The organism is Brucella rhizosphaerae (assembly GCF_002252475.1).
GTDB lineage: Bacteria > Pseudomonadota > Alphaproteobacteria > Rhizobiales > Rhizobiaceae > Brucella > Brucella rhizosphaerae.
The window spans coordinates 399,716-446,874 of record NZ_NNRK01000029.1 but is presented as its reverse complement, the minus strand read 5'-3'; the positions used below and the strand labels follow the sequence as shown (position 1 = coordinate 446,874).

Sequence of the window (47,159 nt, the reverse complement as noted above, 5' to 3'; positions counted from 1 at the left end):
CGTAACCAAAGGACAGCCGCTTTCTGCTGGCTTCAGATAAGCCTGATCGCCTGGAATGGTGGCCAGCACTTTATAGTAATCCCAAGGAGCTTTGCTTTCGTCAGGCTTCTTCACTTCCATGAGGTACATGTCATAGATCATGCGTCCATTGGCGCCGACTTTCCCATTACGGGCGAAGACGTCGTTGACGGGCATTTCATGAAGTTTCTTGGCCACGGCTTCAGTCTCATCTGTGCCAGCTTCCTTGATGGCTTTCAGATATTGCAGAACTGCGGAGTAAGTACCTGCCTGAATCATGTTCGGCATACGGCCCGTGCGATCAAAGAAGCGCTTGCTGAACTCGCGCGATTCATCGTCGCGATCCCAGTAGAAGCCTTCAGTGAGCGTCAGGCCCTGTGCCGCTTCGAGGCCGAGGCCGTGCACTTCTGCAAGCGTAAAGAGCAGTGCCGCCAGACGCTGACCGCCTGCCACAATGCCGAATTCAGCAGCCTGTTTGATGGCGTTGGATGTATCGAGGCCCGCATTAGCAAGGCCGACTACCTTGGCACCCGAAGATTGTGCTTGCAGCAGGAAGGAGGAATAATCTGTGGTGCTCAAAGGATGGCGAACCGAGCCTAAAACTTTGCCGCCCTTCGATTCAACGAATTTAGATGTCTGCTCTTCCAGTGAATAGCCGAAAGCATAGTCGGCTGTCAGGAAGTACCATGTGTCGCCACCCTGCTCGACGAGAGAGCCGCCGGTGCCGACCGCGAGCGCATGGGTGTCATACGCCCAATGAAAACCGTAAGGAGTGCACTGTTTACCCGTCAATTCCGATGTTGCTGCACCCGTATTGATGGTGATTTTCTTTTTGTCCTTTGAGAGAGCCTGCACGGCCAGACCGACAGAAGAACTGGTCAGTTCCATGATGGCATCGACCTGTTCAGTGTCGTACCACTGGCGCGCAATGTTTGAGGCCACGTCAGGTTTGTTCTGATGGTCAGCGGTGATGATTTCAATTGGCGCATCCAGCACCGTACCGCCGAAATCCTCGGCGGCCATTTTTGCAGCTTCGAACGACCATTTGCCACCGAAGTCGGCATAAACGCCGGATTGGTCGTTCAGGATGCCAATCTTGACCTTGCCGTCTGATATTTCTGCTGCTGATGAAATTGCGGTTGCAGCAAAAAGCGCAGCCGTTGCAAGTGCGAAAAGGTTCATTCAGTGCTCCTCCCAATAAGTCCTTAAACCGCCACGAGAAATCGGGCAGTAACCTCCGGTAAAATTGCCTGTCAGATAGGGGCGATGGCTTTCCTCTTGGCCATTTTCCCCTCCGCATGCGCCCGATTTATTCCTCCACTCGAGCGGTTCATTAGAACGGTAGCATTGACAAATGCGTACACGAACAACAATTTTTGAACACGGTCTGTACGAAAATGTACAGAGAGATATGAGGAGGAACCGTTGCGCCAATTTACGTGGGATGACCTGCAATATTTTCTGGCTGTCGCGCGGACAGGGCAGCTTTCGACGGCTGCCAGGCAATTGCGAACAAGCCATGTCACGGTTCTGCGCCGGATTGATCGACTGGAGCAGTCGCTTGCAACTAAATTGTTTGAGAGAAACCCGCGCGGTTATCTTTTGACACCTGTCGGTGAGCGGCTTGTCGAACCGGCAGAGGTGATGGAGCGCGAGGCCATGAAGTTTCGAACGGAGGCAACCGGTAATCTTTCCGCGCTCTCGGGCGTGGTGCGTCTTTCCACACTGGAAGGATTCGGCAACTTCTTTCTGGCCGATCGCCTGCCGGTGCTGGCGCAATCCTATCCCAGCCTGTCAGTCGAAGTGGTCACAATTCAGCAGATCATGTCACTATCGCGCCGTGAAGCGGAACTGTCCATTACACTGCATATGCCTCGCACGGGTCCCTATCATAGCGAACGGCTTACGCCATATCGCCTGTTCATCTATGGGCACCGTGATTATCTGAACTGTCATCAGCCGATCAAATCGCGTGAAGATCTGACAAGGCATCCCTTCATCGGCTATATCGACGACATGGTGTTCACACCCGGTCTCGATTATATGCGCGAGATATTGCCCGGGCAGCGCTGTAGTTATCAGAGTTCAAGCATTCACGCACAACTGACAGCAACGCTGACCGGCTATGGGCTTTGTGTTCTGCCATATTATATTGCCAGCCTACACACTGAGCTGGTGTCGGTATTGCCCAAAGAAATGCATCTTGAACGCGAATATTGGATGAATTGCCATGTTGATGTCATGGCCGCGCCGCGTATCAGAGTGATCAGCGATTTTATGCTTGGTGCGGTGCGCGAGGCCTCAGCAAGCTTCTTGGGGGATGACCTTCTTCGATCCTGATTATCAGTTCAGATTAATCCGCCGCCAATGGCATAGATGCAGGTCATCACAAGTGCGCTGAAGCCAAAGCCAATTATGAATAGATTAAGTGTTCGCAATTTACCCTCCCGTTTGCAACCCGGGCGGGTTATCTGCGACTTGGGCGCGAATGTCTACCCTAAATTGTATTCATCCCAACTAAAGTTGTATCAGCGGTAGTTGGGCCGATTTCACACTCGACATTGCGGTGACACCACACAATTTTAGGGAGAATCCCTGCATTTAAATGGATTGAATTGTCCTTAACGGAACTTCACCGGGTTTCCTTGTTGGAGAAAACCCGGCACGAAGTTCAATGCGAGGAGGGTTGTTACCTCTGTTTGGCTAATCCTTGTTCCCGCATTTGGCTCAGGGTCATTTTGGGTGACAGCGCTTCCGGGTCGATGCGGATTTCGATAAGAGCTGGCTTGCCAGATTGTTGGCAACGCTCGAAAGCCGAAGCGAAATCAGCTGTTTTCTCAACCGTTTCACCATGAAGACCATAGGCACGGGCAAGTGCTGCGAAATCAGGATTTGCAAGGCCGGTGCCGGAAACGCGGCCCGGATAAGTGCGCTCCTGATGCATACGGATGGTGCCATACATGCCGTTATTCACGACAATGAAAATCGCGTTGGCACCATATTGTGCGGCGGTGGCGAGCTCCTGACCATTCATCAGGAAACAACCGTCACCTGCGAACGCAATGACGGTTCTTTCAGGGGCTGTCAGCTTGGCTGCGACAGCTGCTGGTACACCATAACCCATTGAACCATTGGTCGGGGCCAGCTGGCTGCGATAGGTGCGGTATTGAAAGAAGCGGTGCGGCCAGGCCGAGTAATTGCCTGCACCATTGGTGATGATGGTGTCTGCGGGCACGTGCGCGCGCAGCCACTCCATGACCTCACCCATCTGAACATTACCGGGAATGGTCGGCGTTTTCAGATTGTCGCGATAATCGATATTGGCGCTTTCCGCCCAAGCTTTCGAGTTTGGATTGCTGACAGGTGCAAGCTTCGCTACTGCCTTTGCGAATGCGGGCATGCTGGCGTTGATCGGAATATCTGCATGGTAGACACGCCCAAGCTCTTCGGCTCCCGAATGGACATGAATAAGCTTTTGCTTCGGGACCGGAATATTGATCAGCTCATAGCCTTGTGTGGTCATTTCACCAAGGCGTGCGCCGACGACCAGCAGCAGATCTGAATCTTTCACACGCGCTGCGAGTTTCGGACTGATCGATGTTCCCATTTCGCCTGCATAAAGCGGGTGGGTGTTGTCGAACATATCCTGACAACGGAACGATGCAGCGACCGGCAGAGACATGTTTTCAGCAAAGGTTTGCAGGTCCCGGACTGCATCTGCGTTCCAGCCACCGCCGCCAACGATCATCAGAGGACGTTCGGCTTTTTCGACGAGAGCCCTCATATCCTGTAACTGATCGCTACCCGGATGCATCTCGACTTGTTTATAAGCCGGTGCATCGCTGACGGTTGCGTGTGATGTCAGCATGTCTTCAGGCAGCGCAATCACCACAGGGCCGGGGCGTCCGTTGACTGCGCGGTGGAAAGCCTGGCTTACGAGCTCCGGGATACGGGCAGCATCATCAATCTGAACCACCCATTTGGCCATCTGACCAAACATGCGACGGTAATCGACTTCCTGAAATGCCTCGCGCTCCACCTGATCGCTGGCAACCTGTCCTATGAACAGAAGCATCGGCGTGGAATCCTGAAAGGCTGTATGAACACCAACGGATGCATTCGTCGCACCGGGGCCACGTGTGACAAAGCAAATGCCGGGTTTGCCTGTCAGTTTGCCGTAGGCGTCAGCCATATAGGCCGCTCCGCCTTCCTGACGGCAGACAATTAAGTCAATCTCGTCACTGACATCATGAAAGGCATCAAGTGCTGCAAGATAGCTTTCGCCGGGCACGCAGAAAACGCGGTCGACGCCATGAATGCCCAAGGCATCCACCAATATCTGGCCGCCGGTTCGCATGTTGCTGTTATTTGTGGATTTGTGCATTTCCCTACTCTCAAAATATCTGAATGACAGGTTCGTCATTGTGAGCGGAATTCTTGTCCGCCTTTATTTCGGAGGCATACGCAGCGCACCATCGAGCCTTATGGTTTCGCCGTTGAGCATGCTGTTTTCGATAATATGCAGCGCGAGGGCTGCATATTCGTCCGGCCGACCCAGACGTGGGGGGAAAGGAACCATCTGGCCAAGCGCATCCTGTGCAGGTTGCGGCAGGCCTTTAAGCATAGGTGTTTCAAAAATGCCGGGTGCGATGGCGCACACCCGAATACCAAGTGGCGCGAGTTCACGCGCAGCAGGCAGTGTCAGGCCCACAACGCCTCCTTTGGACGCGGCATAGGCCGTCTGGCCTATTTGCCCGTCAAAAGCTGCAACAGAAGCGGTATTGATCACAATGCCACGTTCGCCGGTGGGCAAGGCTTCATTCTTGGATGCGACATCTGCGAAAAGTCGCAACAGATTGAATGAGCCGATGAGGTTGATTTCAACAGCACGGCGGAAATCATCCAGCGGCATAACGCTGCCGTCGCGAGCAAGCATTTTCTTTGCCGGTGCCACGCCTGCGCAATTCACGAGGATATAAGGTGTTCCGAGTTTCTGACCGATAGTTTGGAAAGCCGCTTCTGCGCTGGCTGCATCGGATACATCGCATTGAACAGCGATGCCACCTATCTCAGCTGCAACTGCGTTCGCGCCATCAATATTGAAGTCGAGAATGGCGACTTTTGCGCCCTTGGCCGCAAGCGCCCGGGCCGTTGCCGCACCCAGTCCGGAAGCGCCACCGCTAACGATGGCGATTTGTCCCTGAATATTCATCTGTCCCCCTTCAGAGTGCTTCAAGTGCAATGGCAGTTGCTTCACCGCCGCCGATACAAACCGAGGCCATGCCACGCTTGAGATTGTTCTGCTTCATGGCATGAAGCAAAGTCACAATGATGCGTGCGCCGGAGCAGCCGATAGGGTGCCCCATAGCGCAGGCGCCACCATGAATATTCACCTTGTCGGCAGGGAGATCGAGCTCCTGCATCGCAGCCATGACGACAACTGCAAAGGCTTCGTTGATTTCAAACAGATCAACGTCACGTGCGTTCCAGCCGGTTTTTTCGAAGAGTTTCTTCATGGCAAAAATGGGTGTCGTGGTGAACCAGGCAGGCTGATGCGCATGGCTCGCATGATCACGAATAATGGCCAGCGGCTCAGCGCCCAGCTTTTCAGCCGTTGAAAGCCGCATCACGGTGAGGGCCGCTGCGCCATCTGAAATCGACGAAGAGTTGGCAGCAGTAATCGTGCCACCTTCACGGAAGGCAGGCTTGAGATTTGGTATCTTTTCAGGCTTGGCACGAGTTGGTTGCTCGTCGCGGTCAAGCTCGGCAACTTTCACCAGTTCGTTCTGGAAATATCCCGCTTCAGTGGCCTTGAGTGCGCGGGATAGTGAGCGCAGAGCAAACTCATCCTGTTGCTGGCGGGTGAATTGATAAAGGTCCGCAGTTTCTTCCGCAAAAGTTCCCATGGCGCGACCTTTATCATAGGCGTCTTCAAGGCCATCAAGGAACATATGGTCGTAGATTTTGCCATGACCCATGCGATATCCGCCGCGCGCTTTTTCAAGCAGGTAAGGCGAGTTGGTCATGCTTTCCATGCCGCCCGCGACTACAATGTCAGCGCTTCCGGCGGAAATCAGATCGGCGCTCAGCATGACTGTCTTCATGCCTGAACCGCAAACTTTGTTGATTGTCGAGCAAGGCACTTCCTGAGGAAGACCAGCATGGATCGACGCTTGACGCCCCGGCGCCTGTCCAAGGCCGGCGGATAGCACACAGCCCATCATCACTTCATCGATTTGATCAGGGTTGAGCTTGGCGCAGCTAACAGCTTCCTTGATTGTGATCGCGCCAAGTTCAGTTGCAGCCTCTCCCTTGAGCGCCCCTTGAAAACTCCCGATCGGTGTTCGTACCGCACTGGCGATGACGATCGGATCTTTTGTTTCCGACATTTGTTTACTCCTCCAGTAAAGCCTATTGATAACAGCATAGCGGACGATATGAATACAGCTTAAACATGATGACCAAAGCTGATGAACTCATGTCGCGGAGGTATGGAGAAAATGAGCCAGACAAATTCAGGCAAGATCCGCGTCGGTATAGGCGGCTGGGCTTTTGAGGAGTGGGACCAGAGTTTTTATCCCGAAAAGCTCTCAAAGAAGCGCCAGCTCGAATATGCGTCAAGCAAACTGACTTCTATCGAGATCAACAGCACCTATTACGGCCCCCAGAAGCCCACGACTTTCGCCAAATGGCATGACGAGACGCCAGATGGCTTTGTTTTTTCATTGAAAGCGCCGCGGTTTTCTACAAATCGCAGGGTTCTGGCCGAAGCGGGTGAGGGCATCGAGAAATTCATAAACGGTGGTCTTCTCGAACTCAAAGACAAGCTTGGTGTGATCAACTGGCAGTTCATGGGAACGAAGAAATTCGACCCGGAAGATTTTGAGGCCTTCCTCAAGCTTCTGCCGAAGCGGGCTGATGGTCGCGATTTGCGTCATGCGGTTGAAGTACGCCACGAGAGTTTTAACTCGCCGGATTTCATTGCACTGCTGCGTGATTACGGGGTGGCGGTTGTAATCGCGGGTGACAGTAAATTTGTTGAAATCGCTGATATGACAGCACCCTTTGCCTATCTTCGTATCATGGGAACGGAGGAAAATAAGCCGCTCGGTTACAGTGAAGCCGAACTTGATCATTGGGCGGAGCGGGCCAAGGCAATTGCAGTGGGGCATGTGCCTGACAGCCTTAAAACAATTACGCCGCCAATGTCCGATAACGTGGCACGTGATGTCTATCTCTACGTCATCAGCGGCCATAAGGCGCATAATCCGCACGCGGCTATGGCCTTGATAGATCGGGTAAAATGATGCGTGTTGAGCCATCATTTTAACTGAGTCGCCCTGTTAAACCTGAGTAAGTCATGTCCAAGTTTGATACGTCCGCCCTTGAAGCCTTCGTTCGCCAAATTCCGCAAAACTATAAAGGCCCGGGAGGCGTCGTTGCCGTCATCAAGGATGGCGAGGTTGTTTTGCGGCATGCCTGGGGCTTTGCCGATCTGGCTACGCGGCAAGTAATGACGGCAGAAACGCGGATGCCGATTTGCTCGATCAGCAAGCAGTTCACCTGTGGTGTGTTGCTTGACGCTGTCGGTGAACCGGAATTGCTGGACGATGCCTTGGCAGTCTATCTCGACAAGTTCGAAGAAGAGCGCCCGAGCACTCGTGATCTTTGCAACAACCAGTCGGGTTTGCGCGATTATTGGGCGCTGACGGTTTTGTGTGGTGCAGATCCTGAAGCCGTGTTTTTGCCTGAACAAGCACAAAGCCTGCTGCGACGATTGAAAACCACGCATTTTGAACCCGGCTCGCATTATTCCTACTGTAACGGCAATTTCCGTATTCTGGCCGACCTGATTGAGGGCCATACCGGACGCTCGCTGGTTGAACTTCTGTCTGAACACATTTTCAGGCCTGCTGGCATGAAGACAGCCGAATTGATCCCGGATACAGCGCTGTTCAATGAATGCACCGGATATGAGGGTGATACGGTTCGAGGCTTTCTGCCTGCGATCAACCGCCTTCACTGGATGGGGGACGCGGGCATTTGCGCGTCTCTTGATGACATGATCGCATGGGAGCAGTTTATTGATGCAACGCGGGACGATGAGGACGGTATTTATCGCCGCCTCAGCGGACCGCAAACATTCAACGATGGAGCGAATGCGCCTTATGGTTTCGGCCTCAAATTTGAGGAAGCGGGCGGTAAAAGGCTAACCGGCCATGGCGGTGCACTTCGCGGTTGGCGGTGCCAACGCTGGCATTGTGTCGATGAGCGGTTATCCACGATTGCCATGTTCAATTTCGAGGGTGGTGCCTCGGACGTTGCCTTCAAATTGATGAATATAGCGTTGAGCGTATCGACTTCTGAACCTCAGCGTGTGGAAGCGGATGCAGCCTGGTTCGGTTCATGGTTGTGTCAGGACACTGGCCTTGTTCTGAGCCTTGAGGATGCCGGGCGCGGGCGTATCAAAGCACGCTTTGGCACCGGGCCGGAAATGATGGATGTGGTGGGTGTTAACGAGGCTCGCTCGTCCGTGACTACGATAACGCGCGATGGCGATGTGATCGAGCTTTCGCGCGACGATGAGAATCTGCGTCTGACGATGAAACGTATCAAGGGCGCGACCAGGCAGGACATTATTGGCCGCTATCACAGCGATGAGCTGGATGCCGATCTTTTGCTCGTTTCTGAAGGTTGCGCGATCTATGGTGCTTTCGAAGGGTTTCTAGGCAAGAGTGATATGTATCCGCTTTATAGCGTCGGGGCGGATGTCTGGCTGTTGCCGGTTCAGCGCTCGCTGGATGCGCCGTCGCCCGGTGAGTGGAAACTCGTTTTCCGCCGCGACGATAAGGGCGCGATAACAGACTTAAGCGTCAGCTGCTGGCTTGCACGCGGTGTCGAATACAGGAGGATTCCGGTATGAGTGAACTGAAGGTAAGAACGCGTGAAACCGGGGCGGTGGCGGAGATGCCTCAAGGCAAACTTCCGACGATCACAACACCTACGGGCGGCACGGCAGAGATCGTAACGAGCGTCAGTCAGGCCGGGTTTAACCCGCTTGATCTGCTCTATGCGTCCGTTGCTGCCTGCATGGCACTGAGTGCGCGCATTGCTGCCACCAGGCTCGAATTGCGTGAGAAGCTCACCGATGTTCGTGTGGAAGTGAAGGGCGACAAGGCACATGAAGGCCCATCACGCATCGAACGATTCGATATAACATTTCATTTTGATGGTGACCTGACCGAAGACGAGAAACATCGCCTTGCGGAGATGGCCGAAGAAATCTGCACCGTCAGCAATACGTTGCGCGGCGATCCTAAGTTTGATCTGAAGATATCCTGACCAGCTGTTTATATCGCAACCCGAATGCGCTCGACGCCGAGTGTGATGACACTTTCCATGGCTGCCCGCGCTTTCTGGCGATCGCGTGAAGCAATAGCATGGGCAATGCGCAGGTGATTAGCGGCGCATTCCGCGATGCCTTCAGGGGAAGTTGCTGGCGAGGACAGCTGAAACGAGATGGCGAGAGCTGCCTCAATCAAGCTGCTGACCGAGCGCATGAATGGGTTTCCAGACATGCGCGCAATGGCCAGATGAAATTCGAGATCGACCTTGGCAATCGATTCAGGTGTGTGCGCAGGGTCATCGAATTTTGCAGCCAAGGCATAGAGCTCAATGAGCTCGTCGCTGGTTGCGTGTACTGCCGCCGCTGCCGCCGCTGCCGGTTCGAGGGCCATACGCATTTCTGCAAGGTGATCGACAAAAACTTCATCAAAGCCTGCTTCAAAGCGCCATGTCAGCACATCGGGGTCGAAGAAGTTCCAGCTTGCACGGCCTAAAACGCGGGTGCCTACCTTGGCTTTGGCTTCAATCAGCCGCTTTGCAGCAAGGGTCTTCATCGCTTCACGCAGCACAGTGCGGGAAACTCCGAAGCGCAATGAGAGATCATTGTCACCGGGCAGGATCGAGCCTTCGGGGATCGTGCCTGCGACGATGCCGCGACCGAGCTCACCCACGACAACCGAGTGGCTGTTATGGCGTTTACGCCCCGTTATAGCCGTTTCCAGCAATCCCAATTCAAGCCTCCTTTATACGTTGGCGTGCTAATCGCATATCAGCAAACCAGACAAGTCCACGCTGTAGTGCAATGAACAGGAACAGCAATATACCGATTGCGATTTTCGTCCACCAAGAAGACAGTGTGCCGTCGAAAACAATATAGGTCTGTATCAGACCTTGTATCAGAATGCCGACGAAAGTGCCCGCTACAAGACCTGCGCCACCGGTCAGAAGTGTTCCGCCGATTACCACCGAAGCGATGGCATCAAGTTCTACACCGACGGTTGCCAGCGAATAGCCAGAAGAGGTGTAAAGCGTATAGACAATACCAGCGAGACCCGACAGAACGCCTGACATCGTATAGATGCCGATTGTTGTTCGGCCCACGGGAACACCCATCAGTTCGGCTGATTGCTGATTGCCGCCGAGCGCATAAATATTAGCACCAAAGCGGGTTCGGTGCGCGATAATACCGCCGATTATGAAGACGGCCAGCATCACCATAGCGATAAACGTCAGTCTGCCACCACCCGGAAGCCGGAAGTAAAGCCCCTGAAGTGTATCAAGGAAAGGGTGCGAAATCGGCACGGATTGTGTCGAGATGAGGAAGGCCGCACCGCGTGCCAGAAACATACCTGCCAGCGTAGCCACAAAAGGCGGGATACCTAAGAAATGGATCATCATGCCCATCCATGCGCCGAAGAGGGCGGCAAGCACCAGCACCAGCCCGAAAGCAACAAGAGGATGCACGCCCAACTGACCGACAAGGACAGCCACAAAAACGCTGGTAAAAGCGATAACCGATCCGACTGAAAGGTCGATGCCGCCGGAGATGATGACGAAAGTCATGCCAACCGCGGCAATGCCGAGAAATGCATTATCCGTCAGAAGATTTCCGATCACTCTCGTTGAAAGCATGTTCGGAAACTGGATGACGCAGATTGCATAGGCGAGCAGAAAAATGGCGACGGTTGTCAGAAATGGAAGATTGCGAAGCACTCTCATTATTGTGCTCCCTGCTGGTTCTGATGTGTTGGTTTGGCGACATTGCCTTTGCGTTCAGCACGCAGGAAGGCGATCAGATTTACGATTGCCGGTGATTGGAATGTCAGCACGATAATGATGATACCCGCTTTGATGATGAGGTTGAATTCCGGTGGGAAACCCGCCATCAGAATACCGGTATTGATCGACTGGATGATGAGTGCGCCAAGCAGCGAGGCCATGATCGAGAAGCGCCCCCCATTCAACGATGTGCCGCCAATGACGACTGCGAGAATGGCGTCGAGTTCCAGCCAGAGACCTGCATTATTGGCATCGGCCCCGCGAATATCTGCCGTTGCGATCAGACCTGCGAGTGCCGCACCTACACCTGAAACAGCATAGACGCTGAATAGAAGAAAGCGTGCTTTAACGCCCGCCAGCATGGCTGCACGGCGATTGATGCCGGTTGCCTCGATGAGAAATCCCAGCGCAGTTGATCGCACTGCGAAGCCGACCACGATACCAGCAAGCAGCCAGATCAGCACAGGCACGGGTACACCAAACAGCGATCCTGAGCCAAGGGTTGCGAAGGAATCGTCGTTAAAGGTAAGAATTGCTCCTTCAGTGATGAGCTGTGCAATGCCGCGCCCTGCGACCATCAGAATGAGTGTCGCGATGATGGGCTGAATATCGAAAACAGCAACCAGAAACCCATTCCACAACCCGCATAGAAGGCCAACACCCAATGCGACGGGAATAACAACTGCGAGCGGATAGCCTGAGACGACGAGCGAAGCGGCACAGGCACCGCTTATCGCCATCACTGCGCCTACCGACAGATCAATGCCACGTGTGGCGATCACCAGCGTCATGCCGATCGCAAGAATGGCCACGGGTGCCGCACGCACCAGAATGTCAATCAGGCTTCCATAGAGCCGCCCGTTTTGAAATGAAATATCCAGAAATCCCGGCGATATGATCGTGTTTGCAGCAAGAATGGCCACAAGTGCGGCGAGCTGTGGTGCCAGTCTTCTGAGTTTTTTGAGCAGGCGAGCGATCATGCTGCAGCTTCCTTTTCGCTGACATGACCAGTCTCGGCAATCGCGCGAACGATGTTGTCGGCGGTGATTTCTTCGCCTTTAAGTTCTGCCACATGGTGACGGTCGGAAAGCACGATGACACGATTGGCAACGGCAGCCAGTTCTTCAAATTCGGAAGAAATGATCACGAGCGACATACCTTCGTTACAGAGTTCTCCGATCAGTTTCAGAATTTCTGCATGTGCGCCGATATCAATGCCGCGTGTCGGCTCATCGAGGATCAAAAGGCGCGGATCAGTGGCCAGCCAGCGCGCGAGAATGGCTTTCTGCTGGTTGCCACCGGATAAAAATTTGATCGGCTTGTTTGGGTCAGGCGGGCGAATATCGAGCGCCTTGATATAGCGCTGGGCGAGAGCTGCTTTTTCACGGGACGAAATTGGCTTTGACCAGCCACGCTTTGCTTGCACTGCGAGGGCAATGTTTTCGGCAACGGAGAAGTCGCCGATAATGCCGTCTGTTTTGCGCTCTTCTGGACAAAAGGCGAAGCGTTCAGCAATGGCTGCCACGGGTGTCGGCAGTTTTGTCTCTTTGCCGTCCACTGTCAGTGTGCCGCTGTCGGCCTGATCGACGCCGAACATCAGCAGTGCTGTTTCGGTGCGTCCCGATCCGAGCAACCCTGCAATGCCGACTGCTTCGCCCGGCTTGATCGCAAGATCGAAGGGAGCGACGCTGCCTTTTTTGCCAAAACCTGAAAAGTGAATGGGTGCGAGCGTGTCGTCGCTCACTTCTTCGGTCAGTTGGCGGCGCACAGTCTCCTGCAACTGATGGCCCAGCATCATGGAAATGAGGTCGGTGCGCGGCAATTCGGAAAGGTCGCGGCTGCCAACCAATCTTCCGTTACGCAATACGGTGGCGCAATCGGCGATAGCATAGACCTGATCTAAAAAGTGGGTGATGACGATGATGCCGAGGCCTTCGGCTTTCAATTGCCGCAACACCCCGAACAGCATCTCGACTTCGCGCGCGTCAAGGCTGGCCGTTGGCTCATCCAGTACAAGAACTTTGCCGGAAAGATCGACTGCACGGGCGATGGCGATAATCTGGCGTATGGCGACAGAATAAGCCGAAAGAGGTGCGCTGACATCAATTGTCAGCCCATAGCGCGCGAGAAGTGCGCTTGCATCGCGTTCCATCTGGCGGCGATCAACAAAGCCAAACCGACTTGGCTGGCGACCAAGGAAAAGGTTTTCGGCGACTGTCAGGTTTTCGAGAAGATTGACTTCCTGATAGACAGTGCCAATGCCAAGTTTTTGCGCTTCGGTGACGGATGCAGGGGCAATCGACTGCCCTTCAAGCAGGATCGCACCGTCAAAATTATGATAAGCGCCGGTCAATATCTTGATGAGCGTCGATTTTCCTGCGCCGTTTTCGCCGAGCAAGGCGTGGATTTCACCTTTCGCAAGAGCAAAATCGACATGATCAAGCGCTGTGACGCCGAAAAATGATTTTGTTATTCCACGGGCTTCAAGCAACGGCGTGGCCGGTGCTGACGCCGCGCTGGTATCAGAGCGAGCCATATTGTTTTTCCGCCTGCTGATTTGCGAGTTCCATCCGGGCTACGCAAACTTGCGCAGCCCGGATAAGATGATGCGATCAGTAGCCGAGACCCTTCTTGGCCTCATAGACAGCCTTCGGATCGTCAGCCTGCGTGTAAAGCTTGGATTCGGTCTGGATCCACTTTGGCGGAACCGTGCGCTTCTCCTTGAAAGCTTCGATGGCATCGAATGCCGGGCCAGCCATGTTTGGTGTCAGCTCGACGGTGGCATTGGCTTCGCCATTCGCCATGGCCTGGAAAATATCCGGTACTGAATCGATGGACACGATTTTGATATCCGTGCCCGGCTTCAGACCAGCTTCTTTGATGGCCTGAATTGCGCCAACAGCCATGTCGTCGTTGTGGGCGTAGACAGCGCAAATATCCTTGCCGCCGCCTTCAGCCTTGATAAAGCTTTCCATGACTTCCTTGCCCTTGGTACGGGTGAAGTCGCCGGTCTGTGAGCGGGAAATCTTAATATTGTCGTGTCCGGCAAGCGCTTCCTCGAAGCCCTTTTTACGGTTGATCGCAGGTGATGAACCGGTCGTGCCCTGAAGTTCAACAACGGAACAAGGCTTGTCGCCCACATCCTTCACCAGCCATTCGCCAGCGACCTTGCCTTCATGGACCTGATCGGATGTGACGGCGGTAAGATAGAGGTCGTCCGGCGCGTCGATCTGTCGGTCGAGAAGCACGACCGGAATTTCAGCTTCCTTGGCTTCTTTCAGAACTGCATCCCAGCCCGTCGCTACCACTGGCGCGATCAGGATGGCATCTACGCCCTGCGCGATGAAGCCGCGAACGGCCTTGATCTGGTTTTCCTGCTTCTGCTGTGCGTCGGCGAATTTTAATGTATGGCCGCGCTTTTCGGCTTCCTGCTTCGTGACGCTGGTTTCGGCCGCACGCCAACCCGATTCCGAACCGATCTGCGAAAAGCCGACAGTTAATGATGCTGCAGATACGCTTGAAATCAGGGCAAAAGAAAATGCGGCCGTTAGGGCCGTCAAACTGCGTTTCATATTAGTTCCTCCCAATAAAAGGCCCTCCCGGCCTTAACGTTTATGAAGCATATAATATTACTTTATAGCAAGCATATTTCTGGAGTTTGTCGAACGCCTGAGGTGCGACAAACGTGCATAATCTGTAATAATTATTTAAAATCAATTGTTTGTAACTGTTTTCCCGTAGAGGTAGCTATAGGGGGTGCCATAGGGCAGTCGAGCTTGCTTGACAAAGCGGTGTTAGGCAAAATAGTCATATTAATAAGAAGGAGCCGTTGAGCAGCACGAATGTGTTTTCTGGGCGGACGGGATAATGTTCCGTGAAGGTTTCGCGGAAATTGGGAGGTTAAATGTTACGTCTGATACAGTTCCGCGATGTGCGCGGAGAAGCACGTGTGGCTGCTTGCGAGGATGAGGGAGCGGCACACATCGTCAATGGCGTGACAACGACTTATGAACTGGCCTGGGCAGCAATCTCCGCAGGCATCAGCCTCGCAGAGCAGGTGGAGCGGAGTGGGAAGGGCGAAGCTGTCGATATTGATGCGGCGCTGGCAAGTGACCGTGTTGGTTTGCCCATTACGCATTCCGATCCCGCGCATCTGATTGTCGCGGGTACTGGCCTCACGCATCTTGGTTCCGCCGATGGTCGCGACAAGATGCACAAGGCAGCACAGGCTGCTGAAAAGCCGACCGACTCCATGCGCATGTTCCTGATGGGTGTTGCAGGCGGCAAGCCAAAGCAGGGCGAAACCGGTGTGCAGCCTGAGTGGTTCTATAAGGGTGACGGTTCGGCGCTGGTCGAAACAGGCGGTGAACTTATTTCGCCAGCTTTTGCTGAAGACGGTGGTGAAGAGCCGGAGCTGGCAGGCATTTATTTAATTGGGCCAGATGGCACGCCGTTCCGCCTTGGCTTTTGCCTTGCCAATGAATTTTCGGATCATGTGACGGAAAAGCAGAACTATCTTTGGCTGGCGCACTCCAAACTACGTCAGGCATCGCTGGGCCCAGAGCTTTATGTGGGAGCACTGCCAGATCATGTAGAAGGTGTTTCGCGCATCCGTCGCGGTGATCACGTTATCTTTGAAAAGCCGTTCCTGTCAGGCGAAGCGAACATGTCGCACACCATCGCCAATCTGGAACATCACCATTTCAAATATGAGCTTTTCCGCCGTCCGGGTGATATTCACGTCCACTTCTTCGGCACGGCGACTCTGTCTTTCTCGGAAGGTGTGAAGACGGAAACCGGTGATCAGTTTGAGATTTCCGCGAAGCCATTCCGCTATCCTCTCATTAATAAGCTTGGCCAGGCGGCGAGCGAAGATATTGCTGTGAAGGCGTTGTGAGGTGGTGATGTCCAAGCAGCCGAACATCGCTCTCGCTATCGTTGGTCTTGGCAAGATTGCACGTGACCAGCATCTCCCGTCTATTGAAGTTGTAGACGGTATTTATCTCGCTGCCATTGCCAGCCGCAGTGCTGGCCTTGATGGCACGCCATCGTTTCACGATATTGATGAACTGCTGGCGACCGACATTGCAATCGATGCGGTATCGCTTTGCACACCGCCGCAGGGGCGCTTTCAACAGGCCTATGCGGCACTGAAAGCGCGCAAACATGTGATGCTGGAAAAGCCTCCCGGAGCGACAATTTCGGAAGTGCAGGCACTGGAGCGTTTGGCTGAGAAGCAAGGCGTAACGCTTTATGCGACGTGGCATTCGCGCGAAGCGGCAGCGGTTGAGCCAGCTCGTGAATTTCTGAAAGATGCTGCAATCAAGTCAGTTGCTGTGTCATGGAAAGAAGATGCGCGCCATTGGCATCCGGGCCAGCAGTGGATCTGGGAGCCGGGCGGGCTTGGCGTTTTCGATCCGGGTATCAATGCGCTGTCGATTGTAACGCATATTCTTCCTGAGCGGTTTTTGCTGACGAAATCCGACCTCTTTTTCCCCGAAAACCGTGCGGCACCGATTGCAGCCGATCTTCAGTTTGAAACGGAAAGCGGTACACCTGTTTCGTTTGAACTCGACTGGAGACAGACCGGACCGCAGACCTGGGACATTCGCGTGGAAACCGACAAGGGAACCGTGCTGCTCAGTCACGGTGGCAGTCGTCTGACCATTGATGGTGCTGAGAAAATGGCTGAGCCTGATCGGGAGTATCAGCGTCTTTACCGAAACTTCGTGAAACTTGTCGGCGAAGGGCGCAGCGATGTCGATCTCGCGCCGTTGACCCATGTCGCCGATGCTTTCCTTCTCGGGCAGCGGCACGTGATTGAAGCCTTTGAAGATTGATAGCAGGCAGACTTTAGGAATCGAGGCCGCGGAGTGGTCTCTCACCCATGCAGGACAATGAAATGAATAAGCCCGTAACGCCGAAAGCCCCAAGATTCCGCTCGCGCGCATGGTTTGATAACCCGGACAATGTTGACATGACAGCGCTCTATCTGGAGCGCTACATGAATTACGGGTTGAGCCAGGAAGAGCTGCAATCGGGCCGCCCCATCATCGGGATTGCACAGACGGGTTCCGATCTTTCGCCGTGTAACCGCCACCATCTGGAACTCGCCAATCGCGTCCGGGAAGGTGTGCGCGAGGCAGGCGGCATCGTGATTGAGTTTCCCGTTCATCCTATTCAGGAAACCGGCAAACGCCCAACCGCTGGCCTTGACCGCAATCTTGCCTATCTGGGCCTTGTAGAAGTGCTGTACGGATATCCGCTCGACGGTGTCGTGCTGACGATTGGCTGTGACAAGACCACGCCTGCCTGTCTTATGGCAGCGGCGACTGTCAATATTCCGGCGATTGCTCTTTCCGTCGGCCCGATGCTCAACGGCTGGTTCCGAGGTGAGCGCACGGGTTCCGGTACCATTGTCTGGAAGGCGCGTGAACTGCTGGCCAAGGGCGAAATCGACTATCAGGGCTTTGTGAAACTGGTTGCTTCCTCGGCTCCGTCCACAGGCTATTGCAACACAATGGGCACGGCGACCACGATGAATTCGCTTGCCGAAGCGCTTGGCATGCAGCTGCCGGGCTCGGCGGCAATTCCTGCACCTTATCGTGATCGACAGGAAGTGGCCTACCTCACCGGCCGCCGCATTGTGGAAATGGTCTACGAAGATCTGAAGCCTTCCGATGTCATGACCAAGGAAGCATTTGTCAATGCGATCCGTGTGAACTCTGCGATTGGTGGTTCAACCAATGCGCCGATCCATTTGAACGCTTTGGCGCGTCACGTCGGCGTGGACCTGACGGTCGATGACTGGCAGAAATATGGCGAGGAGATCCCGCTGCTCGTCAATCTTCAGCCAGCTGGCGAATATCTTGGCGAAGATTATTATCATGCGGGCGGCGTGCCCGCTGTCGTTAATCAGCTGATGGGGCAGGGCCTCATTCACGAGGATGCTATTACCGTCAATGGCAAGACCATTGGTGAAAACTGCAAGAACGCCACCATTGAAGACAGCAATGTCATCAAGACCTATGATCAGCCGTTGAAGAAACATGCCGGTTTCCGTGTGTTGCGTGGCAATCTGTTCTCGTCAGCGATCATGAAGCTGAGCGTTATTTCGGAGGAATTCCGCAATCGCTACCTCTCCGATGACAAGGACCCTAATGCCTTTGAAGGCAAGGCTGTGGTGTTTGATGGGCCGGAAGATTATCACCGCCGCATTGATGATCCGTCGTTGGAAATCGATGAGAACACGGTTTTGTTCATGCGTGGTGCAGGTCCAATCGGTTATCCTGGTGCGGCTGAAGTCGTTAATATGCGTGCGCCTGATTATCTTTTGAAAAAGGGCATCAGCTCGCTACCGTGCATTGGCGATGGTCGTCAGTCGGGTACGTCCGGTTCGCCGTCGATCCTTAATGCATCGCCTGAAGCTGCCGCTGGCGGTGGCCTCGCGATCCTAAAAATGGGTGATCGGGTGCGTATCGATATTGGTCGTGGCACGGCGGACATTCTGATTTCGGACGACGAACTGGCAGAGCGTCGCAAGGCTTTGGAAGCAGCCGGTGGCTATAAATATCCAGACAGCCAGACGCCGTGGCAGGAAATTCAGCGGGCCATTGTCGGCCAGATGGAAACGGGTGCGGTTCTAGAAAATGCTGTCAAATATCAGGACATTGCGCATACGCGTGGCCTGCCGCGGGATAACCATTGATGTCTGATGCTAAAACACCATTTGCGGCAGTGGCGGACTGGGGCACGACCCGGTTCCGCCTCTGGACGCTGGATGCTGATGGAAACGTGCTTCGTGAAAGCCGTGGCGATGACGGCTTGCTTCACGCGAAGGAAGCCGGTTTCGAGACCATACTGGAACGGCATCTCGCCTCCGTTGATGCACCTGTGGATCTCCCCGTGGTGATCTGTGGCATGGCCGGCTCACGTACAGGCTGGATCGAAGCGCCTTATATGAGCTTGCCTGCTGGCCTTGAAGGCATTGTTGCGGCTGCCGTTCGCGTGCCTGCACGGCGGCGTGTCATCATGCTGCCGGGTGTTGCGCGTCGCAGCGAGGATGCGCCTGATGTGATGCGCGGCGAAGAAACCAAGCTGCTGGGTCTTGTGCATCGCGGCACGCGCGATGCGGTGGTGGTGATGCCCGGCACCCATGCCAAATGGGTTCAGATTGCCGATGGCAGGCTCAATGATTACCGCTCATTCATGACGGGCGAATTGTTTGCGCTTCTTAAAGAAAAGTCGGTGCTGGCTGGTGCGTTGGAAGGCTCTGCATCGGTAGATCCGAATAGTGCTGCCTTTGCTGCGGGTGTTAAGTCCTCACTTGAAACACCTGAGCTGATTTCAAATGCACTGTTTACTGTTCGCGCCGGTTGGCTGGTGCATGACTACAAACCTTCGGATCAGCTTGCGCGTCTTTCGGGTCTGTTGATTGGGCTGGAAGTTGCGGGCGGGCGCAAGATTTTTGGTGAGTGTCATGACGTGCTGCTGCTTTCTGACGGCATGATGGGTGCGCTTTACGCAAGCGCGCTTGAGATCGCTGGACTAAAGGTCAAACGCATCGAAGCTGATGAGCTTGTCCGCGATGGTCTGTTCATGGCAGCAAAACATGCCTTTGCCGGAGGCAAACAATGAGTGACCGTATCGCTTGGCCCAAGCTTCGCTATCCGCTGGTTGCGATCCTGCGTGGTATTCGGCCTGATGAAACTGAAGCAGTTGTTAGTGCTTTGATCGAGACAGGCTTCGAGGCAATCGAAATTCCGCTGAATTCGCCAGAGCCTTTTATCTCTATTGAAAAGGCCGTCAGGCTTGCGCCGGAGAATGTGTTGATTGGTGCGGGCACCGTGCTCTCTGTCGAGAATGTGGATCGGCTGAATGATGTTGGCGGCAGGCTGCTGGTCAGCCCCAATGTCGAGCCCGATGTCATTCGCCGCGCAGGCAAATACGGCATGGCGACGATGCCTGGTGTGTTTACCCCGACCGAAGCTTTCAGCGCCATTCATGCGGGCGCTTCGGCACTCAAGTTTTTCCCCGCAAGCGCGCTGGGTGCCGAAGGCATCAAGGCTGTTTGTGCAGTGCTGCCAAAGGATATTTCGGTGGGGGCTGTCGGGGGCGTATCCGAGGCCGATTTTGCGACGTATGTGGGTGCGGGAGTGAGCTGTTTTGGGCTGGGTTCCAGTCTTTACAAAGCAGGATTTACAGCCTCTGACGTCCGTGAGCGCGCGCAGCGTGCGATTGCAGCATGGGATGATATTACGGGCTGAGGCCCAGAGTTTTTTGCATTTTGTGACGGGAAGCAGGTTTTCAATTTCCGTGGAAATGCTTTTGGAGGAATTCCGCAAGGCCGGAAGGCGGGGGCGGAAATTTGGGAGAACGACAGGCTCAGAACCTGTCCCAACATGGGAGTGAGACAATGGCAGGCATGAAATCTCTAACTTTGGCGGTCGCGATGGCAGCATTTGCCTTCACCGGCTTCGCACAAGCTCAGGACAAAGGTCTCGTTGGCGTGGCAATGCCAACCAAATCGTCTGCGCGCTGGATTGCAGACGGCGACAACATGGTAAAGGTGCTTCAGGAGCGCGGTTATCAGACCGATCTTCAATATGCTGAAGATGATGTGCCAAACCAGTTGGCGCAGATTGAGAACATGGTCACCAAAGGTGCCAAGGTTCTCGTCGTTGCATCCATCGACGGCACAACGCTTTCAGACGTGTTGGCAAAAGCCAATGAAGAAGGCATCAAGGTTATCGCTTATGACCGCCTGATCCGTAACACGCCGAATGTGTCCTATTATGCGACCTTCGACAATTTTCAGGTGGGTGTGCTTCAGGCACAGTCGATTGAAAAGGCACTTGATCTGAAGAACAAGGAAGGCCCGTTTAACGTCGAGCTTTTCGGCGGTTCACCGGATGATAACAACGCCTACTTCTTCTACAACGGCGCAATGTCGGTTCTGCAACCCTATATCGATAGTGGTAAGGTTGTGGTTGCCAGCGGCCAGACTGGCATGGATAAGGTCGCAACCCTTCGCTGGGATGGTGCGACGGCTCAGGCACGTATGGATTCTATCCTTTCGGCCTTCTATTCGGACAAGAAACTCGATGCTGTGCTTTCACCTTATGACGGCATTTCCATCGGTATCCTGTCGTCTCTGAAGGGCGTTGGTTATGGCAGTGGCGACATGCCTATGCCGGCCGTTTCCGGTCAGGACGCAGAAGTGCCATCGGTGAAGTCTATCCTTGCTGGCGAACAGAACTCAACCATCTTCAAGGATACGCGCCAACTCGCCAAGGTTACGGTCGATATGGTTGACGCGCTGATGAGCGGCAAGGAACCGGAAGTGAACGACACCAAGACCTATGACAATGGCGTCAAGGTTGTGCCGTCCTATCTGTTGAAGCCGGTCATCGTCGATAAGTCGAACTGGAAAGAAGTTCTGGTCGATAGCGGCTATTACAAAGAAGATCAGATCCAGTAATTTTCGAGCTCCGGGCGTGTGAGAGCATTTCCAGCAAAAGCGCATAGCGGTTTTGCACAGGATAATGTGAAAAACAATTACTTACGATACGCCCGGAACATCTGCTGCAATGCCATTGCGTAACGTGTCGTGCTTCGTGTGTCCGTTTCGGTGCACGACACTCTAACACCCCCCGATTTCTGATCGGGGCCGGCTAAAGGATTGACAGCGTTGTCTTTTCTTTAGCGGTGGCATCACAGGATTATCATGGGAGCGAGCGATGAATGTAGCCAATCCTGTTCCGCTTCAGGAGCCTGGTGATCAGCCGGGCATCGGTGGTCGACCAATTCTCGAAATGCGCGGTATCAGCAAGTCCTTCGGAGTTGTGAAGGCTTTGAGCGATGTAAATTTTACCGTTATGCCGGGAGAAATCCACGCTTTTGTCGGTGAAAACGGGGCTGGTAAATCCACGCTGATGAAGGTGCTTTCGGGCGTTTATCCGCACGGAAGCTATGAAGGTTCGATCATCTTTGACGGTGAAGAGCGACAGTTTCGGGATATCAACAGTTCAGAAGCGCTTGGTATTGTTATCATCCACCAAGAGCTGGCGCTTGTTCCGCTTATGTCGATTGCCGAGAACATCTTCCTCGTCAATCCACCCGCAAGCCTTGGGGTGATTGATCGCAGTGAAGTGCATCAACGCACCAAAGCGCTTTTGAAGAAGGTCGGCCTGACGGAATCTCCTGATACGCTGGTGACGGATATCGGGATCGGCAAGCAGCAGCTTGTGGAAATTGCCAAAGCGCTGTCGAAGCGTGTGCGGCTTCTGATCCTTGATGAACCGACGGCGAGCTTGAATGAGACGGACAGTGCGGCCCTTCTGGCGCTGCTGCGCGAGTTTCGGGCACAAGGCATTACGTCGATCCTCATTTCGCACAAGCTGAATGAAATTCGCGAGGTGGCTGACAAGATCACCGTTTTGCGTGACGGCAGAACCGTGGCTACGCTTGATTGCAATGCAGGCGAGGTTGAGGAAGACGAGATCATTCGCAAAATGGTCGATCGCGATCTGGAGAGCCGGTATCCAAAACGCAAGCCCCGGATCGGCGACGTTATTCTGGAGGTTGATAACTGGTCGGTCTATCACCCGCTGCATCCAGAACGTCACTCGGTCAAGAATGTATCCTTTAAGGTGCGCGCAGGCGAGATTGTCGGCATTGCCGGTTTGATGGGCGCAGGTCGCACAGAATTTGCCATGAGCCTGTTTGGGCGTTCATGGGGCACGAATATTTCCGGAAAGGCACGCATTCGTGGGAAGGATGTCGATATTTCGACAGTCACCCGGGCGATCAAATCCGGCCTTGCTTATGTCACTGAAGACCGCAAGCAGCTGGGCCTTGTGCTGGGCGAGAATATCTCGCGCAACATTTCGCTCGCGCATTTGCGTGGTGTCAGCCCCAAAGGGGTGATTGATGACATGCAAGAAATGAAAGTCGCTAACGGCTATCGCGACCAGATGAGCATCCGTTGCCACAATGTCTATCAGGAAACTGGTACGCTTTCAGGCGGCAACCAACAGAAGGTGGTGCTGTCGAAATGGCTGTTCACCGGGCCGGACGTGCTCATTCTTGACGAGCCAACGCGCGGCATCGATGTCGGCGCGAAATACGACATTTACACAATCATCAATTCATTGGCGGACAGCGGCAAGGGCGTCGTCGTCATTTCTTCGGAAATGCCCGAGCTCATCGGGATCTGTGACCGCATCGTCGTCATGCATGAAGGCGCTTTCGTTGGCGAAGTAGCGGGCGAGGGAGCAACGCAGGAAAACATCATGCGCGCCATCATGCAGAACAAGGGAAAAAGACAATGAGCGAGAACGCAATCGAGAGCGGCCAGAAAGCGCCGAGCAGCGTGGGTCGTTATCTGAAAAATAATCTGCGTCAATCGGGAATGCTGCTCTCGCTCATCGCAATCATGATCTTTTTCCAGATTGTCACGGGCGGCGTGCTGATGAAGCCGCTGAACCTGACCAATCTGGTTTTGCAGAACAGCTATATCGTCATTATGGCGCTTGGTATGTTGCTGGTCATTGTCACGGGCCATATTGATCTGTCCGTGGGCTCGGTCTGCGGCTTCATTGGTGCGCTTGCCGCTGTGATGATGGTCAAACTTGGTATTCCCTTCCCGATAGCTGCCATTCTCTGCCTGCTTGCTGGTGGTCTGATTGGCGCGATGCAGGGCTTCTGGGTTGCCTATTTCCATATCCCGTCATTCATCGTCACACTTGCAGGAATGTTGGTCTTCAAAGGCCTGATGCTGGCAGTGCTTGGTGGTCAATCGGTCGGTCCTTTTCCGCCGGTGTTCCAGAAGCTGTCTTCCGGCTTCATTCCTGAGTTCATCGGGACCACAGGGGGAAATGTCTATCTCACGTCACTGATACTGGGTTTGGTTCTTGCCGCATTTCTGGTCTGGCAAAGCACCAGGTCACGCGCCCGTCACCTGGCACATGGCGTGGAGACAGAGCCGTTCGGCCTGTTTGTCATGAAGAATATTCTGTTCTTTGCTGGTATCGCATATTTAGCGCTGCTGATTTCCTCACACCGCGGCATGCCGAATGTGCTGATCATCATGGCGGTGTTGATTGCGGCCTATGCATTCCTGACAAACCGCACAGTGATCGGCCGCCAGATTTATGCCGTTGGCGGCAATCGTCACGCCGCCAAACTTTCTGGTGTAAAGACCGAACGGCTGACATTTCTGGTATTCGTGAATATGGGTGTATTGGCAGCCCTTGCCGGTCTGGTCTTCGCGGCACGTCTTAATACGGCAACGCCTAAGGCCGGTCTTGGCTTTGAGCTTGACGTGATTGCTGCCTGTTTCATCGGTGGCGCATCGGCTTACGGTGGTGTGGGACGCGTAACGGGTGCGGTGATCGGTGCGCTCATCATGGGCGTGATGAACAACGGCATGTCGATCCTGGGTATTGGCATCGACTACCAGCAGGTCATCAAGGGTATTGTGTTGCTGGGTGCCGTTTGTATCGACGTCTATAATCAGCGTCGATAAAGTTTGATCCTTGCCTTGTGGGAGAGGCAGACGAAAGCAATCGGGCCGGAACTTTGTTCCGGCCCGATTTGTATTTTCAGATTGCGGTGCGGCGGGCGTGGTCGAGATAAATCTCGCGTAAACGCGCAGCCACCGGACCGGGCTTTCCGTCAGCAATGAGCTTATCGTCGATCACGGTAATCGGCGTCACAAAGGTGCCAGCACTCGTAAGAAAAGCTTCTTTCGCTGCATAGGCTTCATCAATGGTGAAAGGGCGCTCTTCAAGCTTTATACCTGTCTCGGCAATCAGTTGCAGCAATGAAAGCCGGGTGCATCCGGGCAGGACGGCATTGCTGTTAGGACGCGTGACGATCACGTCATCCTGTGTAACGATATAGGCAGTCGAAGAGGCGCCTTCGGTCACGTAGCCATCTTCAATCATCCAGGCTTCATCGCAGCCCGCGTTCTTGGCTATTTCCTTGGCAAGAGCCTGCGGCAAGAGGCAGACGGTCTTGATGTCGCGACGCTTCCAACGCAGATCGTCAAGCGACAACACGCGCGCACCGGTTTTCAATGCTGGCTTGTCGAGAAGCGATACCCACTGTGTGAAAAGAACCACTGAAGGCTTCATGTCTTTTGAAGGAACGAAGTCACGGTCGCGACCATCGCCGCGTGTCACCTGAAGATAGACCAGACCTTCGCTCAGATTGTTGCGGCGGATCAACTCGCGCTCAATCGCGACGATTTCCTCTTCGCTCATTGGCATCGGAATACCAATCTCGCCAGTCGAGCGGCGCAGGCGTCGCATATGCGGTTCGCTATCAACAAGCTTGCCGTCGAGCACTGCCGTCACTTCGTAGATACCATCACCGAAGAGAAAACCGCGATCGAAGATGGAAATACGGGCATCGCGGGCGCTGACATATTCGCCATTCACATAGACAATGCGGTCTTCAATTGCGTGAGCTGAAACGGCCATGATGAGGTCAATCCTGAAATGAAAAAGACTGCGAAGAACATCGCAGCCTTTTTCATATTCCTTCACACGGTGAAGCGAAACACATATTTTCAGAGCATTTCCAGCAAAAGTGCGAAGCGGTTTTGCTTAGGACCATGCGGTAGAGAAAATAGTGAGACGCAGTTCCAGCGCTTCAGTCTTAACTGGAACCCCTCTAAGCAGCCTGCGTTGCGGCAGTAATTGCTTCACCGCGAATTTCTTCGGTTAGCTTTAATCGAAGTTCGGAGAATGCCGGGCTGGCTTTGACCTGATAAGAGCGAGGATGTTCGATATCGACCGGTGTGATCGATTTGATCTTGCCAGGACGTGCAGTCATCGTGACCACGCGGGTTGCCATGAAGATGGCTTCTTCAATATCATGCGTGACGAAGATCACGGTCTTCTGCTCTCGCTCCCAGATACCAAGCAAAAGCTCCTGCATAAGGCCACGTGTCTGGTTATCGAGCGCGCCGAAAGGCTCGTCGAGAAGCAAGATTTTCGGATCGTTGGCAAGCGCGCGAGCAATCGCTGTGCGCTGTTGCATGCCGCCCGAAAGCTGCTTGGGCCAATGGTTTTCAAAGCCGCGCAAGCCGACCTTGTCGATGTAATTATCAACGATTTCGCGGGCCTGTTTTTCCGGAACGCCCTTTTCACGCAATCCAAAGCCAACATTCTGACGGATCGTGAGCCATGGGAAAAGCGTGTAGGACTGAAATACCATGCCCCGATCGGCGCTCGGACCCTTAACGGGCTGGCCTTCAAGTGTCACGGTACCAGTGCTTGGTTTGTCTAAGCCCGCAACGATACGCAGAAGCGTTGACTTTCCGCAGCCCGAAGGACCCAGTATGGTCACGAAATCATTCTTCGGAATGATGAGATCGGTTTCTTGCAGCGCCAGTGTAGGCTTGCCACCGTGCACACCAGGGAAGGTGCGGCTCACGCCCTTGATAACGAGTTCCTGCTCGGTTTTCGTAACCATTACGCAAACCTCCATGCAAAGAGCCAGCGGTTGAAATATTTGAAGGCGAGATCGGAAATCAGGCCGATGACACCAATCACGATGATGCCGAAGATGATCTGGCCGGTCGCCATCAGCGCTTGCGAATTGATGATCATGTAGCCGATGCCGGATGACGCGCCGATAAGCTCGGCAACGATCACATAAGTCCATGCCCAGCCGAGAACGAGGCGTAAGGTCTCCGCGATATCGGGAGCACTTGCAGGCATCAGCACGCGGCGGATGATGCCGCTGTCTTTCGCACCGAGCGTATAAGCAGCTTCAACCAGATCACGACGCGTGTTGGAAACAGTGACTGCGATCATGAGAATGATCTGGAACACCGCACCGATGAAAATAACCAGCAGCTTCTGAGTTTCACCAATGCCTGACCAGAGGATCAAAAGTGGCACGAAAGCTGATGCTGGCAAGTAGCGGGCGAAGGAAACGAACGGCTCCAGAAGCGCTTCGATCGGCTTATATGCACCCATCGCAATACCAAGCGGAATGGCGACAATGCTTGCCAGCACAAAACCACCCAGCACACGCCAGACTGTCATGCCGATATCGGACATGAAGCCCTGATTGACAATGAGATCCCAGCCGTCTTTGACCATGGTGATTGGGTCGGCAAGGAAGGTGGGAGAGACGAAGCCGCCAAGTGTGGCGATGCCCCAGAAGACGAAGAAGAGCACGAAAAACAGGATGCCCAGAAAAATTCTGGCTCCGTTTCCTATCGGTTGCATAGGCTGCATAGACATATCCGTTCAGTCAGACGGTCGCCGCCGTTTGGTAAGGGGCGCAAATTTAACAGACCCGGACATGACGTTCGGGTCTGCTTCACGGGTGCTGTTACTTGATAAAGCTGGTGTCGACAATGTCGTCGAGGTTTGGCTTCGTCTTGATGACGCCAGCTTCAAGCAGAAGGTCAGCGGCTTCTTTCGAGAATTCCTTGAATTCGCCTTCAAAGAATTTCTGATTAGCGGCCTTGTCCTGCCAGCGCAGATAGGCAGCAGACTTGCCAAAGTCTTCGCCCGACTGCTTTACGTCCTTGCCCATGATTTCGTAAGACTTGGCCTGATCCGAAGTGATCATTTCGAGTGCTTCAAAGTAGCTGTCGGCAAGTGCCTTGGCGGCCTGCGGGTTCTTTTCAAGGAAGTCAGGTGTACAGCCAACCGTGTCCATTACAGCTGGATATTCCAGCGTGGTCGCAAGAATCTTGCCTTTGTCGGGCGCGGCTCGGACCGTCGACAGATAAGGCTCATAGGTCATGGCAGCATCGTTCTGCCCGGCCACGAATGCCTGTGCTGCCGGTCCCGGCTCCATGTTGACAACTTTGACGTCCTTGGTCGTCATGCCATTCTTTGCAAGCATGAAGGCGAGGAAGAAATATGGCGATGTGCCCGGTGCAGAAGCGGCAATCGTCTTGCCCTTCAGATCGGCGAAGGAATTGACGTCCGCGCGAACGGCAATGCCGTCAGCACCATAGGACTTGTCCATCTGGAAAATCTGCTTGGATTTAACACCTGCCGAGTTCCAGATGATCCATGTTTCAACGGTTGTTGCGGCACATTGAATGTCACCAGAAGCCAGCGCCAGATGGCGGCTTGCCTGCGGGATCTTGTTAAGCGTGACGTTGAGGCCGTTTTTCTTGAAGATACCGGCTTCCTTGGCCAGCGTCAGCGGACCAAAGCCAGTCCAGCCTGAAAAGCCAATAGCGACATCTGTTTCTGCCTGCGCTGCAGAAGCGAAGGTAAGAGCTGCAACCGCAGCACCAGCCAACCAGGACGTTTTCATGTGCGAGTACCCCTTTTTATAGTGTTTTAAGCATATACATATTGCTTGCACCAAATTAGCAGGACCGTGGGCTCTGTCCAGAGAGACTGTCAAAGAATCCTGTTGCCGGGATTTCGATCAGAAAGCATGTAAGTGTTTGACTATGCTTCCATAATTGTGATCAGATAGGCTATTCCCTTACCAATAAGTTCCAGAGAAATCTGAGCCTCCCCCGACATGATTGAGCAATCATGCAGGCCCAGATGCGTGATTCCGTTGTCTGTTTTTAGATCTAAACTGCCTTCTGCACAGAAAATAAGCATAAGCTCATTTTTTGGCTCGACGATAACTGAGTCGTCAATTGTGAGGCGCTTGACCTGATGGGTGAAGCGCCCACGTCGTGTCATGACGTTGAGATCGGTGATGGTGCCTTCGATCAGGCGTGCACCCGATTTTGCATCTGCGGCAAAGGAAAAGGGAGCGGTCGTTGCCGTCAGGACAGTTTCGGTGCCCTCGACGTCAAGAACAATGCCGTCTCCCTCCAGCACCGACAATGTTCGGTCGATGCTGGGGAAAACAGAAAACGGACCGTCACTGGCTACCGTTGCAGTGGAGATACGCCAGTCGAAATTATCGACTGACGCTTCTTTTGGATGAATGGCAATTTCGACAGTCACGCCACCACCGTTTTTCCACGGCATGCGGCGATGGTCTTGTGCTTTCAGAACCGCAATCATCAGCCGAGCCATCCATTGGATGCTGCCCAGAATGCAACTGGTGCTGTCAGCAGGATGCTGAGAGCTGTGCGAATGTACCAGATGATAATCAGATCACGGAATTTTAGTGGGATCGATGTTGCCAGTACGCATGGGATGGAGGCCGAAAGGAAAAGAACCTGACTGACCGACACCACAGCGGCGACAAACTTGAGAGCCACGTCCGCATCCTTCAAAAGAATAGCAGGCAAGAACATCTCAGCAAGACCTGCCGCCATCGATTTGGCAGCGAGCATTGGGTCGGAAAACTGTGCGATCCACGTAAATGGATAGAGTGTGAGACCAAGCACATCGAAAATCGGCGTATACTTTGCAGCGAGTAGTCCGAGAAGACCGACCGCCATAATGCTCGGCAGAATCATCGCGGCCATACGCAGACCGTCGAGGAATGTTGCACCAAGCAGAGGCAGAAGCTTTGGCGCACCCTGCGCCTGCGTGATACCTGCATCGATAGCTGTCTCGATACGGCCCTTGCCTTCAGGCAGTGGAATATCCTTATCGGCAGGGTGGTTCATGCGGCTCAACGGCCAGATGCGGGCAGTGATTGCCGACACGATGAAGGTGACGAAAAAAGTCGTCCAGAAGTAGAGGTTCCACGCATCCATCAGGCCCAGTGTCTTTGCGACAATAATCATGAAGGTGGCGGAAACGGTCGAAAAGCCAGTGGCGACGATTGCCGCTTCACGGGCAGTATACTTGCCTTCCTTATAGACGCGGTCCGTGATGAGGAGTGCGAGCGAATAACTACCAACGAAAGAAGCGACAGCATCGATTGCTGACCAGCCGGGTGTGCGCCAGATGGGACGCATGACGGGCTGTACGATGATGCCTGTAAATTCGAGCAGGCCATAACCAATCAGGAAGGCCAGCGCCAGCGCGCCAATTGGAACAATCAGGCCGACCGACAGAACGAGCTTGTCGAAAAGGAAGGGCAGCATATCTGGCGTGAAAAGTGCTGCCGGGCCGATGTTGGCGAGATACATGGCAGTTGCAATGAGGCCGAGCAGACGCAGAACCGAGAAAATTCTTTCGGTCACACTCTTTTTCCACGTGCCCGTTACGAAAGGTGCGAAGGCACCATAAGCGATCAGCAGGCAGACGAAGACGAGAGCGGCAGGACGAAGCTGCGTCGCTATCGCAGTCGCGGCGTGGTCGAGCAGGATGGTCGATTTGCCACCAATAGTGACGGGTACAAAAAAGAAAAAGATGCCTATGAAGCTATATACGACCAGCTTCAAAGCCGCCGATCCACGAGAGGGCTCATTGCGGCCTAGCGTTACGTCTGTCATCGTTATTCCCCAGTATTTGCGTGTCTTAACCAGAGCGCGTTTCGATCTGATCCAATCAGATCAGCGCCCCAACTATTCGTTTAGAGACACGTCTCCCAAAACCGGTTCCCACTTTTGGAAGACGTACTTTAGCTATGAAAAAGGCGACCCATGAAGAGCCGCCTTTTATGAGAATGTTAATTGCCGAGGATGGCCGGGAGGCGCAGGCCCTGCTGCTTTGCCCAGTCGAGCGCAATCTCATAGCCGGCATCTGCATGACGCATGACGCCGGTTGCAGGATCATTCCACAAAACGCGACCGATGCGCTCATCCGCATCTTCCGTGCCATCACAGCAGATAACCATGCCGGAATGCTGGCTGAAGCCCATGCCGACGCCGCCACCGTGATGAAGTGATACCCATGTCGCACCCGATGCCGTGTTGAGCAGGGCATTGAGCAATGGCCAGTCGGAAACAGCGTCTGAGCCGTCCTTCATGGATTCGGTTTCGCGGTTTGGCGAAGCGACTGAACCAGAGTCCAGATGATCGCGACCAATGACGATTGGAGCTTTCAATTCGCCATTGCGAACCATTTCGTTGAAAGCGAGGCCGAGACGGTGACGATCACCGAGGCCAACCCAGCAGATGCGAGCAGGCAGGCCCTGGAACTCAATGCGTTCCTTCGCCATGTCGAGCCAGTTGTGCAGGTGCTTGTTGTCTGGCAGCAGCTCCTTCACCTTGGCATCGGTCTTGGCGATATCTTCCGGATCGCCGGAGAGAGCAGCCCAACGGAATGGTCCTACGCCGCGGCAGAACAGAGGGCGGATATAGGCTGGTACAAAGCCCGGGAAGGCAAATGCGTCTTCAAGACCTTCTTCCAGTGCCATCTGGCGGATGTTGTTGCCGTAATCGACGGTTGGAATGCCAGCATTCCAGAAGTCGAGCATGGCCTGAACCTGCACCTTCATCGAGGCGCGCGCAGCCTTCGCAACGCCCTTTGGATCGCTTTCCTGCCTGGCGCGCCATTCGGCAACAGCCCAGCCGATTGGCAGATAGCCATGCACAGGATCATGCGCCGAAGTCTGGTCGGTGACGATATCAGGACGGACGCCACGCTTAACGAGTTCAGGGAAAACGTCGGCAGCATTTCCGATCAGTGCGATAGACTTGGCTTCGCCAGCTTTGGTCCATTCGTCGATTTTAGCCAGTGCTTCATCGATGCTGTGGGTCTTTTCATCGACATAACGGGTGCGCAGACGGAAATCGGCGCGGGTTTCGTCGCACTCGACCGCAAGGCAGCAAGCGCCTGCCATGACGGCTGCCAGAGGCTGTGCGCCACCCATGCCGCCGAGGCCGCCGGTCAGGATCCATTTGCCTTTGAGGCTGCCGTCATAATGCTGGCGACCGGCTTCCACGAAGGTTTCGTAGGTGCCCTGAACGATGCCCTGCGCGCCGATGTAAATCCACGAACCGGCGGTCATCTGGCCGTACATGGCCAGACCTTTTTTATCCAGTTCATTGAAGTGATCCCAAGTCGCCCAATGCGGAACGAGATTGGAGTTGGCAATCAGCACGCGCGGCGCATCCTTGTGAGTGCGGAACACGCCAACCGGCTTGCCCGACTGTACCAGCAGGGTTTCGTCGTCGTTGAGTGTCTTCAAGGTTGCGACAATACGGTCGAAATCGTCCCAGGTGCGGGCAGCGCGACCGATGCCGCCATAGACAACCAGCTCATGCGGGCGTTCTGCAACATCAGGATCAAGATTGTTCATGAGCATACGCAGTGGTGCTTCGGTGAGCCAGCTCTTGGCGTTCAGCTCGGTTCCGCGCGGCGCGCGTACATCGCGTTCATTGTGACGTGGGTTGGACATGACTTCCCCTTTTCAAGACTTTAAAGTGGCGGCAACCTGTTCCAGTTGCTGCAAAATGGCTTTGAGATGGATGCGCAACAATTCCGCTTTGGCTTCGTCATAGGCGAAGGGCAGGGTTTCCGTTGCAAGATGGGTGGATTGAGCCAGTTCCATCTGAATGGCATGGACGCCGGTTTCAGGTTGTCCGTAATGGCGCGTCGTCCAGCCGCCTTTGAAGCGGCCATTGAGAATAGACGTGTAGTCGGCGGCGTTTTCGGTGACTTTTACAACAGCGGCTTCGATCCGCGGATCACAGGTTTTGCCCAAATCCGTGCCGACATTGAAGTCCGGTAGCTTACCGTCAAACAGGAACGGAATATGCGAGCGGATCGAGTGGCAATCATAGAGAATAGCCACGCCATGGATCGCTTTCACGCGCTCGATCTCTGCGGCAAGTGCATCATGATAGGGCTTGTGAAAACGAGCAACGCGGTCAGCAATATCGGCTTCTTTCGGTACTTCGCCATCTTTCCAGATGGCTGCGCCGTCAAAATCGGTCTCGGGGATCAGCGTTGTTGTGTTCTGCCCCGGATAAAGGCTTACACCTGCCGGATCGCGATTGGCGTCGATGCAATAGCGATGGAATGTGGCACGTACCGTTGTGATGTTATCCAGAAGTCCGTCATAGAGCCGATGAATATGCCAGTCGGTATCCGCGAGGATTTGGCCGTTGTCATTAAGGCGTGCCCAGATGTCATCCGGTACGTCGGTGCCGGTATGCGGCAAGCCGAGGATGACAGGCGAAGAGCCTTGGCGGACTTCATAAGCGCTCATCTTAAGCCTCCAGTGCAGGCAGGATGATTGCGCTGATGCTACCGGTGAAAGAACCGTCGGCAACGATTGCATTTGCAGCGGCGAGATCGTTGGCCATGTAGCGGTCAACCTCCAGCGTCGGAACTTTTGCGCGCAGGACTGCAATAGCTTTTTTCAGCTCAGGGCTGGTTTCCAGCGGGCCACGCAGTTCAATACCCAGAGCACCTGTCAGCGCCTCGATACCGATAATGGCATTGAGGTTTTCGGTCATCTGCAACAGACGGCGTGCGCCATGGCAAGCCATGGAAACGTGGTCTTCCTGATTGGCAGATGTGGGCGTGGAATCAACAGAGGCTGGATGCGCCATCTGCTTGTTTTCGCTCATGAGGGCCGCCGAGGTCACTTCTGCGATCATCAGGCCGGAATTGAGTCCTGGCTTTTTTGCAAGGAACGCAGGCAGGCCAAACGAGAGGGCAGGGTCAACCAGCAGCGCGATGCGACGCTGGGCGATGGCTCCAATTTCGCATACGGCAAGTGCGATTTGGTCTGCTGCAAAGGCAACGGGTTCTGCGTGGAAATTGCCACCGGAAACGACACTGTCATCGGAGAGAACGAGCGGGTTGTCCGTGACGGCATTGGCTTCAATTTCGAGCGTGCGTGCCGCCTGACGCAGAATGTCAAGACAAGCACCATCAACCTGCGGCTGGCATCGAATGCAATATGGATCCTGTACGCGCTGGTCGCCTTCGAGATGGCTTTCCCGAATGACGGAACCAGACAGAAGGTTGCGCAAGGCCGTTGCGGTGTCGATCTGACCCTGATGGCCGCGCAGCGTATGGATGTCAGGATGGAACGGTGCAGTCGACCCCATCGCGGCATCGGTTGAAAGCGCGCCGGTGACGAGTGCAGCCTGCAAGGCACGATGCGCACGGAACAGACCAGCCAGCGCCAATGCGGTTGAAGTTTGGGTGCCGTTGATGAGTGCGAGGCCTTCTTTGGCCGCAAGAACAACGGGCTTGAGACCAACTTTGCTAAGCGCGTCGGCGGCAGAAAGGCGAGCGCCCTGATAGAAGGCCTCGCCTTCACCAATCATCGCGGCTGCCATATGCGCAAGCGGTGCAAGATCGCCTGATGCGCCGACCGATCCCTTTTCCGGGATCACGGGAATAACGCCCTTTTCAAGCATGGATTCAATGAGGGTAATGAGTTCCGGGCGCACGCCTGATGCGCCGCGACCGAGCGAAATCAGCTTCAGTGCCATGATGAGACGCACGATGTTTTCGTCAAGCGGAGCGCCAACACCACAGCAATGCGACAAGATCAGATTGCGTTGAAGTGTTGCCACATCTTCTGGTGCGATACGGATGGAAGCAAGCTTTCCGAAGCCGGTATTGATGCCATAGACCGGTGCATCGCCAGCGGCGATTTCGGCGATACGTGCAGCAGCCTTTGCCACGCCTGCATGAAAGGAAGGATCAATGCGAACAGCGCTGTTTTCGCGATAGATTTGTTCAAGTGTCGCGAGCGAAACGTTGCCGGGCTTGAGAACAAGAGACATGGAAGGCTCCATTAGAGCGCATCCCGAAAAGTGTGAAACGGCTTTCGGAAAAGATGCGCGTTGAAACAATCAATCAGATTGTTGATCTGACGAAATCAGATCAGCGATCTATGGGTATGAATCAAATCTGGCCTTTGAAGACCCGCTTCCACAGCGGGTTGAAGCCGATGCGATAAACAAGCTCTGCTGGTCGCTCGACATCCCAGATGGCGAGGTCTGCGCTTTTGCCGACTTCAAGCGTGCCGGTTTGATCGAGGATACCAAGCGCACGCGCGGCCTCACGAGTGACGCCTGCAATGCATTCATCAACCGTCATGCGGAACAATGTTGCGCCCATATTCATGGTAAGCAGCAGCGAGGTCAGAGGCGATGTGCCGGGATTGTTATCGGTGGCGAGTGCCATCTTCGTGCCAGCCGCGCGGAAAAGCTCGACTGGCGGCTTTTGCGTTTCGCGGATGAAGTAATAAGCGCCGGGTAAGAGGACGGCTACAGTTCCGGATGCTGCCATGGCCGCAGCGCCGTCTGCATCGGTATATTCAAGATGATCCGCAGAAAGCGCATCATAGGATGCAGCAAGGGCACCTCCATGCAGATTGGAAAGCTGATCCGCGTGCAGTTTTACCGGCAGACCATAGCTCTTGGCGGCATCGAAAACGCGGGCGATTTCATCCGGTAGAAAGGCGATGCCTTCGCAGAAACCATCCACGGCATCAGCCAGATTTTCGGCTGCAATGACGGGAAGCATTTCATTGATGATCTTGTCGATGAAAGCTGCTTTGTCGCCATTCATTTCCGGCGGCAAGGCATGAGCGCCGAGGAAGGTCGTGCGGATAGCCACATTGCGCTCATCTGCCAGACGACGGGCAGCGCGCAGGGACTTTGTCTCGCTCTCTGTATCCAGACCGTAGCCGGACTTGACCTCGACAGTCGTTACGCCTTCGGCAATCAGTGCATCCAGACGCGGGAGAGTTTCGCGCACCAGGTCGTCTTCCGTTGCTGCGCGCAGGTTTTTAACTGACGAAACAATACCGCCGCCTGCACGGGCAACTTCTTCGTAAGTGGCACCATTCAGGCGCAGTTCAAATTCGTGCGCACGGTTGCCCGCATGAACCAGATGGGTATGGCAATCGACGAGGCCCGGTGTGACCAGTCGATTTTCGCAGTCAATTCTCTCGAAAGATGCATATTCGGTGGGAAGCACATTCTCGGGTCCGACATAAGCGATTTGTCCGTCTTTGACGACAAGCGCTGCCTTCTCAATAAGGCCCAGTCCCTCAGAGTTTTCATCCAGCGTGGCGATACGTGCGTTGCTGAGAATGTAGCTTGTTTTATCTGACATGAGCGTTTTCTCGCTTCCCCTGTTTTCAATAATGTATATACATATTAACGGAGCCGCCAAGAGAAAAAATGCATCCATTTGCGATCTGTTGAAAGATCCGCGTGTAAATTTGGCGAAATGAGGAGCTTGTTCAGATGTCATCTGCTGCCACAAAAACCCAATTTATCCATGCCGGTCAGGCGCTTCTGCAAGCAGGTTGGGTCAACGATGTGCGACTTGGCATTGCGGATGGAAAAATTGCCTCTGTGGAAACAGGTGTAGGCGCACAGTCGGGCGATGAAAGCCATGCTGTGATCATTGCCGGCATGCCAAATCTACACAGTCATGCATTTCAGTATGGCATGGCAGGATTGGCTGAGAAGCGTGGTCCCTCTGCTGACAGCTTCTGGAGCTGGCGCGAGATCATGTACAAGTTTGCGCTGACCATGACGCCAGAGCAGGCAGAAGCTGTCGCATTGCGGCTTTATGTGGATATGCTGGAAGCTGGCTTCACGCGTATCGGCGAATTTCATTATCTGCATCATGATCGCGACGGAACGCCTTACGGCAATATTTCTGAAATGGCTGACCGTATCGTTTCTGCGGCCAGCACGGCGGGTATCGGCCTGACATTGTTGCCCGTTCTCTACGCACATTCGACATTTGGTGGCGCAGAGCCGAATGAGGGTCAGCGTCGCTTCATCAATGACGAAGCCAGTTTCACTCGTCTGATCGAGGGCTGCCAGAAGGCACTGTCCGGATTTGATGGTGCTGTGCTTGGCGTAGCGCCACATAGTCTGCGTGCTGTGACGCCTGATGAGCTGACTTTCGCTGCAAATATTCTACCCGATGCGCCTGTCCACATTCATATTGCCGAACAGGTCAAAGAAGTTGACGACTGCATTGTCTGGTCGGGCCAGCGGCCTGTTGAATGGCTGCTTGATCACCAGGAATTGTCCTCGCGCTGGTGCCTTATTCACGCAACCCATATGACCGACGCGGAAACGGTGCGCATGGCTGAGGCTGGTGCGATTGCTGGTCTGTGTCCTGTGACAGAGGCAAATCTGGGTGACGGGACTTTCAATGCGACAGTGTTTGGTGCGGCAGGTGGCAAGTTTGGTATTGGCTCGGATTCCAACGTGCTGATTGGTATCGCCGATGAGTTACGCCAGTATGAATATTCGCAGCGTCTCCTGCATCGCAGTCGTAATGTTCTGGCTGAGAACGAAGGCTCGACGGGGCGCGCCCTGTTTGATGGTGCTGTAACCGGCGGCAATATCGCCATGGGGCGTGCAGGCGATTGCCTGAAGCTCGGAGCATCTGCCGATTTCATTTCGCTTGATATTGAACGCCAGCCTCATGCGAAGGGCGACACGCTGCTCGATGGCTGGATCTTTGCGGGTCGTGCGCGACCGGCTGATGTTTGGGTGCGTGGCGTGAAACAGGTGGAGGGCGGACATCATCGCTTGCGTGATGAAGCCGAGCGTGCTTTCCAGAAAGTAATCGGCGAATTGCTGGAATAAAAGGGGCGCATGATGCAGGACAATTCATCCAGAAGTGGCGAGCTGACCACATCCCTGCATCCTACGTCACTCCACCAGCGTATTCTGGATGATATTGAAACGCGCATCATCTCTGGCGAATGGCAGCCGGGCCATCGCATTCCGTTCGAGCATGAACTGACCGAATATTATAATTGTTCACGCATGACTGTGAATAAGGCGCTGACGCAACTGGCAAAAGCCGGGTTGATAGAGCGCAAGCGCCGATCCGGCAGTTTCGTGTCCTTTCCACAATCGCAAGCCGCCATTCTGGAAATTCATGATATTCGCGATGAGGTGGCAGCACTTGGTGTGCCCTATCGATATGAGCTGCTGACAAGACGCGATCGCTTGAGCGGCCCTGCGGACGCGAGACATATTGATATGCCGCGCCACACGCCGTTAATTGAACTTGTCTGTCTCCACTATGCCGGAAAGCGTGTCTTCGCGCTGGAAGAACGCTTCATCAGTCTCGATGCTGTGCCAAGTGCGGCAGATACCAATTTTGCTGAGCAATCGCCCGGGCCATGGCTGGTTGCCTGCGTGCCGTGGAGCAGTGCACAGCATTCCATTCGAGCTGTCGTCTCCACGCAGGACAATGCTGCAACACTTGGTGTTGCTGCCGGATCGCCTTGTCTTGTGGTCGAACGTCAGACGTGGAATGCAGATCAGCCGGTAACGCATGTGCGGTTCACCTATCCCGGTGACAGTCATGCACTCGTAGCGAAGTTTACGCCGTCGCAAGGCTAGAGCATTTCATGATTAAGTTAAATCATTAGAAATGCTCTATCTTTTTGTTTTTACGAACATCTTTCTCCGAAAACCGGTTCCTACTTTTCGGGATGTGCTCTGGGATTACAGATGTAACGTAATGTTATTACGCTTTCGGCATATTTCCACACAGCGCCTGCTAAAATGATAGTGCTCTGAATCTCTTAAGTGCATTTGTAAAGAATGTGATTCATTGGGCACCTTCAGCCAGATAAACTATCACGGTTCTTCTATCCTATTGATTTCATGCGTTATCGGATGAATAGCCAGTACGCAATTTGCCCGAATATCTTTCAAGAAAAAAGCCGCCGCAGAAGAAAGCGGCGGCCAAGTTGCGGCGAAATCTGGGTGGTGATCAGGCCGCGCGTTTAAGAGCATCTCTGATGACGGACACGATGGTGTCGATCTGTTCTTTTTCCACGATGAGTGGTGGGGAAAGAGCAATAACATCGCCGGTGACGCGGATCAGCAGGCCTTTTTCGAAGCAATCGGTGAAGACGTCATAAGCGCGTGCGCCTACAGCGCCTTCGCGCGACGAAAGCTCAATAGCGCCCACCAGACCAAGATTGCGGATGTCGATGACATTCGGCGCATCCTTGAGTGAATGCAGAGCGTTTTGCCAATGCTCGGCCAGTTCGGCACCGCGGGTCAACAGACCTTCTTCAGCATAGATTTCGAGCGTTGCAAGACCAGCAGCGCAAGCGACCGGATGGCCGGAATAGGTGTAGCCATGGAACAGTTCGATGGCGTTTTCCGGGCCAGTCATCAGAGCATCATGCACTGCGCGACTGGAAAAGACTGCGCCCATTGGAATGGCGCCGTTGGTCAGGCCCTTCGCAGTGGTTACCAGATCGGGAACGACACCGAAATAATCGACTGCGAACGGTGTGCCAAGGCGACCGAAGCCGGTGATGACTTCGTCATAGATCACGAGGATGCCATGCTTGTCAGCGGTTGCGCGGATGCGTTCCAGATAACCCTTTGGTGGGAGAACAACACCAGCAGAACCCGACATTGGTTCAACGATAACGGCTGCAATCTTTTCCGCACCATGCAGCTGGACCAGACGTTCAAGATCGTCGGCGAGCTCGATACCGTGTTGCGGCAGTCCCTTGGAGAAGGCATTGCGTCCGACATCGAGTGTATGGCGCATATGGTCGGCAGGGATTTGTGGGAAGACGCGACGGTTGTTGACAAGGCCACCCACGGAAATGCCGCCGAAGCCGACGCCGTGATATCCCTTTTCACGACCGATCACGAGGGTACGTGTGCCCTGACCGATTGCACGCTGATAGGCGATTGCAATCTTCAGCGCAGTATCGACAGATTCCGAACCGGAATTGGTGAAGAAGACGCGATCAAGCCTGGCATCCGGTCCGCCAGGCGCGATGGCTGCGAGTTTCTCTGCGAAATCGAACGCAACATTGTGGCCCATCTGGAAGGTGGGGGCGAAGTCCATGGTCGAAATCTGACGTTCGACTGCTTCGGTGATCCGCTTGCGGCCATGACCAGCGTTGCAGCACCAAAGACCAGCCGTGCCATCCAGAACCTGTTTGCCGTCGACATCGGTATAATACATGCCCGAAGCGCTTGCGAGCAGGCGGGGAGCGGCCTTGAACTGACGGTTGGCCGTGAACGGCATCCAGAAATTATCAAGACTTGGCGCGTTGGTATTGGTGAGCATAAGTACCTCCTGTTTTGAGAGCAGGAGGACACGCTTTGTCGAAGGCAACAAGTCCTTTTCTCTGGTAATTTAACTCATTGAAATTACGTACTTTGAAATCAAAGTTTGTGATATATCGAACATCATAAACAGTAAGAGGAACTGTCGATGAGCATCGATATTGGCGGCCGGCTTCGCTATGTGCGAATGCGACAGAATCTGTCCCAGCGAGAGCTGGCAAAACGGGCTGGCGTAACCAATTCTACCATATCGTTGATAGAGGCCAACCAGTCCAATCCATCCGTTGGCGCATTGAAGCGCATTCTTGACGGTATTCCGATTGGAATGGCCGAGTTTTTCGCGCTCGAACCGGATGCGCCACACAAGGTATTTTATCAGGCGGATGAGCTGATTGAAATTGGCAAAGGGCCAATTTCCTATCGTCAGGTTGGGGATCATCTCTTTTCGCGCTCTTTGCAAATCCTCAAAGAGCGCTACGAACCGGGTTCGGATACAGGTAAGGTTCTGCTCATGCATGAAGGTGAAGAGGGCGGGATTGTTATTGCTGGTCGCATCGAGGTCACGGTTGGCAGTGAACGACGCATTCTGGGACCGGGAGACGCCTATTACTTCTCAAGTAAGCTGCCCCATCGTTTCCGATGTGTGGGCCCGGTCGCCTGCGAAATTGTCAGCGCCTGTACACCCCCAAGCTTCTGATACTTAAATAGGCACGACCCACGAGCGTTTGATCTGCTGCATCGGAATTTCAGATTTTATGTTCCGGACGCCTTTGATCTTGCCGATATATTCCATCTGGAATTTTCTAAATCCTTCCAGATCGGGAGTGATGACTCGCAGCAGGAAATCGCAATCGCCAGCCATCAGGTGGCATTCCACAATCTGCGGCAACTTCTCAATGGCTTTAACGAAAGTTGCGACGGTTTCCTCATCCTGACCGGTCAGCCATATGCGGACATAGACTGTGAACCCCATGCCGAGCTTGGCAGCATCGACCAGTGCAACATAACGTTCAATGAAACCCGCATCTTCGAGTTGCTTAACCCGGCGCAGACACGGCGACGGCGACAGGCCAACACGCTCGGCAAGTTCGGTGTTGTTAATCTTGCCCTCCTGCTGGAGAACTCTGAGAATCGCACGGTCGATTGCGTCAATTGATGTTGGCATTTTAATGCGCCTGAATGAATATTGTTGGCATTATCAATCAATATACTGAGCATAGTGAGCGTAAAAGCAACAAAAATCTATGCGAGCTGGTGTATTTTTCCGACTCAAAATAAGCGACCTTGCTGATCTTCCGGAAGGAAATAATCAATGCGTAGTATGGATTTTGTCGAGGGGCAGAGTGGTATCTCTCGACAGTCTGAAACTTTGCGCGGCCTGCGGGAAGCAATTCCTGTCTTTTTAAGCTTCGTTCCGTTTGCTTTGCTGCTGGGTGCGCAAGCCACTCAAAAAGGCTTAAGCGCCATTGAAGTGCCGATGATGACGGGCCTGAATTTCGGTGGTGGTTCCGAGTTCGCGGCCATTGGTTTGTGGACATCGCCACCGCATATTCTGCTGATTGTTGCGATAACTTTTCTGGTCAATAGCCGCCATTTTCTGATGGGCGCAGCACTTGCTCCATTCATCAGGCATCTGCCGAAACGCAAGGCCTTTCTGACGCTGTTTTTCATGTGTGACGAGAGCTGGGCCATGGGACTTGCGGATGCGCGCAAGTCGGGCGGTCACTTCAGTATCCGTTATTATTTTGGCGCAGCACTGGGCCTGTATGTGACATGGATATTATTCACCACCGTTGGTGCGCTGGTTGGCCCTGTGCTTGGTGACGTTAAGCGCTTCGGCTTTGATATGGCATTTCCAGCCGTCTTTATCGTCATCCTCGCCGGTATGTGGAAAGGGCCTGTCGCGGCATTGCCCTGGCTGGTCAGTCTGGTAGTGGCAGGTATAACCTATCTCACCATTCCGGGCGCCTGGTATGTGCCAGCGGGTGTTGTCGCGGGGCTTATGGTTGCATGGCAGCAGGCGAAACCAGAATGATGATCGAACCCTCACACGCCATCACGATTCTGCTCATGGCTTCCGTGACCTATATGACGCGCATCGGTGGCTATATTTTTCTTCGCAATCGTACACTGAGCCCGCGCGCCCAATTGTTGTTGGAAAGCGCGCCGGGCTGCGTTCTGATCAGCGTTATTGCGCCGGATTTCGTTACCGGAAATCCTGCAGACATAATTGCATTATTACTGACGATTGCCGCTGCAACACGGTTCCCGATGCTGGTGACGGTAATCGTGGCCATCACTTCCGCAGGGCTGCTGCGCCATATGCTTGGCTGAACGAATAACCCAGAGCATTTCCTGTTTCAGATGAATCATTGGAAATGCTCTGTCTTTTTATGTTCGCAAACGTCGGAATCAGACCACTAGTTATATCGCGCAATGCTGAGATCGTCGGCGCGGATATCCGGTGTGTTGCCAGATATGAGGTCCGCCAGAAGTTTGCCGGAACCGCAGCCCATGGTCCAACCAAGCGTGCCGTGGCCTGCATTGATGAATACGTTGTCGTAACGAGTGGCACCGATGATCGGAGTTGAATCCGGGGTCATCGGGCGCAGGCCAGACCAGAAGGTTGCAGCCTTGAGATCACCGCCGGGGAACAGATCGCTGACGGAGAGATCAAGCGTTGCCCGACGCGCTGCTGGCAGGTCCTTGGTGAAGCCCGAGACTTCGGCCATGCCGCCCACGCGGATGCGGTCGCCAAGACGAGTGATGGCGATCTTGTAGCTCTCATCAAGTACGGTCGAGACCGGTGCCAGATCTTCATTGATGATAGGAGCTGTGATTGAATAGCCCTTAACCGGATAGATAGGCGCATTGAGGCCGAGTGACTTGACCAGAGCAGGCGTATAGCTGCCGAGTGCCACGACATAGCGATCGGCAGTGAGGACGCCTTCCGAGGTTTCGACACCCGACACTTTGCCGCCAGATATCAGCAGCGATTTGATATCGATGCCAAAGCGGAATTTTACGCCCAGACCTTCTGCAAGCTTGGCAAGTGCATTGGTGAATTTGAAACAGTCGCCCGTTTCGTCGTGGGGGAGGCGCAAACCGCCAACAAACTTGTCTCTGGCGCGGGCAAGAGCCGGTTCAACACGAACGCAATCGTCCTGGTCGAGGACTTCAAACGGTACGCCGTCCTGTCGCAGCACTTCAATATCCTTGCCGATACCGTCGAGCTGATACTGCTCACGGAACAGCTGCAAGGTTCCCTGTGTGCGTTGGTCGTATTGGATGCCGGTTTCATCACGCAGCGCGATCATGCAGTCGCGGCTATATTCGGCCACGCGCACCATGCGGGTTTTATTGACCTTGTATCGGCTCTCTGTGCAGTTCGCGAGCATCTGCAAAAGCCAGCTATACTGCTTGGGATCGGTTGTCAGACGAAGAACCAGCGGTGCATGTTTCTGAAACAACCACTTGGCAGCTTTCATCGGCACGCCTGGCGCTGCCCATGGCGAAGCATAACCCGGTGAAATCTGACCGGCATTGGCGAAGCTGGTTTCGAGTGCAGGGCCTTCCTCGCGGTCGATGACGGTGACTTCATGGCCGAGCCTGGCCAAATAATAAGCCGTGGTGACGCCGATGACGCCGCTGCCGAGAATGGTGATCTGCATGTTCGCCTCTTATTATTATGCTTGTTTTTTTGCTGCCAGACTATCCACGTAAACACGGGCATAGCGGTGGCCTAATGAAGTCAGGATTTCATAAGGGATGGTATCGCAATCATGCGCCACATCTTCGAGCCGCTGGTGCGGACCGACGAGTTCGACCAGACTGCCGAGCTTGAGTGTACCTTCTGGCAGTGCTGTTACATCAAGCGTGATTGAATCCATTGAAACACGACCGACGATTGGCAGGCGCGTATCGCCATAAAAGGCGGAGCCATTATTGCTCAAAGCGCGGAACCAGCCATCGGCATAACCGACTGCAATGGTTGCAATCTGCATAGGCTTGTCTGCGATGAATGTGCCGCCATAGCCGACCGCTGCGCCCTTATCGATGTCACGAACCTGAATGACGCGAGCCGAGAGCTCCAGCACGGGCTTGATCGGATTCTCACCCGTTGCCGGGCCGACACCGTAGAGTGCAACGCCGGGGCGCGCGAGATCGAAATAATAAGTGTTTTCGAGGAAACAGCCGCCGGAGTTGGAAAAGGCAACGGGCAGTTTTGGCAGGCGCGCAAGCGCTGCCGTCATTGCTGCCAGCTGGCGGGCATTGGCTGGACTTTCCGGCTCATCACCGCTTGCAAGATGACTGATGACAAACTTCACATCGATATGATCAAGCAAATGCTGATCATCGACAAGTTGATTGAGTTCACTCGCGGAAAGGCCAAGGCGCGACATGCCTGTGTCGATTTGCAGAAGAGCTGGCAGTTTTTCGCTCAAACTTGAGGCAAGTACCGACCAGTTTTCAATCTGTTCCAGGGAGTTGAGAACAGGCAAAATCTTTTCGCGGGCGCAGGCGGCTTCAGTGCCTGGCTGAAGGCCATTGAGCACGTAAATGGTCGCATCCGGATTGAGAAATGGCCTCAAAGCGATGGCTTCACCAAGGTGGGCCACGAAGAAATCGCGGCAGCCTGCTTCATAGAATGCAGGTGCCACCCGCTCGGCGCCCAACCCATAGGCATTTGCTTTCACAACCGCTGCGGCTCGTGTCGGCGCAATGCGGCTGGCGATGGCAGAATAGTTGTGGCGCAAGGCGGCCAGGTCGATGGTCAAAACGCCGCCGGCGGCCAGGTCGCGTTCAGTTTGAGAAAAATGCATCGACATATCGGTCATTTCCAGTGCACTCAGCTTGTTGGCGGGATGGACTGGATTTTATCCGCTTCCTCCCAAAAGCACAGCACGCAACAGACCTGACTATGAATTGTCCTGCCCAAGAAGCGCTAGATCTATGTTAGTAGAAGACTATTCGAATGTTTTTGCTATTTGTCGCAGATTATGCGAATTTTCGCACATGCTGCGCATCTATTAGCTATTTGGTTGAAGAATCTGCATGTCCGCACTTGATAACATCGACCGCAATATAATCCGCTGCCTTCGTCGGGAAGGACGCATGACCAATAGCCAGCTTGCAGCGGAGGTTGGCTTGTCGCAATCGGCATGTCTGCGCCGTGTGCAGATATTGGAGGAGAGTGGCGTCATTCGCGGATATACCGCGATTGTTGGTTCTTCAGGTGGTGATGAACGACTTGTAGCGATTGTCCGTATCACGCTGGATCGACAGACTGAAGAATATCTCAATCGCTTTGAAGAGGCTGTGCGCCGTCATCCAGAAGTGCAGGAATGTTACCTGATGACAGGCGATGCCGATTATATTCTGCGAGTTGAAGCCGAGAACGCGGCGTCTTATGAAATCATTCACAAGGAAATATTGTCGCGTCTGCCAGGAGTAGCGCGTATTCATTCGAGCTTTGCAATTCGCACAGTGCTTCTGTCGAAAACACCGCCCTCACGCACATAAAAAAGCCCGGCAAACTGCCGGGCTTTTGTTTTAAGTAACTGGGCTGTTTCTTAACGGAATTCGTAGCGGAGACCTGCCCGGACTGTGTGAATATTAAATCCATTGTCTTTGGCTTGTGTTCCAGTCGCGCCTGGACCTTCAACATTGCCAAACGGGTTCGTGCTGCGGTCTGCGGCATCGTAACCATAGGCTTTTCCGCCGTTCACACGCAGATAGCGATAACCAAGATCAAGCTTGAGCTGATCGGTCAAATCGTAGCTCACACCAGCCATCAACGCCATGGCAAAACGCCAGCTGTCGAGGCCTTCTTTCTCGCTCGAATAGGTGCAACCAGCGCAGACTTCGTGAGATTTGAACGTGTCATAGTTTACGAAAGCGGCACCAAGACCGGCTCCGAGATATGGCGTGACCATTCCAACCTTTGGCAGATCGACATAGGCGTTTGCCATTGCGGTCCAGACGTTTGCAGTCGAGGAATCTTCATAATGGCAATTGTCTTCAATAAGGTTGAAGCCCTTGGCGGCTTTTACATAGCTTGGGCAATCGGTTTTACCCTTGATGCCAGCACGGAAAAAGTCCAGCGTTGCATCTGTGCGGAACATCTCGTTGAAACGATAGCCGACACCCACGCCATAAGATGCGCCGCCTTTAAGCTTGAAACCGTCATACCGCAAAGTGTCATCGATGCCACGATAAGGTGGATCAAACTGGTTCCAGAAGGCCCAGTCACCATCAGTATTGTTCTTGAAATTATAGCCGATATCGCCGCGAATATACCAGCCGGAGGCAACAGGGACAGGCGCTATTGCGACCGGCTCCTCAAAAATGATGTCAGCTGCGTGCGCTCCATTCGCACCGATTAGCACCCCACATGCTAAGAGCGCTATCGCGGAAACATATTTCATCTACCCAACTCCAACCGAAAATAATCACGGTTCCCGAACCGTTGGCTAAAGAAGGTAAATGAATATGCTTAAACTATCGTTACTTCTTATTAGCTAGCACTAAACTTACAGTAGTATTATATGCATGCAAACTAATATATAGGCGCTGTAAAACCCGGACTGAGCCGGGTTTTACACTTTTTACTTGAAATCGACCGAGTGAATAACCGACTGGTCAATATCGTTAATGTTACGCTTGCCGCAAAGCGCCATGGTGATATCAAGTTCTTTGCGGATGATTTCCAACGCCAGCGTCACGCCTTCCTTGCCCATGGCACCCAGACCATAAAGGAATGGACGGCCGATGAAGACACCCTGTGCCCCAAGTGCACGGGCTTTCAGTACATCCTGACCTGAGCGGACACCACCGTCCATGTGGACTTCGATCTTGTCGCCCACGGCGTCAACAATTGGCTTGAGCATCGAAATCGAGGAGACTGCACCATCAAGCTGACGGCCGCCATGGTTGGATACGATAATCGCATCGGCGCCGGTCTTCGCTGCCATCTGGGCATCTTCAACATCGAGTATGCCCTTGAGAATAAGCTTGCCACCCCATTGCTCTTTGATCCATGCGACATCGCTCCAGTTGAGCTGCGGATCAAACTGTTCCGCAGTCCATGAAGCGAGCGAAGAGAGGTCGGCCACATTCTTGGCGTGGCCTGCAATGTTGCGGAATGTACGGCGCTGCGTGC

Annotated in this window: 43 protein-coding genes (1 of these 43 cut by a window edge); 18 read left to right on the top strand and 25 right to left on the bottom strand. The window is 53.9% G+C overall.

Features of this window, described 5'->3' with window-relative positions:
- Positions 1–1,200: ABC transporter substrate-binding protein (locus CEV32_RS14825; RefSeq protein WP_094577853.1), on the bottom strand; the 1,200-nt coding region annotated here is incomplete at its 3' end.
- Positions 1,201–1,443: 243 nt separating this feature from the next.
- Here CEV32_RS14825 and CEV32_RS14820 point away from each other — a divergent pair.
- Positions 1,444–2,358, top strand: a complete 915-nt coding sequence (locus CEV32_RS14820) for a LysR family transcriptional regulator (protein ID WP_094577852.1) — start codon at positions 1,444–1,446, stop codon at positions 2,356–2,358.
- A gap of 349 nt (positions 2,359–2,707) precedes the next feature.
- Here CEV32_RS14820 and CEV32_RS14815 read toward each other — a convergent pair whose 3' ends face one another.
- The 3 genes from CEV32_RS14815 to CEV32_RS14805 form a co-directional block, all read right to left on the bottom strand.
- On the bottom strand, positions 2,708–4,402 hold the full coding sequence (locus CEV32_RS14815; protein WP_094577851.1) for a thiamine pyrophosphate-binding protein: 1,695 nt from the start codon (positions 4,400–4,402) through the stop codon (positions 2,708–2,710).
- 63 nt (positions 4,403–4,465) lie between these two features.
- Positions 4,466–5,230, bottom strand: coding sequence for an SDR family oxidoreductase (locus tag CEV32_RS14810; protein ID WP_094577850.1), 765 nt, complete (start codon positions 5,228–5,230; stop codon positions 4,466–4,468).
- A gap of 10 nt (positions 5,231–5,240) precedes the next feature.
- Positions 5,241–6,407, bottom strand: coding sequence for an acetyl-CoA C-acyltransferase (locus CEV32_RS14805; protein ID WP_094577849.1), 1,167 nt, complete (start codon positions 6,405–6,407; stop codon positions 5,241–5,243).
- A gap of 111 nt (positions 6,408–6,518) precedes the next feature.
- On the opposite strand from CEV32_RS14805, the gene CEV32_RS14800 reads away from it, so the two are divergent.
- Genes CEV32_RS14800 through CEV32_RS14790 form a run of 3 tightly spaced genes read left to right on the top strand, consistent with a single transcriptional unit; the run spans position 6,519 to position 9,360 of the window.
- Positions 6,519–7,325, top strand: a complete 807-nt coding sequence (locus CEV32_RS14800; RefSeq protein ID WP_094577848.1) for a DUF72 domain-containing protein — start codon at positions 6,519–6,521, stop codon at positions 7,323–7,325.
- Positions 7,326–7,378: 53 nt separating this feature from the next.
- The gene (locus tag CEV32_RS14795) at positions 7,379–8,941 is read left to right on the top strand and encodes a D-aminopeptidase (protein WP_094577847.1); all 1,563 of its coding nucleotides are present in this window, start codon (positions 7,379–7,381) and stop codon (positions 8,939–8,941) included.
- Positions 8,938–9,360: an OsmC family protein gene (locus CEV32_RS14790; protein ID WP_094577846.1), complete on the top strand. Its 423-nt coding sequence runs from the start codon at positions 8,938–8,940 to the stop codon at positions 9,358–9,360. Before CEV32_RS14795 ends, CEV32_RS14790 begins: the two co-directional genes overlap by 4 nt.
- Before the next feature lie 8 nt (positions 9,361–9,368).
- Here CEV32_RS14790 and CEV32_RS14785 read toward each other — a convergent pair whose 3' ends face one another.
- The 5 genes from CEV32_RS14785 to ytfQ form a co-directional block, all read right to left on the bottom strand.
- A complete protein-coding gene (locus CEV32_RS14785) occupies positions 9,369–10,094 on the bottom strand; it encodes a FadR/GntR family transcriptional regulator (RefSeq protein ID WP_094577845.1) in 726 nt (241 codons plus the stop codon).
- A 1-nt stretch (position 10,095) separates the two neighbouring features.
- The gene (yjfF, locus tag CEV32_RS14780) at positions 10,096–11,082 is read right to left on the bottom strand and encodes a galactofuranose ABC transporter, permease protein YjfF (RefSeq protein ID WP_094577844.1); all 987 of its coding nucleotides are present in this window, start codon (positions 11,080–11,082) and stop codon (positions 10,096–10,098) included.
- Positions 11,082–12,122 (bottom strand): ABC transporter permease, encoded by a 1,041-nt coding sequence (locus tag CEV32_RS14775; RefSeq protein WP_094577843.1) that lies wholly within the window; start codon positions 12,120–12,122, stop codon positions 11,082–11,084. Before CEV32_RS14775 ends, yjfF begins: the two co-directional genes overlap by 1 nt.
- Positions 12,119–13,678, bottom strand: coding sequence for a sugar ABC transporter ATP-binding protein (locus CEV32_RS14770; protein ID WP_094577842.1), 1,560 nt, complete (start codon positions 13,676–13,678; stop codon positions 12,119–12,121). Before CEV32_RS14770 ends, CEV32_RS14775 begins: the two co-directional genes overlap by 4 nt.
- A gap of 76 nt (positions 13,679–13,754) precedes the next feature.
- On the bottom strand, positions 13,755–14,714 hold the full coding sequence (ytfQ, locus tag CEV32_RS14765) for a galactofuranose ABC transporter, galactofuranose-binding protein YtfQ (protein WP_094577841.1): 960 nt from the start codon (positions 14,712–14,714) through the stop codon (positions 13,755–13,757).
- Positions 14,715–15,046: 332 nt separating this feature from the next.
- Here ytfQ and araD1 point away from each other — a divergent pair, with 332 nt between their 5' ends.
- The 8 genes from araD1 to mmsB all read left to right on the top strand — a co-directional run bounded on the left by araD1 (position 15,047) and on the right by mmsB (position 24,670).
- Positions 15,047–16,039 carry an AraD1 family protein gene (gene araD1, locus CEV32_RS14760; protein ID WP_094577840.1) on the top strand — a complete coding sequence of 331 codons (993 nt, stop codon included), beginning with the start codon at positions 15,047–15,049 and terminating at the stop codon, positions 16,037–16,039.
- A 7-nt stretch (positions 16,040–16,046) separates the two neighbouring features.
- Entirely contained in the window at positions 16,047–16,982 is a 936-nt protein-coding gene (locus tag CEV32_RS14755; RefSeq protein WP_094577839.1) for a Gfo/Idh/MocA family protein, read from the top strand.
- A gap of 62 nt (positions 16,983–17,044) precedes the next feature.
- Entirely contained in the window at positions 17,045–18,850 is a 1,806-nt protein-coding gene (locus tag CEV32_RS14750) for an IlvD/Edd family dehydratase (RefSeq protein WP_094577905.1), read from the top strand.
- The gene (locus CEV32_RS14745; RefSeq protein ID WP_094577838.1) at positions 18,850–19,779 is read left to right on the top strand and encodes a 2-dehydro-3-deoxygalactonokinase; all 930 of its coding nucleotides are present in this window, start codon (positions 18,850–18,852) and stop codon (positions 19,777–19,779) included. The genes CEV32_RS14750 and CEV32_RS14745 overlap by 1 nt, the downstream gene beginning before the upstream one ends.
- Positions 19,776–20,408 (top strand): 2-dehydro-3-deoxy-6-phosphogalactonate aldolase, encoded by a 633-nt coding sequence (locus CEV32_RS14740; RefSeq protein ID WP_094577837.1) that lies wholly within the window; start codon positions 19,776–19,778, stop codon positions 20,406–20,408. Before CEV32_RS14745 ends, CEV32_RS14740 begins: the two co-directional genes overlap by 4 nt.
- A 149-nt stretch (positions 20,409–20,557) precedes the next feature.
- Positions 20,558–21,622 carry a multiple monosaccharide ABC transporter substrate-binding protein gene (chvE, locus tag CEV32_RS14735; protein ID WP_094577836.1) on the top strand — a complete coding sequence of 355 codons (1,065 nt, stop codon included), beginning with the start codon at positions 20,558–20,560 and terminating at the stop codon, positions 21,620–21,622.
- 259 nt (positions 21,623–21,881) lie between these two features.
- On the top strand, positions 21,882–23,474 hold the full coding sequence (mmsA, locus tag CEV32_RS14730; RefSeq protein WP_094577835.1) for a multiple monosaccharide ABC transporter ATP-binding protein: 1,593 nt from the start codon (positions 21,882–21,884) through the stop codon (positions 23,472–23,474).
- Positions 23,471–24,670 (top strand): multiple monosaccharide ABC transporter permease, encoded by a 1,200-nt coding sequence (mmsB, locus tag CEV32_RS14725; protein ID WP_094577834.1) that lies wholly within the window; start codon positions 23,471–23,473, stop codon positions 24,668–24,670. Before mmsA ends, mmsB begins: the two co-directional genes overlap by 4 nt.
- A gap of 76 nt (positions 24,671–24,746) precedes the next feature.
- On the opposite strand, the gene CEV32_RS14720 is transcribed toward mmsB, so the two are convergent.
- The 10 genes from CEV32_RS14720 to hutI all read right to left on the bottom strand — a co-directional run bounded on the left by CEV32_RS14720 (position 24,747) and on the right by hutI (position 36,023).
- Positions 24,747–25,628, bottom strand: coding sequence for a D-amino-acid transaminase (locus tag CEV32_RS14720; protein WP_094577904.1), 882 nt, complete (start codon positions 25,626–25,628; stop codon positions 24,747–24,749).
- A 193-nt stretch (positions 25,629–25,821) separates the two neighbouring features.
- On the bottom strand, positions 25,822–26,625 hold the full coding sequence (locus CEV32_RS14715; RefSeq protein WP_094577833.1) for an ABC transporter ATP-binding protein: 804 nt from the start codon (positions 26,623–26,625) through the stop codon (positions 25,822–25,824).
- The gene (locus tag CEV32_RS14710; RefSeq protein ID WP_094577832.1) at positions 26,625–27,398 is read right to left on the bottom strand and encodes an ABC transporter permease; all 774 of its coding nucleotides are present in this window, start codon (positions 27,396–27,398) and stop codon (positions 26,625–26,627) included. The genes CEV32_RS14715 and CEV32_RS14710 overlap by 1 nt, the downstream gene beginning before the upstream one ends.
- A 97-nt stretch (positions 27,399–27,495) precedes the next feature.
- Positions 27,496–28,440: an ABC transporter substrate-binding protein gene (locus CEV32_RS14705; protein WP_094577831.1), complete on the bottom strand. Its 945-nt coding sequence runs from the start codon at positions 28,438–28,440 to the stop codon at positions 27,496–27,498.
- A gap of 140 nt (positions 28,441–28,580) precedes the next feature.
- Positions 28,581–29,159 carry a HutD/Ves family protein gene (locus CEV32_RS14700; protein ID WP_094577903.1) on the bottom strand — a complete coding sequence of 193 codons (579 nt, stop codon included), beginning with the start codon at positions 29,157–29,159 and terminating at the stop codon, positions 28,581–28,583.
- Positions 29,156–30,484 carry a YjiH family protein gene (locus tag CEV32_RS14695; protein WP_094577830.1) on the bottom strand — a complete coding sequence of 443 codons (1,329 nt, stop codon included), beginning with the start codon at positions 30,482–30,484 and terminating at the stop codon, positions 29,156–29,158. The genes CEV32_RS14700 and CEV32_RS14695 overlap by 4 nt, the downstream gene beginning before the upstream one ends.
- A gap of 176 nt (positions 30,485–30,660) precedes the next feature.
- Entirely contained in the window at positions 30,661–32,334 is a 1,674-nt protein-coding gene (gene hutU, locus CEV32_RS14690) for a urocanate hydratase (RefSeq protein ID WP_094577829.1), read from the bottom strand.
- Positions 32,335–32,346: 12 nt separating this feature from the next.
- Positions 32,347–33,147, bottom strand: a complete 801-nt coding sequence (hutG, locus tag CEV32_RS14685) for an N-formylglutamate deformylase (protein ID WP_094577828.1) — start codon at positions 33,145–33,147, stop codon at positions 32,347–32,349.
- A 1-nt stretch (position 33,148) separates the two neighbouring features.
- Complete coding sequence (hutH, locus tag CEV32_RS14680; RefSeq protein WP_094577827.1) at positions 33,149–34,684, bottom strand: histidine ammonia-lyase; 1,536 nt, start codon at positions 34,682–34,684, stop codon at positions 33,149–33,151.
- Between the two features lie 121 nt (positions 34,685–34,805).
- The gene (hutI, locus tag CEV32_RS14675) at positions 34,806–36,023 is read right to left on the bottom strand and encodes an imidazolonepropionase (RefSeq protein WP_094577826.1); all 1,218 of its coding nucleotides are present in this window, start codon (positions 36,021–36,023) and stop codon (positions 34,806–34,808) included.
- A 134-nt stretch (positions 36,024–36,157) separates the two neighbouring features.
- Between hutI and CEV32_RS14670 the strand changes: the two genes are divergently transcribed.
- Both CEV32_RS14670 and hutC read left to right on the top strand, forming a co-directional pair.
- Positions 36,158–37,525, top strand: coding sequence for a formimidoylglutamate deiminase (locus CEV32_RS14670; protein WP_094577825.1), 1,368 nt, complete (start codon positions 36,158–36,160; stop codon positions 37,523–37,525).
- A 12-nt stretch (positions 37,526–37,537) separates the two neighbouring features.
- Positions 37,538–38,293, top strand: coding sequence for a histidine utilization repressor (gene hutC, locus CEV32_RS14665; RefSeq protein ID WP_094577902.1), 756 nt, complete (start codon positions 37,538–37,540; stop codon positions 38,291–38,293).
- A 376-nt stretch (positions 38,294–38,669) separates the two neighbouring features.
- Here hutC and CEV32_RS14660 read toward each other — a convergent pair whose 3' ends face one another.
- On the bottom strand, positions 38,670–39,998 hold the full coding sequence (locus CEV32_RS14660) for an aspartate aminotransferase family protein (protein ID WP_094577824.1): 1,329 nt from the start codon (positions 39,996–39,998) through the stop codon (positions 38,670–38,672).
- A gap of 147 nt (positions 39,999–40,145) precedes the next feature.
- Here CEV32_RS14660 and CEV32_RS14655 point away from each other — a divergent pair, with 147 nt between their 5' ends.
- Complete coding sequence (locus CEV32_RS14655) at positions 40,146–40,694, top strand: cupin domain-containing protein (RefSeq protein WP_094577823.1); 549 nt, start codon at positions 40,146–40,148, stop codon at positions 40,692–40,694.
- A gap of 3 nt (positions 40,695–40,697) precedes the next feature.
- Here CEV32_RS14655 and CEV32_RS14650 read toward each other — a convergent pair whose 3' ends face one another.
- Entirely contained in the window at positions 40,698–41,162 is a 465-nt protein-coding gene (locus CEV32_RS14650) for an Lrp/AsnC family transcriptional regulator (protein WP_094577822.1), read from the bottom strand.
- Positions 41,163–41,318: 156 nt separating this feature from the next.
- On the opposite strand from CEV32_RS14650, the gene CEV32_RS14645 reads away from it, so the two are divergent.
- Complete coding sequence (locus tag CEV32_RS14645) at positions 41,319–42,032, top strand: AzlC family ABC transporter permease (RefSeq protein ID WP_094577821.1); 714 nt, start codon at positions 41,319–41,321, stop codon at positions 42,030–42,032.
- Entirely contained in the window at positions 42,032–42,331 is a 300-nt protein-coding gene (locus tag CEV32_RS14640; protein WP_094577901.1) for an AzlD family protein, read from the top strand. Before CEV32_RS14645 ends, CEV32_RS14640 begins: the two co-directional genes overlap by 1 nt.
- Before the next feature lie 86 nt (positions 42,332–42,417).
- Here the strand turns inward: CEV32_RS14640 and CEV32_RS14635 are convergent, their stop codons facing one another.
- Together CEV32_RS14635 and alr are read right to left on the bottom strand one after the other, a co-directional pair.
- On the bottom strand, positions 42,418–43,668 hold the full coding sequence (locus tag CEV32_RS14635; protein ID WP_094577820.1) for a D-amino acid dehydrogenase: 1,251 nt from the start codon (positions 43,666–43,668) through the stop codon (positions 42,418–42,420).
- Between the two features lie 15 nt (positions 43,669–43,683).
- A complete protein-coding gene (gene alr / locus CEV32_RS14630) occupies positions 43,684–44,835 on the bottom strand; it encodes an alanine racemase (RefSeq protein ID WP_094577819.1) in 1,152 nt (383 codons plus the stop codon).
- A gap of 217 nt (positions 44,836–45,052) precedes the next feature.
- Here alr and CEV32_RS14625 point away from each other — a divergent pair, with 217 nt between their 5' ends.
- Positions 45,053–45,520 (top strand): Lrp/AsnC family transcriptional regulator, encoded by a 468-nt coding sequence (locus tag CEV32_RS14625; RefSeq protein ID WP_094577818.1) that lies wholly within the window; start codon positions 45,053–45,055, stop codon positions 45,518–45,520.
- A gap of 50 nt (positions 45,521–45,570) precedes the next feature.
- Here CEV32_RS14625 and CEV32_RS14620 read toward each other — a convergent pair whose 3' ends face one another.
- Positions 45,571–46,425, bottom strand: coding sequence for an outer membrane protein (locus CEV32_RS14620; RefSeq protein WP_094577817.1), 855 nt, complete (start codon positions 46,423–46,425; stop codon positions 45,571–45,573).
- Positions 46,426–46,605: 180 nt separating this feature from the next.
- Positions 46,606–47,159, bottom strand: partial view of an alpha-hydroxy acid oxidase gene (locus CEV32_RS14615; RefSeq protein WP_094577816.1) — the 3' end only. 595 nt of this gene lie beyond the right edge of the window; only the last 554 of its 1,149 coding nucleotides appear in the window; its start codon lies beyond the right edge, outside the window; it ends in the stop codon at positions 46,606–46,608.

Bases quoted from the DNA above. Each gene is read 5' to 3' on its own strand.
- yjfF (WP_094577844.1), bottom strand. From the start codon at position 11,082: ATGAGAGTGCTTCGCAATCTTCCATTTCTGACAACCGTCGCCATTTTT.
- CEV32_RS14655 (WP_094577823.1), top strand. From the start codon at position 40,146: ATGAGCATCGATATTGGCGGCCGGCTTCGCTATGTGCGAATGCGACAG.
- hutI (WP_094577826.1), bottom strand. From the start codon at position 36,023: ATGTCAGATAAAACAAGCTACATTCTCAGCAACGCACGTATCGCCACG.
- CEV32_RS14670 (WP_094577825.1), top strand. From the start codon at position 36,158: ATGTCATCTGCTGCCACAAAAACCCAATTTATCCATGCCGGTCAGGCG.
- CEV32_RS14695 (WP_094577830.1), bottom strand. From the start codon at position 30,484: ATGACAGACGTAACGCTAGGCCGCAATGAGCCCTCTCGTGGATCGGCG.
- mmsA (WP_094577835.1), top strand. From the start codon at position 21,882: ATGAATGTAGCCAATCCTGTTCCGCTTCAGGAGCCTGGTGATCAGCCG.
- ytfQ (WP_094577841.1), bottom strand. From the start codon at position 14,714: ATGAAACGCAGTTTGACGGCCCTAACGGCCGCATTTTCTTTTGCCCTG.
- araD1 (WP_094577840.1), top strand. From the start codon at position 15,047: ATGTTACGTCTGATACAGTTCCGCGATGTGCGCGGAGAAGCACGTGTG.
- CEV32_RS14795 (WP_094577847.1), top strand. From the start codon at position 7,379: ATGTCCAAGTTTGATACGTCCGCCCTTGAAGCCTTCGTTCGCCAAATT.
- CEV32_RS14800 (WP_094577848.1), top strand. From the start codon at position 6,519: ATGAGCCAGACAAATTCAGGCAAGATCCGCGTCGGTATAGGCGGCTGG.
- CEV32_RS14640 (WP_094577901.1), top strand. From the start codon at position 42,032: ATGATCGAACCCTCACACGCCATCACGATTCTGCTCATGGCTTCCGTG.
- CEV32_RS14715 (WP_094577833.1), bottom strand. From the start codon at position 26,625: ATGGTTACGAAAACCGAGCAGGAACTCGTTATCAAGGGCGTGAGCCGC.
- CEV32_RS14750 (WP_094577905.1), top strand. From the start codon at position 17,045: ATGAATAAGCCCGTAACGCCGAAAGCCCCAAGATTCCGCTCGCGCGCA.
- CEV32_RS14815 (WP_094577851.1), bottom strand. From the start codon at position 4,402: ATGCACAAATCCACAAATAACAGCAACATGCGAACCGGCGGCCAGATA.
- CEV32_RS14805 (WP_094577849.1), bottom strand. From the start codon at position 6,407: ATGTCGGAAACAAAAGATCCGATCGTCATCGCCAGTGCGGTACGAACA.
- CEV32_RS14720 (WP_094577904.1), bottom strand. From the start codon at position 25,628: ATGGCCGTTTCAGCTCACGCAATTGAAGACCGCATTGTCTATGTGAAT.
- hutU (WP_094577829.1), bottom strand. From the start codon at position 32,334: ATGTCCAACCCACGTCACAATGAACGCGATGTACGCGCGCCGCGCGGA.
- chvE (WP_094577836.1), top strand. From the start codon at position 20,558: ATGGCAGGCATGAAATCTCTAACTTTGGCGGTCGCGATGGCAGCATTT.
- CEV32_RS14790 (WP_094577846.1), top strand. From the start codon at position 8,938: ATGAGTGAACTGAAGGTAAGAACGCGTGAAACCGGGGCGGTGGCGGAG.
- CEV32_RS14740 (WP_094577837.1), top strand. From the start codon at position 19,776: ATGAGTGACCGTATCGCTTGGCCCAAGCTTCGCTATCCGCTGGTTGCG.
- mmsB (WP_094577834.1), top strand. From the start codon at position 23,471: ATGAGCGAGAACGCAATCGAGAGCGGCCAGAAAGCGCCGAGCAGCGTG.
- alr (WP_094577819.1), bottom strand. From the start codon at position 44,835: ATGACCGATATGTCGATGCATTTTTCTCAAACTGAACGCGACCTGGCC.
- CEV32_RS14755 (WP_094577839.1), top strand. From the start codon at position 16,047: ATGTCCAAGCAGCCGAACATCGCTCTCGCTATCGTTGGTCTTGGCAAG.
- CEV32_RS14810 (WP_094577850.1), bottom strand. From the start codon at position 5,230: ATGAATATTCAGGGACAAATCGCCATCGTTAGCGGTGGCGCTTCCGGA.
- CEV32_RS14745 (WP_094577838.1), top strand. From the start codon at position 18,850: ATGTCTGATGCTAAAACACCATTTGCGGCAGTGGCGGACTGGGGCACG.
- CEV32_RS14705 (WP_094577831.1), bottom strand. From the start codon at position 28,440: ATGAAAACGTCCTGGTTGGCTGGTGCTGCGGTTGCAGCTCTTACCTTC.
- CEV32_RS14645 (WP_094577821.1), top strand. From the start codon at position 41,319: ATGGATTTTGTCGAGGGGCAGAGTGGTATCTCTCGACAGTCTGAAACT.
- CEV32_RS14635 (WP_094577820.1), bottom strand. From the start codon at position 43,668: ATGCAGATCACCATTCTCGGCAGCGGCGTCATCGGCGTCACCACGGCT.
- CEV32_RS14660 (WP_094577824.1), bottom strand. From the start codon at position 39,998: ATGCTCACCAATACCAACGCGCCAAGTCTTGATAATTTCTGGATGCCG.
- CEV32_RS14775 (WP_094577843.1), bottom strand. From the start codon at position 12,122: ATGATCGCTCGCCTGCTCAAAAAACTCAGAAGACTGGCACCACAGCTC.
- CEV32_RS14710 (WP_094577832.1), bottom strand. From the start codon at position 27,398: ATGCAGCCTATGCAACCGATAGGAAACGGAGCCAGAATTTTTCTGGGC.
- hutC (WP_094577902.1), top strand. From the start codon at position 37,538: ATGCAGGACAATTCATCCAGAAGTGGCGAGCTGACCACATCCCTGCAT.
- hutG (WP_094577828.1), bottom strand. From the start codon at position 33,147: ATGAGCGCTTATGAAGTCCGCCAAGGCTCTTCGCCTGTCATCCTCGGC.
- CEV32_RS14625 (WP_094577818.1), top strand. From the start codon at position 45,053: ATGTCCGCACTTGATAACATCGACCGCAATATAATCCGCTGCCTTCGT.
- CEV32_RS14620 (WP_094577817.1), bottom strand. From the start codon at position 46,425: ATGAAATATGTTTCCGCGATAGCGCTCTTAGCATGTGGGGTGCTAATC.
- CEV32_RS14650 (WP_094577822.1), bottom strand. From the start codon at position 41,162: ATGCCAACATCAATTGACGCAATCGACCGTGCGATTCTCAGAGTTCTC.
- hutH (WP_094577827.1), bottom strand. From the start codon at position 34,684: ATGTCTCTTGTTCTCAAGCCCGGCAACGTTTCGCTCGCGACACTTGAA.
- CEV32_RS14770 (WP_094577842.1), bottom strand. From the start codon at position 13,678: ATGGCTCGCTCTGATACCAGCGCGGCGTCAGCACCGGCCACGCCGTTG.